Origin of the sequence: Microbacterium sp. CFBP9023 (genome assembly GCF_034045055.1) — a bacterium.
Lineage (GTDB): Bacteria > Actinomycetota > Actinomycetes > Actinomycetales > Microbacteriaceae > Microbacterium.
In genome coordinates, this window is sequence record NZ_JAXCWI010000003.1 from 170578 (window position 1) to 225664 (window position 55087).

The 55087-nt window shown below is 68.8% G+C and carries 59 protein-coding genes (2 of these 59 running past the window's edge); 36 read left to right on the forward strand and 23 right to left on the reverse strand.

Annotation, left to right across the window (positions count from 1 at the left end):
* Positions 1-497, reverse strand: partial view of a putative oxygenase MesX gene (locus tag SOM10_RS15480; protein WP_320490941.1) — the 5' end (the start) only. The gene continues 511 nt to the left of window position 1, outside the view; 497 of the gene's 1008 nt are visible here — the first part of the coding sequence; the start codon lies at positions 495-497; its stop codon lies beyond the left edge, outside the window.
* Positions 498-619: 122 nt separating this feature from the next.
* On the opposite strand from SOM10_RS15480, the gene SOM10_RS15485 reads away from it, so the two are divergent.
* A complete protein-coding gene (locus SOM10_RS15485; RefSeq protein WP_320490943.1) occupies positions 620-1600 on the forward strand; it encodes a LysR family transcriptional regulator in 981 nt (326 codons plus the stop codon).
* On the opposite strand, the gene upp is transcribed toward SOM10_RS15485, so the two are convergent.
* Positions 1585-2217, reverse strand: coding sequence for a uracil phosphoribosyltransferase (upp, locus tag SOM10_RS15490; RefSeq protein ID WP_042538962.1), 633 nt, complete (start codon positions 2215-2217; stop codon positions 1585-1587). The genes SOM10_RS15485 and upp overlap by 16 nt on opposite strands.
* Positions 2218-2298: 81 nt before the next feature.
* Between upp and tadA the strand changes: the two genes are divergently transcribed.
* The gene (tadA, locus tag SOM10_RS15495; RefSeq protein WP_056277087.1) at positions 2299-2754 is read left to right on the forward strand and encodes a tRNA adenosine(34) deaminase TadA; all 456 of its coding nucleotides are present in this window, start codon (positions 2299-2301) and stop codon (positions 2752-2754) included.
* Between the two features lie 23 nt (positions 2755-2777).
* Here the strand turns inward: tadA and SOM10_RS15500 are convergent, their stop codons facing one another.
* A complete protein-coding gene (locus tag SOM10_RS15500; RefSeq protein WP_072590790.1) occupies positions 2778-3749 on the reverse strand; it encodes a cation diffusion facilitator family transporter in 972 nt (323 codons plus the stop codon).
* Between the two features lie 60 nt (positions 3750-3809).
* Between SOM10_RS15500 and proC the strand changes: the two genes are divergently transcribed.
* The gene (gene proC, locus SOM10_RS15505; RefSeq protein ID WP_320490949.1) at positions 3810-4649 is read left to right on the forward strand and encodes a pyrroline-5-carboxylate reductase; all 840 of its coding nucleotides are present in this window, start codon (positions 3810-3812) and stop codon (positions 4647-4649) included.
* A 1-nt stretch (position 4650) separates the two neighbouring features.
* Positions 4651-4938 carry a DUF1905 domain-containing protein gene (locus tag SOM10_RS15510; protein WP_053098847.1) on the forward strand — a complete coding sequence of 96 codons (288 nt, stop codon included), beginning with the start codon at positions 4651-4653 and terminating at the stop codon, positions 4936-4938.
* Positions 4939-4959: 21 nt separating this feature from the next.
* Here the strand turns inward: SOM10_RS15510 and SOM10_RS15515 are convergent, their stop codons facing one another.
* Both SOM10_RS15515 and SOM10_RS15520 read right to left on the reverse strand, forming a co-directional pair.
* Entirely contained in the window at positions 4960-5631 is a 672-nt protein-coding gene (locus tag SOM10_RS15515) for a potassium channel family protein (protein ID WP_047520565.1), read from the reverse strand.
* Positions 5624-7054 (reverse strand): TrkH family potassium uptake protein, encoded by a 1431-nt coding sequence (locus SOM10_RS15520; protein WP_053098848.1) that lies wholly within the window; start codon positions 7052-7054, stop codon positions 5624-5626. The genes SOM10_RS15515 and SOM10_RS15520 overlap by 8 nt, the downstream gene beginning before the upstream one ends.
* Before the next feature lie 104 nt (positions 7055-7158).
* Here SOM10_RS15520 and SOM10_RS15525 point away from each other — a divergent pair, with 104 nt between their 5' ends.
* From SOM10_RS15525 to SOM10_RS15560, 8 genes are all read left to right on the forward strand, one after another.
* Positions 7159-7575: an ArsR/SmtB family transcription factor gene (locus tag SOM10_RS15525; protein WP_053099390.1), complete on the forward strand. Its 417-nt coding sequence runs from the start codon at positions 7159-7161 to the stop codon at positions 7573-7575.
* Positions 7576-7773: 198 nt separating this feature from the next.
* Entirely contained in the window at positions 7774-8475 is a 702-nt protein-coding gene (locus SOM10_RS15530) for a cyclase family protein (protein ID WP_320490957.1), read from the forward strand.
* A gap of 78 nt (positions 8476-8553) precedes the next feature.
* Complete coding sequence (locus tag SOM10_RS15535) at positions 8554-8745, forward strand: helix-turn-helix domain-containing protein (RefSeq protein WP_053098849.1); 192 nt, start codon at positions 8554-8556, stop codon at positions 8743-8745.
* Positions 8746-8880: 135 nt separating this feature from the next.
* Complete coding sequence (locus SOM10_RS15540; protein WP_003792170.1) at positions 8881-8979, forward strand: 30S ribosomal protein bS22; 99 nt, start codon at positions 8881-8883, stop codon at positions 8977-8979.
* An 81-nt stretch (positions 8980-9060) separates the two neighbouring features.
* Entirely contained in the window at positions 9061-9363 is a 303-nt protein-coding gene (locus tag SOM10_RS15545; protein WP_053098850.1) for a rhodanese-like domain-containing protein, read from the forward strand.
* Positions 9360-9650, forward strand: a complete 291-nt coding sequence (locus SOM10_RS15550; protein ID WP_320490959.1) for a glutaredoxin family protein — start codon at positions 9360-9362, stop codon at positions 9648-9650. Before SOM10_RS15545 ends, SOM10_RS15550 begins: the two co-directional genes overlap by 4 nt.
* A complete protein-coding gene (locus tag SOM10_RS15555; RefSeq protein WP_320490960.1) occupies positions 9647-9946 on the forward strand; it encodes a Dabb family protein in 300 nt (99 codons plus the stop codon). The genes SOM10_RS15550 and SOM10_RS15555 overlap by 4 nt, the downstream gene beginning before the upstream one ends.
* A gap of 34 nt (positions 9947-9980) precedes the next feature.
* Positions 9981-10625: a hypothetical protein gene (locus tag SOM10_RS15560; RefSeq protein WP_320490961.1), complete on the forward strand. Its 645-nt coding sequence runs from the start codon at positions 9981-9983 to the stop codon at positions 10623-10625.
* A 12-nt stretch (positions 10626-10637) separates the two neighbouring features.
* On the opposite strand, the gene SOM10_RS15565 is transcribed toward SOM10_RS15560, so the two are convergent.
* The 3 genes from SOM10_RS15565 to SOM10_RS15575 are packed head-to-tail and all read right to left on the reverse strand — an operon-like array spanning position 10638 to position 16508.
* A complete protein-coding gene (locus tag SOM10_RS15565) occupies positions 10638-11939 on the reverse strand; it encodes a M1 family metallopeptidase (protein ID WP_320490963.1) in 1302 nt (433 codons plus the stop codon).
* Entirely contained in the window at positions 11936-15865 is a 3930-nt protein-coding gene (locus SOM10_RS15570; RefSeq protein WP_320490965.1) for a Pls/PosA family non-ribosomal peptide synthetase, read from the reverse strand. The genes SOM10_RS15565 and SOM10_RS15570 overlap by 4 nt, the downstream gene beginning before the upstream one ends.
* Positions 15855-16508, reverse strand: a complete 654-nt coding sequence (locus SOM10_RS15575) for a hypothetical protein (RefSeq protein ID WP_320490967.1) — start codon at positions 16506-16508, stop codon at positions 15855-15857. The genes SOM10_RS15570 and SOM10_RS15575 overlap by 11 nt, the downstream gene beginning before the upstream one ends.
* Before the next feature lie 239 nt (positions 16509-16747).
* Between SOM10_RS15575 and SOM10_RS15580 the strand changes: the two genes are divergently transcribed.
* From SOM10_RS15580 to SOM10_RS15590, 3 genes are read left to right on the forward strand one after another with little or no spacing between them, the layout of a single operon-like run.
* Entirely contained in the window at positions 16748-17563 is an 816-nt protein-coding gene (locus SOM10_RS15580) for a transporter substrate-binding domain-containing protein (protein WP_053098857.1), read from the forward strand.
* Between the two features lie 34 nt (positions 17564-17597).
* The gene (locus tag SOM10_RS15585; RefSeq protein ID WP_053098858.1) at positions 17598-18395 is read left to right on the forward strand and encodes an amino acid ABC transporter permease; all 798 of its coding nucleotides are present in this window, start codon (positions 17598-17600) and stop codon (positions 18393-18395) included.
* Positions 18392-19147 (forward strand): amino acid ABC transporter ATP-binding protein, encoded by a 756-nt coding sequence (locus SOM10_RS15590; protein WP_053098859.1) that lies wholly within the window; start codon positions 18392-18394, stop codon positions 19145-19147. Before SOM10_RS15585 ends, SOM10_RS15590 begins: the two co-directional genes overlap by 4 nt.
* An 84-nt stretch (positions 19148-19231) precedes the next feature.
* Here SOM10_RS15590 and SOM10_RS15595 read toward each other — a convergent pair whose 3' ends face one another.
* The 5 genes from SOM10_RS15595 to SOM10_RS15615 form a co-directional block, all read right to left on the reverse strand.
* Complete coding sequence (locus SOM10_RS15595; protein WP_082297996.1) at positions 19232-19408, reverse strand: YegP family protein; 177 nt, start codon at positions 19406-19408, stop codon at positions 19232-19234.
* Between the two features lie 86 nt (positions 19409-19494).
* Positions 19495-20574, reverse strand: a complete 1080-nt coding sequence (locus tag SOM10_RS15600) for an ABC transporter ATP-binding protein (RefSeq protein WP_056277111.1) — start codon at positions 20572-20574, stop codon at positions 19495-19497.
* Positions 20571-21365 (reverse strand): ABC transporter permease, encoded by a 795-nt coding sequence (locus tag SOM10_RS15605; protein ID WP_320490970.1) that lies wholly within the window; start codon positions 21363-21365, stop codon positions 20571-20573. The genes SOM10_RS15600 and SOM10_RS15605 overlap by 4 nt, the downstream gene beginning before the upstream one ends.
* Entirely contained in the window at positions 21362-22312 is a 951-nt protein-coding gene (locus tag SOM10_RS15610) for an ABC transporter permease (RefSeq protein ID WP_320490972.1), read from the reverse strand. The genes SOM10_RS15605 and SOM10_RS15610 overlap by 4 nt, the downstream gene beginning before the upstream one ends.
* Positions 22309-23448, reverse strand: a complete 1140-nt coding sequence (locus SOM10_RS15615; protein WP_320490974.1) for an ABC transporter substrate-binding protein — start codon at positions 23446-23448, stop codon at positions 22309-22311. Before SOM10_RS15615 ends, SOM10_RS15610 begins: the two co-directional genes overlap by 4 nt.
* Before the next feature lie 169 nt (positions 23449-23617).
* Between SOM10_RS15615 and SOM10_RS15620 the strand changes: the two genes are divergently transcribed.
* Complete coding sequence (locus tag SOM10_RS15620; RefSeq protein ID WP_320490976.1) at positions 23618-24445, forward strand: sulfite exporter TauE/SafE family protein; 828 nt, start codon at positions 23618-23620, stop codon at positions 24443-24445.
* Between the two features lie 266 nt (positions 24446-24711).
* Here the strand turns inward: SOM10_RS15620 and aspS are convergent, their stop codons facing one another.
* Positions 24712-26493 (reverse strand): aspartate--tRNA ligase, encoded by a 1782-nt coding sequence (aspS, locus tag SOM10_RS15625; RefSeq protein WP_053098865.1) that lies wholly within the window; start codon positions 26491-26493, stop codon positions 24712-24714.
* Positions 26494-26609: 116 nt separating this feature from the next.
* Between aspS and SOM10_RS15630 the strand changes: the two genes are divergently transcribed.
* Positions 26610-26984, forward strand: a complete 375-nt coding sequence (locus SOM10_RS15630; RefSeq protein WP_320490979.1) for a DUF5684 domain-containing protein — start codon at positions 26610-26612, stop codon at positions 26982-26984.
* 1 nt (position 26985) lies between these two features.
* On the forward strand, positions 26986-27615 hold the full coding sequence (locus SOM10_RS15635) for a histidine phosphatase family protein (RefSeq protein WP_320490981.1): 630 nt from the start codon (positions 26986-26988) through the stop codon (positions 27613-27615).
* 30 nt (positions 27616-27645) lie between these two features.
* Here SOM10_RS15635 and SOM10_RS15640 read toward each other — a convergent pair whose 3' ends face one another.
* On the reverse strand, positions 27646-28545 hold the full coding sequence (locus SOM10_RS15640) for an NAD(P)/FAD-dependent oxidoreductase (protein ID WP_320490983.1): 900 nt from the start codon (positions 28543-28545) through the stop codon (positions 27646-27648).
* Between the two features lie 61 nt (positions 28546-28606).
* On the opposite strand from SOM10_RS15640, the gene SOM10_RS15645 reads away from it, so the two are divergent.
* The 5 genes from SOM10_RS15645 to ccsB all read left to right on the forward strand — a co-directional run bounded on the left by SOM10_RS15645 (position 28607) and on the right by ccsB (position 33384).
* Complete coding sequence (locus SOM10_RS15645; protein WP_053098869.1) at positions 28607-29011, forward strand: MerR family transcriptional regulator; 405 nt, start codon at positions 28607-28609, stop codon at positions 29009-29011.
* Positions 29012-29079: 68 nt separating this feature from the next.
* Complete coding sequence (locus tag SOM10_RS15650) at positions 29080-29733, forward strand: TlpA disulfide reductase family protein (RefSeq protein WP_320490985.1); 654 nt, start codon at positions 29080-29082, stop codon at positions 29731-29733.
* Positions 29734-29749: 16 nt separating this feature from the next.
* On the forward strand, positions 29750-30529 hold the full coding sequence (locus SOM10_RS15655) for a cytochrome c biogenesis CcdA family protein (protein WP_053098870.1): 780 nt from the start codon (positions 29750-29752) through the stop codon (positions 30527-30529).
* A 28-nt stretch (positions 30530-30557) separates the two neighbouring features.
* Positions 30558-32393, forward strand: coding sequence for a cytochrome c biogenesis protein ResB (gene resB / locus SOM10_RS15660; protein ID WP_320490988.1), 1836 nt, complete (start codon positions 30558-30560; stop codon positions 32391-32393).
* 4 nt (positions 32394-32397) lie between these two features.
* Positions 32398-33384 (forward strand): c-type cytochrome biogenesis protein CcsB, encoded by a 987-nt coding sequence (gene ccsB / locus SOM10_RS15665; protein WP_053098871.1) that lies wholly within the window; start codon positions 32398-32400, stop codon positions 33382-33384.
* Positions 33385-33399: 15 nt separating this feature from the next.
* Here ccsB and SOM10_RS15670 read toward each other — a convergent pair whose 3' ends face one another.
* The 3 genes from SOM10_RS15670 to SOM10_RS15680 all read right to left on the reverse strand — a co-directional run bounded on the left by SOM10_RS15670 (position 33400) and on the right by SOM10_RS15680 (position 38828).
* Positions 33400-33996 carry a 2'-5' RNA ligase family protein gene (locus SOM10_RS15670; protein WP_072590807.1) on the reverse strand — a complete coding sequence of 199 codons (597 nt, stop codon included), beginning with the start codon at positions 33994-33996 and terminating at the stop codon, positions 33400-33402.
* A gap of 150 nt (positions 33997-34146) precedes the next feature.
* Positions 34147-36030: a YhgE/Pip family protein gene (locus tag SOM10_RS15675; RefSeq protein WP_320490991.1), complete on the reverse strand. Its 1884-nt coding sequence runs from the start codon at positions 36028-36030 to the stop codon at positions 34147-34149.
* On the reverse strand, positions 36027-38828 hold the full coding sequence (locus SOM10_RS15680; protein WP_320490993.1) for an MMPL family transporter: 2802 nt from the start codon (positions 38826-38828) through the stop codon (positions 36027-36029). The genes SOM10_RS15675 and SOM10_RS15680 overlap by 4 nt, the downstream gene beginning before the upstream one ends.
* 121 nt (positions 38829-38949) lie before the next feature.
* Here SOM10_RS15680 and SOM10_RS15685 point away from each other — a divergent pair, with 121 nt between their 5' ends.
* Positions 38950-39573: a TetR/AcrR family transcriptional regulator gene (locus SOM10_RS15685; RefSeq protein WP_053098875.1), complete on the forward strand. Its 624-nt coding sequence runs from the start codon at positions 38950-38952 to the stop codon at positions 39571-39573.
* A 19-nt stretch (positions 39574-39592) separates the two neighbouring features.
* On the opposite strand, the gene SOM10_RS15690 is transcribed toward SOM10_RS15685, so the two are convergent.
* Together SOM10_RS15690 and SOM10_RS15695 are read right to left on the reverse strand one after the other, a co-directional pair.
* Positions 39593-40570 (reverse strand): o-succinylbenzoate synthase, encoded by a 978-nt coding sequence (locus SOM10_RS15690; protein ID WP_320490995.1) that lies wholly within the window; start codon positions 40568-40570, stop codon positions 39593-39595.
* 58 nt (positions 40571-40628) lie between these two features.
* On the reverse strand, positions 40629-41648 hold the full coding sequence (locus SOM10_RS15695) for a GNAT family N-acetyltransferase (protein ID WP_320490997.1): 1020 nt from the start codon (positions 41646-41648) through the stop codon (positions 40629-40631).
* Positions 41649-41726: 78 nt separating this feature from the next.
* Between SOM10_RS15695 and SOM10_RS15700 the strand changes: the two genes are divergently transcribed.
* From SOM10_RS15700 to SOM10_RS15750, 11 genes are all read left to right on the forward strand, one after another.
* Positions 41727-42059, forward strand: a complete 333-nt coding sequence (locus SOM10_RS15700) for a PadR family transcriptional regulator (protein WP_082586537.1) — start codon at positions 41727-41729, stop codon at positions 42057-42059.
* Position 42060: 1 nt separating this feature from the next.
* The gene (locus SOM10_RS15705; RefSeq protein ID WP_320491000.1) at positions 42061-43020 is read left to right on the forward strand and encodes a permease prefix domain 1-containing protein; all 960 of its coding nucleotides are present in this window, start codon (positions 42061-42063) and stop codon (positions 43018-43020) included.
* Positions 43021-43099: 79 nt separating this feature from the next.
* Complete coding sequence (locus SOM10_RS15710; protein WP_053098880.1) at positions 43100-44011, forward strand: 1,4-dihydroxy-2-naphthoyl-CoA synthase; 912 nt, start codon at positions 43100-43102, stop codon at positions 44009-44011.
* A 16-nt stretch (positions 44012-44027) separates the two neighbouring features.
* Positions 44028-45188, forward strand: coding sequence for an AMP-binding protein (locus SOM10_RS15715; RefSeq protein ID WP_056277153.1), 1161 nt, complete (start codon positions 44028-44030; stop codon positions 45186-45188).
* A 42-nt stretch (positions 45189-45230) separates the two neighbouring features.
* Complete coding sequence (locus SOM10_RS15720; protein WP_320491004.1) at positions 45231-46022, forward strand: class I SAM-dependent methyltransferase; 792 nt, start codon at positions 45231-45233, stop codon at positions 46020-46022.
* Between the two features lie 63 nt (positions 46023-46085).
* Positions 46086-47261: a histidine kinase gene (locus SOM10_RS15725; protein WP_320491006.1), complete on the forward strand. Its 1176-nt coding sequence runs from the start codon at positions 46086-46088 to the stop codon at positions 47259-47261.
* The gene (locus SOM10_RS15730; RefSeq protein ID WP_053098884.1) at positions 47258-47893 is read left to right on the forward strand and encodes a response regulator; all 636 of its coding nucleotides are present in this window, start codon (positions 47258-47260) and stop codon (positions 47891-47893) included. The genes SOM10_RS15725 and SOM10_RS15730 overlap by 4 nt, the downstream gene beginning before the upstream one ends.
* Before the next feature lie 94 nt (positions 47894-47987).
* Positions 47988-48749, forward strand: coding sequence for an ABC transporter ATP-binding protein (locus tag SOM10_RS15735; protein WP_053098885.1), 762 nt, complete (start codon positions 47988-47990; stop codon positions 48747-48749).
* Positions 48746-50218 (forward strand): ABC transporter permease, encoded by a 1473-nt coding sequence (locus SOM10_RS15740; RefSeq protein WP_053098886.1) that lies wholly within the window; start codon positions 48746-48748, stop codon positions 50216-50218. The genes SOM10_RS15735 and SOM10_RS15740 overlap by 4 nt, the downstream gene beginning before the upstream one ends.
* 80 nt (positions 50219-50298) lie before the next feature.
* On the forward strand, positions 50299-50955 hold the full coding sequence (locus tag SOM10_RS15745; RefSeq protein WP_056277169.1) for a 2-phosphosulfolactate phosphatase: 657 nt from the start codon (positions 50299-50301) through the stop codon (positions 50953-50955).
* Positions 50956-51092: 137 nt separating this feature from the next.
* A complete protein-coding gene (locus SOM10_RS15750) occupies positions 51093-51611 on the forward strand; it encodes a DUF3054 domain-containing protein (RefSeq protein ID WP_320491008.1) in 519 nt (172 codons plus the stop codon).
* A gap of 51 nt (positions 51612-51662) precedes the next feature.
* On the opposite strand, the gene SOM10_RS15755 is transcribed toward SOM10_RS15750, so the two are convergent.
* The 3 genes from SOM10_RS15755 to SOM10_RS15765 all read right to left on the reverse strand — a co-directional run bounded on the left by SOM10_RS15755 (position 51663) and on the right by SOM10_RS15765 (position 53706).
* Complete coding sequence (locus SOM10_RS15755; protein WP_053098888.1) at positions 51663-52151, reverse strand: SprT-like domain-containing protein; 489 nt, start codon at positions 52149-52151, stop codon at positions 51663-51665.
* Between the two features lie 66 nt (positions 52152-52217).
* Positions 52218-52745 carry a hypothetical protein gene (locus SOM10_RS15760; RefSeq protein ID WP_056277172.1) on the reverse strand — a complete coding sequence of 176 codons (528 nt, stop codon included), beginning with the start codon at positions 52743-52745 and terminating at the stop codon, positions 52218-52220.
* Positions 52746-52845: 100 nt separating this feature from the next.
* The gene (locus tag SOM10_RS15765; RefSeq protein ID WP_053098890.1) at positions 52846-53706 is read right to left on the reverse strand and encodes a spermidine synthase; all 861 of its coding nucleotides are present in this window, start codon (positions 53704-53706) and stop codon (positions 52846-52848) included.
* A 222-nt stretch (positions 53707-53928) separates the two neighbouring features.
* Here SOM10_RS15765 and SOM10_RS15770 point away from each other — a divergent pair, with 222 nt between their 5' ends.
* Positions 53929-55087 carry the 5' portion of a sugar ABC transporter substrate-binding protein gene (locus tag SOM10_RS15770; RefSeq protein ID WP_053098891.1) on the forward strand. 134 nt of this gene lie beyond the right edge of the window, so only the first 1159 of its 1293 coding nucleotides appear in the window; it begins with the start codon at positions 53929-53931; its stop codon lies off the right edge, out of view.

Below are 55087 nucleotides of genomic sequence, written 5' to 3' on the forward strand. Positions count from 1 at the left end.
GGCAGGGTCGAGAAGCGCTCCTGGTACGCCTCGGACTCGAGGAAATGCTGGAAGAGCTTGCCGTGCAGCACGCCGAAGTCGTCGGGAGTGGAGAATCCGCCGGCGGCCGCGCTCGCCGCAGGCAGGACGACGCTGAAGTCGTAGTCGCGGAGGTAGGAGGAGAAGTTGTTTCCCACGATCCCATGGTGGCGTTCGCCGGTCAGCCGGTCGACGATGTGGACGTCGAGCACCTCGAGCACCGGGAACTCCTCATCGTTGCCATCGGCGAATCGCAACTGCACCGAGACGATGTCGAGCTCGACCGTGTAGCGCTCGTCGCCGCCCGCGAGGTCGTTGAAGCGACGGTCGATCATCTCCAGGGCGTTGCGGAGGTTCTGCTGGCGGCGCTCGCCGCGCGCGAGGTTGGCGAAGTTCGTGGTGATGCGCGAGCTGTCGGACGGGGCATAGTCCTCGTCGAAGCGAGTGGTCGTGATGCTGAACGTGATCTCGTTCGCCATGAGGGGCCAATCCGGGAGAGGGGAGGCCCATCGGGCCTCGCGAAAGCGGTGATCTCATAGTGCAGCGATGCCGGAGCTATCGGGTAATTCGGCTCCGCTATGCGGTGATATAGCCTTTTCCTATGCCCAGACGATCGAGCGGGATCACACTGCAACAGCTCCAGTACTTCATCGAGGTCGCTGCGGAGGGGTCCATCACTGCGGCGGCCGACGTGCTCTATGTCGCGCAGCCCACGATGTCCGCGGCGATGAAAGACCTCGAGAGCCGAGTCGGACGCGATCTGCTGACCCGCTCGGCGCGAGGGGTGACGCTCACGAGCGACGGCACGGAGTTCCTCGGGTATGCCAGACAGATCGTCGAGCAGGCCGAGCTTCTCGAGCAGCGCTACCTCGGGCGGCCACCGTCGCGCCGCCTCCTCGGGGTCTCCACCCAGCACTACTCCTTCGCCGTCGACGCATTCGTGCGGATGGTCAAGCGCTCGAGCGCCGCCGAATACGAGTTCTCGCTCCGCGAGACCCGCACGTGGGACATCATCGAGGATGTGCGGACGCTCCGCAGCGAACTCGGCATCCTCTTCCGCAACGACTTCAACCGCAACGTCATCGACAAGCTCCTGCGGGACTCGGGTCTCGCATTCCATCCGCTCTTCATCGCCGAGCCGCACATCTTCGTCTCACGGCGGAACGCACTCGCGTCGCGAGACCGTGCGACCCTCGACGATCTCGTCGGCCTTCCGCGTCTCACCTTCGACCAGGGCGCGAACAACTCGTTCTACTTCGCGGAGGAGATCCTCTCGACCCTCTCGAGTGCGCGGGAGATCCGGGTCTCCGATCGAGCGACGATCTTCAACCTGATGATCGGTCTCGACGGATACACGATCTCGACCGGCATCATCAGCGACGATCTCGATCCCGAGATCGTCGCCGTGCCCCTCGACGTCGACGAGCGCATCGAGATCGGCTGGATCGGACGCACGGCCATACCGCTCACCGAACAGGCCCAGCAGTACCTCGGCGAGGTGCGAGACGTGGTGTCGAGCTTCGGCGTGCCCCTTCTCGAGGACGAACCGCGCGAGCCGGAGATCCGTCAGACGGTGCCGTAGAGCCGATCGCCGGCGTCGCCGAGTCCGGGCACGATGTAGCCCTTCTCGTTGAGGCGCTCATCGAGAGCCCCGAGCACGATCGTCACATCGCGGTCTCCGACGAGCGCCTCGATGGCGGCGAGGCCTTCGGGAGTGCCGAGCAGGCAGATCGCCGTGACGTCCTTGGCCCCGCGGTCGAAGAGGAACTGGATGGCGGCAGCCAGCGAGCCGCCGGTCGCGAGCATCGGATCGATCGCGAAGCACTGACGATCGCTCAGGTCATCGGGAAGGCGCTCGGCGTAGGTGGTCGGCTCGAAGGTCTCCTCGTCGCGGACCATTCCCAGGAACCCGACCTCTGCCGTCGGCAGCAGCTTCACCAGGCCCTCGAGCATGCCGAGGCCGGCGCGCAGGATCGGCACGACGATCGGACGGGGCTCCGAGATCTTCACGCCCATCGTCGTCGTCACGGGAGTGGTGATCTCGACCGGACTGACCTTCACGTTGCGGGTCGCCTCATACGCGAGAAGCGTCACGAGCTCTTCGGTCAGCTGCCGGAAGACGGGCGACGGGGTGCGATGGTCGCGCAGCACCGAGAGCTTGTGAGTGACGAGAGGGTGGTCGGCGACGTGGACACGCATGGATACAGGCTAATGCGCCGGGGGCTCCGGTACGACATCGGATGCCGTCGACTGCCCGAGCGGCTGTCGTAGGCTCGACGCATGACCGCCTCCGACGCCCGTGCGATGCGACGCGCGCTCGAGCTCGCGGCCGAGGCGTCGGCGGCCTCGGAGATCCCGGTCGGCGCGGTGGTGCTCGACGCAGAGGGCCGGATCATCGCCGAAGGACGCAATCATCGTGAGGCGACCCACGACCCCACGGGGCACGCCGAGATCGCGGCGCTGCGGTCGGCCGCGGCGTCCGTCGGCTCGTGGAATCTCGACGGCCACACCCTCGTCGTGACCCTCGAGCCCTGCATCATGTGCGCGGGGGCGATCCTGCAGGCGCGGATCGGCCGCGTCGTCTTCGGCGCGTGGGACGACAAGGCGGGGGCCGCCGGCTCCATGTACGACGTGCTGCGCGACCGTCGGCTGCCGTACCGCGCCGAGGTCGTCGGCGGGGTCGAAGCGGATGCCGCCACGGCCCTGCTGCGGAGCTTCTTCGAGCAGCGGCGCTGACGGCTACGGCACCCCGCGCGCGATCAGTCGGAGGACTTGAGCACGAAGACGTCTGTCGACGGCTCGGGGTCGAGCGACGGCCGGTACACGTCGGGCTCGATGTAGATCACGCGTGCGATCGGAAGAGCCTCGCGGATGCGGGCCTCGATCGCATCGATGTCGACGGCTGCCTCGCGCAGCGGCTTGTTCGCGTTGAGTGCGATCTTCGCCGCGACCATGAGCTCGTCCGGGCCCAGGTAGAGGGTCTTCATGTGGATGATCTTCTCGATCTCGTCGCCCGCGTTGATCGCGTCGACGATGCGATCGTGATCGGCCTGCGTGGCGCCCTCGCCCACGAGGAGGCTCTTCGTCTCGACGCCGAGCACGATCGCGATGAGCACGAGCAGGATGCCGATCATCAATGTGCCGAGTGCGTCGAACAGCGGGTTTCCGGTGATCACGGTGAGCCCGACGCCGAGCAGTGCGAACGTGAGACCGGTGAGTGCCCCGACGTCCTCGAGGAGCACGACGGGGAGCTCCGGCGCCTTCGCGCGGCGCACGAACGACACCCAGGACTGGCCCGTGTCACGGACGAGATTGCTCTCTCTGACGGCGGTGCGCAGCGAGAACGACTCGAGGCCGATCGCGACCACCAGCACGACGATCGGCAGCCACCACCACGTCTTGTCGAGTTCATGCGGGTGCGTGAGCTTGTCGATCGCCTCGTAGATCGCGAACAGACCTCCGACGGAGAACAGGATGATCGACACCACGAACGCGTAGACGTACCGTTCCCGCCCGTAGCCGAAGGGGTGCGCCCTGTCCGCCTCGCGCTTCGCCTTGCGTCCGCCCAGCATGAGCAGCAGCTGGTTGCCCGAGTCGGCGACCGAGTGGATCGCCTCGGCGAGCATCGATGCGGATCCCGACAGCGCCCACGCGAGGAACTTCGCCAGGGCTATGCCCAGGTTCGCCAGGAACGCCGCGAGAATGGCCTTGCCGCCGCCGGATGCACTCATGCGTCGAGTCTAGATCGGCTCGTCCGTGGTCGCCCGGTGCGCCCGCCGTAGGATGGCGACATGGCTGACTCGCTTCCCTCTCTCGCGTTCCTCGGTGCCGGATCGATGGGCGGCGCGATCCTCCGAGGGGTGGTCGCATCCGGCATCCAGGTCGACGGGGGAATCACCGCGACGAACCGCACGCCCGAGAAGGCGGCGGCCCTCGCCGACCTCGACGGGGTCAGGAGCATCGCCCTGTCCGAGACCACCGACGGCAACGCGGATGCGGTCGCGAAGGCTCGCATCGTCCTCGTCGGGGTGAAGCCCGCGATGGTGCCCGATCTGCTGCGCGAGATCGCCTCGCATCTGGCCGACGACGCGATCGTCGTGAGCCTCGCTGCGGGAGTCACGCTCCAGACCTTCGCCGACAACCTCGGCGCCGACGTGCGGGTCATCCGATCGATGCCGAACACGCCCTCGACAGTTGGCAAGGGAGTCACCGGTCTGGCCGCGGGGGCAGCGGCATCCGACGACGATCTCGCCCTCGTGCACCGCCTCTTCGCCACCGTGGGCGCGGTCGTCGAGGTTCCCGAATCGCAGATCGACGCACTCTCGACGATCTCGGGTTCCGGCCCCGCCTACGTCTACCTGCTCATCGAGGAGCTGACCAAGGCAGCCGTCGGAATGGGCTTCAGCGAGAGCGACGCGCGGGTCATGGTGGAGCAGACCTTCATCGGCGCCACTGCGCTGCTCGATGCGTCGGGTGAGGAGCCGTCCGAGCTCCGCCGCAGGGTCACGAGCCCCAAGGGCACCACCGAGAAGGCCGTGGCGGTGCTGCAGGACGCGCACCTCGATCGCACCTTCGCGGATGCCGCCGCTGCCGCACTCGCCCGCGCGAAGGAACTCGCGGCCGGAGCCTGACATGCAGCTGCGGTTCTCCGGGGAGATCTGGTTCTGGCGCGGTCCCGCGCCGTTCCATTTCGTCACCGTGCCGCCGGCGGAGAGCGAGATGATCGGTGAGGTCGCGAGCGTCGTCACCTACGGATGGGGGATGATCCCCGCATCCGTCACGATCGGCGACACGACGGTGACCACCGCCCTCTGGCCCAAGGACGGCGGCTACATCGTGCCGATCAAGAAGGCCCTGCAAGACCGTGAGGGCGTCGGCGTCGACGACCTCGTCGAGATCGCGCTCGACATCGACGCCTGACGTCCGTCGCGCGGATGCCGGTCAGCGGTCGAGGGCGGCGAAGCGCTCGATGTCGCTGTTGGTGCCCGAGACGATGATCAGATCGTGGTTGGTGACGATCGTGTTCGCCTCGGCGTAGCGGAACGGCTTGCCCGGGCTCTTCACTCCCACGACCGTGACCTTGTACTTGCTGCGCACGCCGGACTCGTTCAGACCCACGCCGCGGATGAACTTCGGCGGGTACATCTTGGCCAGCACGAAGTCGTCGTCGAAGCGGATGAAGTCGAGCATCCGGCCGGAGACGAGGTGCGCGACGCGCTCACCGGCTTCTCGCTCGGGGTAGATGACGTGGTTGGCTCCGACGCGGGCGAGGATCTTGCCGTGCGACTGCGAGACCGCCTTGGCCCAGATCTGTGGCACCTTGAGGTCGACGAGGTTCGCGGTGATCAGCACCGACGCCTCGATCGACGAGCCGACGGCGACGACGGCGACCTGGAAGTCCTGCGCGCCGATCTGCCGCAGGGCATCGATGTTCTTGGCGTCGGCCTGCACCGTGTGCGTGACGCGGTCCGACCATTTCTGCACGAGCTCGAGGTTGTCGTCGATCGCCAGGACCTCGCGGTCGAGACGATCGAGTTCGCCTGCGCAGGCGGCACCGAACCGGCCGAGACCGATGACGAGGACGGGAGCGTCGCCCCGGAGGACTTCAACCAACGATCGGCCTTTCCACGGGCAGTGAGTAGTACTGCGTTCGCGATGTCGCGGCGACGGCCGCGGCGAGAGTCACTGTACCAACGCGCCCCATGAAGATGGTGGTCGCGAGGACGTACGAACCGGCGTCGGGGAGATCGGCGGTGAGGCCGGTCGAGAGTCCGACGGTGGCGAAAGCCGAGATGACGTCGAAGAGGACGTGGCTGATGTCCGCCTTGGTGATCTGGGCGATGATGATCGTCGAGAGTGCCACGATCGTGGCTCCCCAGGCGACGACGCTCAACGCGACGCGCTGCACGTCGCTGGGGATGCGACGGCCGAACGCCTCGACGGACTGACGGCCCTTGGCCTCGGACCACACCGCGATCGCGAGCACCGCGAGGGTCGTCACCTTGATTCCGCCTGCGGTGGAGGCCGAGCCGCCGCCGACGAACATCAGCATGCTCGCGGCGAGGAGGGATGAGCCGTTCAGATCGTCCATCTCGATCACGTTGAAGCCGCCCGACCTCGTCATCGCGGACAGGAAGAACGCCTGGAAGGTCGTGTCCGCGGCATCCATCGACCCGAACGTCTTCGGGTTCGCGTACTCGAGGATCAGGAAGACGGCGGCGCCGAGCACGAAGAGCAGCACCGTGGTGACCAGGGTGAGCTTGGTGTGCAGCGACCACTTCTTCACGTGCCACACGTGCTTGGCCAGGGTGTAGATCACCGGGAAGCCGATGCTGCCGAGGAACACGCCGGCCATCAGCAGCGTGAGGACGAGATAGTCGTCGGCGAACACGGCGACTCCGCCGGCATTCGGCGCGAAGCCGGTGTTGGTGAAGGCCATCGCGGCGAAGTAGGGGGCCTCCCAGAGCGCTGCGATCGGCTCGACCCCGGCCATCACGAGTGCGGGGTAGAGGAGGACCGCGAGCACGCCCTCGATGATCAGCGCGGAGACGGCCACGGTCGTCAGGAGCTGACCGACTTCGCCCAGCCGGACGGTCTGGCTCTCGTTCACCACGCCACCGTGCGCGCGAAGGGGGTTGGTGTCTCCCGCGGCGAGGAGCTTGGCGCGGAGTCCCAGTCTCTTGGAGATGAGCATGCCCATCAACGAGGCGAGGGTGAGAACGCCGAGCGCGCCGATGTTGACGCCGATGAAGATCAGCACGTGACCGAAGGGCGACCAGTACGTCGCCATGTCGACGGTCGCGAGTCCCGTGACGCAGATGGTGGAGACCGCGGTGAACAGTGCATCCGCCAACGGCGTGACCGTGCGCGAGGCCGAGGCGATCGGCAGCGAGAGCAGCACCGTGAAGACCAGGATGAGCAGCGCGAAGATGACGATCGCGAAGCGCGAGGGCGACGACGTGATGATGTGCTTGCCCCAGGAGGCGGCGTTCTGGAGACGCTGTCGAGGCGACGACGCCGAAACGATGCCCGACATCGCGTCCCCCTTCGATCTTCCTGCTCCGACGTGCGCGGATGCACGGCGCTGATCGCCGAGCCTTCGTCATGGTACTCCGTGCCGGGGACGACTACCCTGATCACATGACGGACATCTTCGACGTGATCGCAGACGGTACGAGGCGAGACATTCTCCAGCTTCTCCTGCGACGCACCGCCGAAGGGGACGCCGGAACGAGCGTGAGCCAGATCGTCGCCGACCTCGGCATCAGCCAGCCGACCGTCTCGAAGCATCTGAAGGTCCTGCGCGAGGCCGAGCTGGTCAGCGTCCGCGAAGACGGGCAGCGTCGTTTCTACAGCTTGGCCGTCGAGCCGCTCGAGGTCGTCGACGACTGGCTCGTGCCCTTCCTCATGGATGCCTACGGCGACGACGCACCCGACATCGACTACCCCGGACTGCCGCTGCCCGACGGAGCCGCACACGCGGCCGAGGTCGTCGGCCGCGCCGCGGCATCGGCGAAGCACGTGGTCGCGACGGCCCTCAAGCGCCTCGGCGGCTGATCGCGGCCGGAGACACACATCGCCCCTGACGATCGGGGGGCGTGTCGTCAGGGGCGAGGCCGCGGGCCCCAGCCCGCGTGACTCGGATGGTGCCATCGTGAGTCGTGTGGTCAGCCTCGCAGGGCAGTCTGAGCGGTTCCGGCATACCTCCTATGTCTCCGCTGTGACCTCGCCCGTTCCGCGGGCCATGATGAGGGGATGACCACAGTTTCCGCTTCGAGTCCCCGCGTGATCGACCTCAGCCACACGATCGAGGCGGGGCTGGTGACCTACCCGGGTCTTCCGGCACCGACGATCACTCCGCACCTCACTCGCGAGGACTCGCGCTCGAAGTACGCGCCGGGGACGGAGTTCGCGATGGACATCATCACGATGATCGGGAACACGGGCACCTACCTCGATGCGCCCTACCACCGCTACGACGACGGCGGAGACCTGGCCTCGCTCGACCTGAGCTCGCTGGTCGGGCTGCGTGCCGAGGTGTTCCACCTGCGAGGCGCCTGGAGTGCTGAGCATCGCGGGATCGATGCCGACGCACTCGTCGACCGCGACCTGAGCGGAGCAGCGGTCCTGCTCGACACCGGATGGGATGAGCACTTCGGCACACCGGAGTACGGGCGCGGGGCGCCGTTCCTCACGGAAGGAGGGGCTCGTCACCTCGCCGCCGCGGGGGTAGGCCTGGTGGGAATCGACTCCCTGAACATCGACGACACCGAGAGCGGAGGAGAGCGGCCCGCCCACAGCATCCTGCTCGCCGCCGGCATCCATGTGGTCGAGCACTTGACGCACCTCGACGCTGTGCCGTCGCAGGGGGCGCGGTTCACCGCTGCACCGCCGGCCGTGCGCGGATTCGGGACCTTTCCCGTGCGCGCCTTCGCGACCGTCGGGGATGCACACTGATCACACAGGCCACATGGGTTTACACGTGTCCCACCTTGCCCATAGAGTGTGCACACAATCCAGAAAGGGGTACGTGGGATGCCCGAGGTTCCAGATGTCCGGTTCCTTACGGTGGCCGAGGTCGCCGAACTCATGCGTGTGTCGAAGATGACGGTCTATCGGATGGTGCACGCTGGGGAGCTGCCAGCCATCCGCTTCGGTCGCAGTTTCCGTGTTCCGGAATCCGCGGTCGCCGAGGCCCTGCAGCGACCGATAGCCGACGTCGGCTGACGTCCTCGGCGTCGTCTCGTGAGCGCGTGCAGCAGAAGCTCCACGGTTTGCTAGACTGATCCGAGGCATTTTTCCGTGCCCGTACCCGGGTGTCCGTCACCGACGACACCCAGCCACTGACTTAGTGAGGTTTCCGTGGGTTCTGTCATCAAGAAGCGCCGCAAGCGCATGGCGAAGAAGAAGCACCGCAAGCTGCTTCGTAAGACTCGCCACCAGCGTCGCAACAAGAAGTAAGCGACCAGACACGAGCGCCTGTCTCCGGACGGGCGCTTTGTGTCTCTGCCCCCGGTTTCCCACTCGTCGCAGGAGCATGCCATGAAGTCGATCACCGTCACCGAACTCGCCGAGCGGTCGAACACCCCGCTCATCGATGTCCGAGAGGTGGATGAGTTCGCCGCCGGTCACGTACCCGGGGCAGTGAACATCCCGATGTCGGAGATCGGCAACCGGCTCGAAGAGCTGCCCGCAGAGTCGTTCGACGTCATCTGCCAAGCGGGTGGGCGGTCGGCGCGCGTCGTCGAAGCGCTCGAGTCCCGCGGATACGACGCCACCAACGTCGAGGGCGGAACGGGCGAGTGGATCGCGCAGGGCCGCGATATCGAGGTGCCGTCGGCGTGACCACGCTGACCCTCATCGGCAAGCCGGACTGCCATCTCTGCGATGTCGCGTCCGCGATCATCGACGCCGTCGTCGCCGACCTGCCTGACGCGGCAGCCGAGCGCATCGAGATCGTGGAGGCCTCGATCGCCGACGATCCTGTGCTCTACGAGCTGTGGTGGGAGAAGATCCCCGTCGTCCTGATCGACGGCGACCTGCACGCGCACTGGCGTCTGTCCGCCGACCGACTGCGCGACGCGCTCGAATCAGCCGTGCAGCAGGACACACTCGAGAGGGAAGCCCGATGATCCGTCACGTCGTCACCTGGAAGCTCGCAGCCGACGATGCGGCGACACGCGCCGAGCAGGCCGCCGAGCTCGCCCGTCGTCTGAACGCTCTCGACGGCGTCGTGCCGCAGCTGCGCTCGATCACCGCGGGCGCGAACGTCGCCTATCCCGACGCGAACTGGGACGTCACCCTCGTCGCGGACGTCGATTCGATCGCTGCTCTCGAGGAGTATCAGGTGCACCCGGCGCACGAAGAGGTCGTGGCGTATGTGCGCTCGGTCGTCGCCTCCCGTGTGGCCGTCGACTTCGAACTCTGAACCTCTGAACCTCTGATCGGCGGTTCTCGGTGTGATGAGCGCAGGGGGAATCGCAGGAGAGACCACTTGGCGTGACATCACGATCGCCTGGGCATCGCCCTCGCAGTCGCACGGTGTCACTGAAGCCGATGCCGCGGCGATGGGTCAGCGGGAACGCCTCCGCGAGCTGAGCGGCAGCCGCGCCCAGGCGTTCCTCGCCGGCAGGGCACTGATGCGCGCCCTCGTACGCAGGATCACCGGGACTCACGACATCGTCATCTCGAGCCGCTGTGCCAGGTGCGGGGCGGACCACGGTCCGCCGCGCGCCGACGGCGTCTTGCTCAGCGTGAGTCATGCGGAGGGTCTCGTCGTCGTCGCAGTGGCTCCGGCAGCGGTGGGGACTGCGGCGTCGCTCGGCGTCGATGTCGAGCAGGCATCTGCGGCCGGCCGGGTCGACGAGCTGCGAACGATGTTCCCTGACGGCGCCGCCCCGGATCTCGCGGGGTGGACGCGCATCGAGGCGGCGGTCAAGGCGGATGGTCGCGGATTCGAGACAGAGCCGTCAGAGGTGCTCCTCCGACCGCGCGCGAACACGGATCCCTGCGTGTGGTCGGCAGCGCTTCCGGGTCGTGCCGCCACGATCGACGTCACGACGCTGGTCGGCCCACCGGGGTACGTGCTGAGCGTCGCTCGGGGGTGATCCCGCTCGGTCTCAGGACCGGGATGCAGGAAGTGCGGGCAGCGGGAGTTCGTCGATCCAGGTCCGCACCAGGGTGCGCGCCCGGTCGTCGGCCACCTCGCCGACGAGGCCGAGGAAGTCGTCGCTGGTGACAGCGAGTCGCGCGAACCGCGCGGTCCACTCCCGCGTCAGAGCGAAGAACCGCTCATCGCCGATCGTGAGTCGCAGGGCATGCAGGGTGAGGGCGCCGCGCTTGTAGACGCGATCGTCGAACATGTCGTTCGGACCGGGATCCGAGAGCAGCAGATCCTCGGGGAGGCCGCGGAGGGCGGCGTGATGGGCCAGAGCGTTCTCGTGGGCGGTCGACGCACCGGACGCTTCCGACCACAGCCACTCGGCGTAGCAGGCGAATCCCTCGTTCAGCCAGATGTCCCGCCAGCGGGCGACGCCGACGCTGTTGCCGAACCACTGGTGCGCGAGCTCATGCGCGATCAGGCGCTCGCTGCCCCCGGCTCCGTCCACGTGATTGGCACCGAAGATCGCCATGCCCTGCGCTTCGAGGGGGATCTCGAGATCGTCGGGTGTGATGACGACCTTGTAGGACTCGTAGGGATACGTGCCGAAGGCTTCGACGAACGTCTCCATCATGTGCGGCAGCGGGGCGAAGTCGGAGCGCACGCTGCCCGCGAGCGCCCGCGGGTGGAACAGACGCCCGGGAGTCGTGCCGAGAGCGACCCTGTCATCGTCGTACTGGCCGATCTGCACGGTCATCAGGTATGTCGCGGTCGGCACCGGCTGCTCGAAGATCCATCGGGTGCGACCGCGCTGCGTCGATCGCGTGGCTGCGCCGCCGCTGACCACGGTGTACTCGGGATCGGCCGTGAACTCCAACCGATACGTCGCCTTGTCCGAGGGCAGGTCGTTGCAGGGGAACCAGGTCGGCGCGCCGGTCGGCTGCGACGCGACGAGCACGCCGTCTTCGAGTTCTTCCCACCCGAGGAGCCCCCATCGAGTGCGCCGGGGCGACGGAGAACCGGAGTACTCGACCGCGACCGTGAGCTCCTGACCGCTCGCCCGCTCGCCCCCGAAGACCACTTTGAGTCGCCGGTCGTCCTGTCTGAACGATGCCGCGCGGTCACCGACCACCCGCACCTTCGTGACTTTGAGCCCGACGAGGTCGAACGAGACGTGCTTCGCCGATTCCTGCATCTGCAGTCGGATCGTCGCCGTGCCCGCGATGCGGTTCGTGGTCACGCGATAGTCGATGGCCAGGTCGTAGTGCAGCACCCCGTAGCGCCGATCGCCGCTGTGCGGGGTGTAGGCGTCGACGGTCATGCGTTCGAGGCCTGGTAGGAGCGCACTTTGACGGCACGCCACGGCCCGATGGGGTTGCCGCTCCAACGACTGCCGATCGGCACGAACTCTCCCCGCATCACGAGTGAGGCGGGCCCGACCGTGGCATCCGATCCGATCGTGGCCGCGGGCAGGATCACGCTGTGCGGACCGAGGGTCGCACCGCTCTCGAGGGTCACTGCGTCGATGCTCATCACTCGATCATGGAACAGATGCGTCTGAACCACACATCCGCGGTTCACGGTCGCACCGTCCCCGAGGGTGACCAGGTCGGGCTCGGGCAGCCAGTAGCTGTCGGTCCAGACGCCTCGGCCGATCTTCGCGCCGAGGGTGCGCAGCCAGATGGCGAGTGCAGGAGTGCCCGATGCGGCATTGGCGAACCAGGGTGCGGCCACCATCTCCGTGAAGGTGTCCGACACCTCCGTGCGCCACACGAAGCTCGACCAGAGCGGATGCTCGCCGGCACGGATCGGCCCCACGATCAGCCACTTGGCGGCGGTGGTGATCAGAGCGGCGAAGGCGCCTGCGGCGAGCATCACGGCGCTCGAGAGCAGCACGGCCCATGCGAGTCCCCAGGCCTCGACCACCGCGGCGAGCGTGAGCATCACACTCACTCCGATCGCGCAGGTCACGAACACCGGGATGATGCGGCACAGCTCCCACAGAGCCCGCGCGAGGCGGAGTCCCGGGCGCGGGCGATACGTGCGCTCGAGATCGGAGTCGTTCACCACACGGCGCAGTCGCGCGGCGGGCGAGCCCAGCCACGATGAGCCCGCCTTGGCCTTGGGCGGAGCGACGGACAGGACGGCGACGAGGCCGTCGCGAGGCACGTTGTGCCCGCCGGCGGCCATGCCGGAGTTGCCGAGGAACGCGCGCTTGCCGATGCGCGCGGTGCCCAGCCGCATCCATCCGCCCTGCAGCTCGTAGGTCGCGACCATGGTGTCGTCGGCGAGGAACGCTCCGTCGGCGATGGTCGTGAGCTTCGGGATGAGCAGCACGGTCGACGCCTCGACGTCGCGCCCGACCTCGGCCCCGAGGGCCCTGAGCCAGAAGGGAGTGGCACTGCTCGAGTACAGCGGGAAGAGGAAGGTACGGGCGGAATCGAGCAGACGCTCGGTCGTCCACGCCTGCCAGGCGATGCGCGAGCGCACCGGGTACACGCCTTCGCCGAGACCGGCTCCGAGCACACGCACGAGGACGAGCACGAGACCGGCGAAGACGAAGCCGGCGAGCAGCACTGCGGGAACCAGCAGCGCCAGGATGCTCGGGACGGCCGCTGTCAGGGAGTCGGACCCGCGCATGCCCAGCGCGAGCACCCAGGCGCCGGCGGCGAGCGAGAGGACAGGGAGGACGCCGAGCGCGGCGGAGGAGGCGGCGTAGGCCCACAACCACCGGGTGCGGCTGGGTGGGCGGCCCTCCTCGAACGGCCGCGACACTCCGCCGACGCGTGTCGCCGGCGATCCTGCCCAGCGCTGCCCGGCGCGGACCCGACCGAACACGGCCGAGCCGGGTGCGATCTCGGCGCCGCGACCGATCTTCGTGCCGGGGGCGAGGGTGCTGCGGCCGCCGATGGTCGCTCCCGCGCCGATGCGGATGCCGCCGATGCGCACGGTGTCGCCATCGATCCAATAGCCGGTGAGGTCGACCTCGGGCTCGATGGAGGCTCCGGAGCCGATGTCGAGCATGCCCGTGATCGGCGGGACGGTGTGCAGATCGACATCTCTGTGGATGCGGGCGCCGAGAGCTCGTGCGTAGTAGACGACCCAGGGAGCACCGGCCAGGCCGACCGGGTCGACCTGCTGGGCGATCTGCTCCGCGAGCCACAGACGCAGATGCACTCCGCCGCCGCGCGGATAGTCGCCAGGGCGGAGTCCGGCGAGCAGCAGACGCGCGGCGACGGCGGCGATCGTCATCTTCCCCACCGGGGTGACGAAGATCAGCAGGCCGACGATGATCGTCCACACCGGAACAGCAGGCAGGAATTCGAATCCGGGGGACAGCCGCAGGAGCCAGCTCGCGGCGAGCAGGTACAGCAGCCAACGGATGCCGGTGAACACGAACAGCGGGAGACCCGCGATCGTCTGCACCCACTGCATCCGTCGGGGAGTCGGGACGGGCTGGCTGAAGACGCGTTCCTCGGCGTCCTCGTCATCGGCCTCATCGTCGACGGCATCCGACATCTGGCGCAGCCGCGGCAGATCGTAGACGTCGGTCATCGTGAACTCCGGCGCCCGGGTGCGCAGGCGGGAGACCAGCTGGGCGGCCGCGAGCGACCCGCCGCCGAGCTGGAAGAAGTCGGCGTCCTCGTCGCCCGGGCGCACGCCGAGCACGGCGAACCACTGCTCGGCGAGCCACGCCGCCGTGCCGGACAGGGACGAGTCGTTCGCGTCGCCGGAATCGAGCGGCCAGGGGAGAGCCGCCTTGTCGACCTTCCCGGACGTGCGGACGGGCAGATCGTCGACCATGGCGAGCAGAGGGATCAGCGGAGCGGGAAGCGTCTCCGAGAGCTCACCACGCGCCACCTGCCGGTCGAACCCCTCGTCGGGCACGACATAGCCCACGAGGATCGGCATGCCCGTCTCGGTCTTCTGCACCACCACGGTCGCCGCCGAGACGGAGCTCAGCGCCTGCAGCGCCGCCTCGACCTCGCCGAGCTCGATGCGGCGGCCGCCGATCTTGACCTGGTCATCGGCGCGACCCTGGAAGATCAGTCCCTCGGAGTCGACCCGCACGACGTCGCCGGAGCGGTAGGCCCGGTCCCAGCCGAGAGTGGGCATGGGCGCGTACTTCTCGGCATCCTTCGCAGGGTCGAGGTACCGGGCGAGACCGACTCCGCCGATGATCAGCTCGCCGGTCTCGCCCTCGGCGACGCGCTGTCCGTCAGCATCGACCACGGCGAGCGACCACCCGTCGAGCGGGAGGCCGATGCGCACGGGACCGGTGCCGTCCATCAGCGAGGCGCAGGCCACGACCGTGGCCTCGGTCGGGCCGTAGGTGTTCCACACCTCACGTCCGTCCGATGCCAACCGGACGACGAGCTCGGGCGGGCACGCCTCCCCGCCGAAGATCAGCAGGCGCACGTTCTCGATCGCGTCCTGCGGCCAGAGGGCGGCGAGCGTCGGCACCGTCGAGACGACGGTGATGCCGTGGCCGAGCAGCCAGGGCCCCAGGTCTTCGCCCGAGCGCACGAGAGCTCGCGGTGCGGGCACCAGGCAGGCGCCGTGGCCCCACGCGAGCCACATCTCCTCACAGGACGCGTCGAAGGCGACCGAGAGGCCTGCGAGCACGCGATCACCGGGACTCAGCGGTGCGGCCTGGAGGAACAGACGTGCCTCGGCGTCGACGAAGGCCGCGGCCGAACGGTGCGAGACCGCGACGCCCTTGGGCACGCCGGTCGACCCGGAGGTGAAGATGATCCAGGCATCGTCGTCGACCGTCGGCGGCGCGACGATCGGGATCGCGGAGGTGCGCGGATGAGGTGACTCGCCGCCCAGGAGGTCGACCGCCTCGGTCGCCCCGGCCGGCATGTAGCCGGCGTCGGTGATCGTGCCCGCGATGCGGGCCTCGTGGAACACGAGATCGGCACGCTCCTGCGGGTCGTCGGCATCGACGGGGACATAGGCGGCGCCCGCCGCGATGGTGCCGAGGATCGCGATGTACAGCTCGCGGTGTCCGGACGACATGCGGATGCCGACGCGGTCGCCGCGGCGCACGCCTCTCTCGTGCAGCAGGGCCGCCGTACGCCAGACGTGCGCGAGCAACTCGGCGTAGCTGAGCGCCCCGTCCGCGTCCTCGATGGCCGAGGCGTCGGGATATCGCCGGGTCGTCTCCTGAAGGATGTCGATCAGCGTGCGGGGAGGAGGCGCGTCGGCGCCCCGGTCGAGCGCCTCCTGCACGTCAGCGCGCAAGGAGGTCGAGCAGAGCGGCCTTCGTCAGGCGCGAGTATCCGGTGCGGCCCTCGGCGCGGGCGCGGGCGCGCAGCTGGACCAGGGTCAGCGCGCTGAGCTCCGGTGCCGCTGCAGAGGTCTCTGTTGGTACCGGTGCCGGTGCCGGTGCTGGTGCTGCTGCTGGTGCCAGTGCGGGTGCCGACGTCGGGGTCGTGATCGTGACCGTCGGCTCGACGGTCGGAGCCGCGACCACGGCCTTCTTGGCCACGGCCTTCTTCGCCTCGGCCTTCTTGGTGGCCTTCTTGGGGGCCGGCTGCTTCGCATCCAGCGTCGGCTCGACGGCGGACTTCTTGTCGGCCTTCTTCTGATCCTTCTTCGCGGCGGACTTCCTGTCCGACGCCTTCTTCTCGGCCTCCAGGCGTGCGGTGGCCTGGGTGAGGCGCGCGGTCGCCGCGGTCGCCGACTTCGCGACCTTCTTGGGCCGATCCGCGACCTTCTTCTTCGAGACTTTCGCCGCGTCCTTCGCGTCCTCGACGAGAGGCTTCAGCTTCTTGGCGTCTTTCTTGGGCAGGGACTTGATCAGCTTCTTCGCGTCCTTCGCCGCATCCTTCGCCGCGTCGAGAGCGGCTTCGGCGGTGCGCTGTGCTGAGGTCTTCTTTGCCATGATCGGGTCTCCTCTGAGTCCGGAGCGTGTCGGCTCGGGCTGTCGGCACAGAGGATACTCAGGCAAGGTGAACGATCGGTGCCGCATCGTGCGTAACACGCCCGTCATATTCGGTCACACTTGCAACACAAATGTGATCCGCAGAAGGCGGCCGACGGCGGGTTCGGCCCGGTGGTGCATGTTTAGATGTTCTCCTACCCGTCCGTGGGGAACCACACCCTCGTCCTTCAGGAGCTGACATGCAGCGTCGCAACATCATCGCCGGGATCGCGCTCGCCGCGACCGCCACCCTCGCCCTCGCCGGATGCGCGACCGGCGGCAGTGACGCGGGATCGGGTGAGCCTGCGGCCGGCGACGAGTACGACCTCATCGAGGCGGGCACCCTGACGGTCTGCTCCGACATCCCTTACGCACCGTTCGAGTTCGAGGGCGGCGACAACGGCACGGGTTACACCGGCTTCGACATCGACCTGCTCGACGCGATCGCGAAGGAGCTCGACCTGAAGCTCTCGGTGCAGGACGTCGGATTCGACGCGCTGCAGTCGGGCACCACGCTCGCCGCCGGACAGTGCGACGTCGGCGCCTCGGCCATGACGATCACCGACGAGCGCAAGGCGAACATCGACTTCTCCGAGCCGTACTACGAGTCGCTGCAGTCGCTGCTCGTGCGCACCGACTCGGGCATCGAGTCGATCGACGACCTCTCGGGCAAGAACGTCGGAGTGCAGCAGGGCACCACCGGAGAGGCCTACGCGACCGAGAACGCCGAGGGCGCAGAACTCGTCCAGTACCCCTCCGACGGAGAGCTGTGGCCCGCGATGCAGGCCGGACAGATCGACGCGATCCTTCAGGACCAGCCGGTGAACCTCGAGCACGAGAAGGCCGACAGCGCGTACAAGATCGTCGAGGAGTACGAGACCGGCGAGTCGTACGGTTTCGCATACGCGAAGGGCGAGAAGGATGCTCTGCGCGAGGCGATCGACGGCGCGCTGCAGGATCTCCGCGACAGCGGCGACTACCAGACGATCTACGACACCTACTTCACCGCGAAGTAATCGGCGAGCGACGTAGGACAGGGAGACCTTGACAATGGCGTTGAGGCGCACCACGAAGAGCAAGCTGTATCGGTACACCGTCTATGCGGTGCTGATCGCGGTCGCCGTCTGGCTGATCGTCAGCACCGACTGGGCCCGCATCGCGCAGCTGTATTTCAACCCGGAGGTCGCGGCGAAGATGCTTCCGGGCATCATCACCACGGCGCTCGTGAACACTCTGTGGTTCACGGCCGTCGCGTTCGCCGGCGGTCTGCTGCTCGGCGTCGTGCTCGCGCTGCTGAAGCTGTCGTCCATCGGACCCTTCCGATGGATCGCGACGGCATGGATCGAGCTCTTCCGCGGGCTTCCCGCGATCCTCACGATCTTCGCCATCGCGTTCATCCTGCCGATCGGACTCGGCGTGCCGGGCACGAAGCTCGGCGGCCCGGTCGTGCTCGGCCTGATCGGTCTGATCCTGGTCGCATCGGCGTACATGGCCGAGACGATCCGCGCCGGCATCCAGGCCGTTCCGAAGGGGCAGACCGAGGCGGCACGTTCGCTCGGCATGTCGCCCATGAAGACGACGTTCTGGATCGTGGTCCCGCAGGGGTTCCGCATCATCATCCCGCCGCTGACCAACGAGTTCGTCCTGCTGCTGAAGGACACGTCGCTGCTCTTCGTGGCAGGTTCCTTCATCTGGTCGAAGGAGCTGACGAACTTCGCGCGTGACGCGAGCACGCAGAACGCGAACGGAACGCCGCTCATCATGGCGGCGGCCCTCTACCTGATCGTGACGATCCCCCTCACGCGCTTCAGTGCGTACCTGGAACGAAGGATGTCGAGGCAGCGATGATCACCGATCTGATTGACGTCCACGCGCCCGCGATCGACCTGCAGGGGCTCGTGAAGAGCTTCGGCGACAACGAGGTGCTCAAGGGCATCGACCTCACCGTCACCGCCGGAGAGGTCGTCTGCATCATCGGCCCGTCGGGCTCGGGCAAGTCGACGCTGCTGCGCTCGGTCAACCTGCTCGAGGAGCCGACCGGCGGCAAGGTGCTCATCGAGGGGATCGACATCACTGATCCCGATGTCGACATCGACCGGGTGCGCACCCGCATCGGCATGGTGTTCCAGAGCTTCAACCTCTTCCCCCACCTCGACGTGATGGGCAACCTCATGATCGCGCAGCAGCGCGTGAAGAAGCGGTCCAAGGCTGAGGCTGAGCGGGTCGCGAAGGAGATGCTCGGACGCGTCGGGCTCGCTGAGAAGGCGGACGCCTTTCCCGGACACCTGTCGGGCGGTCAGCAGCAGCGTGTCGCGATCGCGCGGGCGCTGTGCATGAACCCGGACATGATGCTGTTCGACGAGCCGACGTCGGCGCTCGACCCCGAGCTCGTCGGCGAGGTACTGCAGGTCATGCGCTCGCTCGCGGACGAGGGCATGACGATGCTCGTCGTCACGCACGAGATGGGCTTCGCCCGCGAGGTCGGATCACGTCTGATCTTCATGGACGGCGGCTACATCGTCGAAGAGGGCGACCCGCGCGAGGTGCTCGCGAACCCGCAGCATCCGCGTACGCAGGACTTCCTGGCTCGCGTCCTCTGAGTTCGCGTCTCACCTGTCACGACGAGACCCCCTCCCGCTGAGTCAGCGCGAGGGGGTCTCGTGTGCGGAGAGTGCTGTGCGAGGTCAGGCCTCCACGACCTCGGCATCCGCGGCATTGCGGCGCACCGAGTCGATGCCGTTCAGCGCGGACGATCTCGACGAGTAGCCCTCGCTGATCGCGATCACCTCGCCGTTGCCGGACTTGAGGCGGAACCGGTACTCGCCGGACTTGTCGGTGTACAGCTCGAACGTGCCTGCCATGAGGTGTCCTTTCTCGACGGTGAGGAGGGCACGAGGCCCTCGAGCATCACGGTATCTCGGAGTACTGCGCCAGCGATAGGGCTCGGTCAGCCGCGCGGATGCACCGCGACGGGCTCGGGAGCGACGGCGATCCGCACGCGATCGCCGAAGGCCGGGTGGATGCCCGGAGCGTGCTGGAGGCGCACCAGCTCGCCTGATTCGGTGCGCACGAGCGTGCGGCGCATGCTGCCGAGGAACGTGCTCTCCTGCACCAGCGCATCGGTCGCGGCATCGGCCTCGGATGCGAAGTGCACGTTCTCCGGGCGCAGATACACGTCGACGGGCCCGTCGGCCGGCGACTGCAGGGGAAGCTTCTGACCCCACACGACCACGTGATCACCCTCGGCGACACCCGAGACGACGCTCGAGAGCCCGACGAAGGCGGCGACGCCCGCCGTGGACGGCGTCGTGTAGAGCTGCTCCGGGGTTCCGATCTGCTCGATGGTGCCGGCGTTCATCACGGCGATCCGGTCGGAGACCGCGAGGGCCTCCTCCTGGTCGTGCGTGACGAACACTGTGGTGATGCCGAGCCGCAGCTGGATGCGCCGGATCTCATCGCGCAGCTGCACCCGCACCTTCGCATCGAGGGCAGAGAGCGGCTCGTCGAGAAGCAGGACCTTCGGCTCGGTGACCAGAGCGCGGGCGAGCGCGACGCGCTGCTGCTGACCTCCGGAGAGCTGATGCGGGTAGCGATCGGCGAAGTCCGAGAGCCCCACGAGCGCGAGGGCATCGAGGGCGCGCGTTGCCGCCTCGGCCTTGCCGACGCCGCGGCGACGCAGCCCGAACGCCGTGTTCTCCGCGACCCGCAGGTGCGGGAACAGGGAGTACGACTGGAACACCATGCCGATGTCCCGCTTGTTCGTGGGCACCCGCGAGACATCGTTGCCGCCGAGCAGCACCGCACCGCTGTCGAGCCCCTCGAGTCCCGCGAGCACGCGAAGCAGCGTCGTCTTGCCGCAGCCGGAGGGGCCGAGCAGCGAGACGAACTCACCGGGGGCGATGTCGAGATCGACGCCGTGCAGCACCGTGTTGCCCGAGTAGCTCTTCACGATGCCCTGCAGTTGCACGCGCGTGCCCTCTCCGGCTTCGGCGAGCAGCATGTTGTCGGCGGTCTGGGGGAGGGTCATGAGCGGGCCTTTCCGGTGCCGCGGGCGACGCGGCCGATGAGAAGCAGAAGCAGGAAGACGAACAGCAGCGCCAGCAGGGTGAAGATCGCCGGAGCGTACGGATCCTGCTTCTGCACGACGACCATGGCCGTCTGGAACACCTGGCGGTTGAGGAGCGAGGCGATCGTGAACTCGCCGAGCACGACGGCGATCGAGATGAGAGACGCCGCGAGGAGTCCCTGACGCAGGTTGGGAGCGAGCACCTTCAGCACGACGGTAGGCCAGCCGGCGCCGAGGGATCGGGCGGCTTCGGCGAGCGTGCGCAGGTCGGCGGCGTCGATGGAGGCCTGGATCGAACGGTACGCGAACGGCAGCACGGTGATGCCGTAGGCGAAGGCCAGCGTCCACGTGCCGGTGCCGAGGGTGCGTCCGATCTGCAGGTAGATCGGTGCGAGACCCACGACCAGCACGATCGCGGGGATCGAGATCGGCAGCAGCACGGCGAACTCGAAGACGGGTTTGAGCTTCGCGAAGCGCAGGTTCACCAGGATCATGCTCGGTGCGAGCAGCAGGAGCACGATCGCGACGGTCACGACCGCGAGGACCAGGGAGTTGCCCAGGCCCATCCAGATCGGCCTGATCGCCGCCGACTTCGCGGGATCGAAGAGCGCGGCCCACCGCTCGAGGCCGAGACTGCCGTCGGTCTGGCGCAGCGTGTAGAGCAGGGTCGAGACGAGCGGGATCGCGAAGAATGCGCCGACGACCACGCCGATGATCCAGCGGGTCGCGAGTGACGGGCCGAGGCGGTTCATGACTGCCACCTCGCTGCCCGACGCTGGATGAGCGAGTACAGGGCCATCACGACTCCCACGATGACGATCATGCCGAGCGCGAGCGCGCCGGCGAGATTCTCACGGCCGAGAAGGGTCTCGCTCGTGAGGGCGGCGCGGATCTGCAGCGGCACGATCTGCGAACCCTGACTGGCGAGGGCGGCGGCGGTGGCGTACGACGAGAAGGCGTTCGCGAAGAGCAGCAGGAGGCTCGCGAGGAACGAGGGTGCGAGCACGGGGACGCCGATGCGCAGCCAGAAGCTCGCGCGGGTGCCGCCGAGCGTGAGGTTCGCCTCGGCCCACTGCGGCTTGAGGGCTGCGAGGGCGGGCATGAAGGTGATCACCATGAGCGGGATCTGGAAGTAGATGTACGGGAGGATCAGCCCGGGAAGCTCGTAGAGCCACGTGCCGTTCGCGAAGATGTCGATGCCGAGGTCGTTCTTGAGGAAGAGGGTGACGACCCCCTGGATGCCGATCGTGGCGATGAAGGCGAAGGCGAGCATCACGCCGCCGAACTGGGCGAGGACGCCGGCCGCAGCATCCACGGTCGAGCGCACGGCGCCGTCCGGGTTCATGCCGAGCAGGGCATAGCAGACCAGAGCACCCGCGATCGCGCCGACGACGGCGGTCAGCAGCGACAGGCCGGCGGAGTTGGCGAACGTGGTGAGGACGACGGGGTCTGCCAGGGCCGACAGGTTCGACCAGGTGAACGACCCGTCCTTCGTGAAGAAGCCGGAGCCGATCGCGAGGAGGGTCGGAACGGCGAGGAAGAGCACGACGTAAGCGGCGAACGGCACGAGACCGAGCCAGGCGACGGACGGCGCGGAGCGCTGGGCCCGCGACGAGGTCGCAGGCCCAGCGCGGTGCGCTGCGGGGGAGACGGGGGCGGATGCCGTGGCATCCGCCCCCGCTGCGGTGGCAGTCGTCACTGGACCGCCGCGGCCCACTTCTCGCCGAGCAGCGTGCCGGCGTTCGTCGACTGCTCCTCGGTCGGGACGACCGTCTCGCTGGGGACCTCGGGAAGAGCAGCAGCCAGGTCGGCGTCGATGGTGCCGGCCTCGGTCATGGCCTCCATGCGGGCCGGGCGTGCGCCGCCCTTCAGCCACAGGTTCTGCACCTCGTCGCTGTAGAGGAACTCCTGCCACAGGCGTGCGGCGGCCGGGTTCGGAGCATCCTTGTTGATCGCCTGGTTGTAGTAGCCCGCGTAGCCGGTGCCGTCGAGGACGACGACCTTCCAGTCCTTGTTGTCGGTGGCGTGCGCCGCGTTCAGGTAGTCCCAGTCGAAGACGACAGGGGTCTCGCCGCTGGCCACGGTCGCGGTGGTCACGTCGACCTTGAGCAGGTTGCCGGCCTTCTGAAGGTCGGAGAAGAAGTCGATGCCGGGCTGGAAGTCGTCGAGGGTGCCGTCGGACTGCACGGTCGCGAGGCCCACGGCGGCGAAGGCCGCGCCGGCCTGCGTCGGGTCTCCGTTGATGGCGACGGCGCCCTTGTAGGCGGCATCCTTCAGATCGTCGAGCGACTCGGGAGCGTCGAACTTCGAGGAGTCGTAGCCGATCGACATGTATCCGCCGTAGTCGCCGACGAAGAGGCCGGTCGGCTCCTTGAGAGCGTCGGGGATCTCGTCCCACGTCTGCACCTGGTACGGCGCGAAGACGTCGGTGTTCTGCAATGCGACGGTCAGACCCAGGTCGAACACGTCGGGCGCGGTGTCGAGGCCCTCGTTCGTCTTCGCAGCCTGGATCTCCTCGGCGCTCGACACGTCGGGAGAGGCCTCGTTGATCGTGATCTCGGGGTACTTCTCGGCGAACAGGTCGAGGATCTCCCCGTAGTTCGCCCAGTCACGCGGAAGCGCGATGACATTGAGCTGGCCCTCGGCCTTCGCGGCCTCTTCGAGGTCGGCGAAGGAACCGAAGTCCTCGACCGAGGTCGCGGATGCGGAGTCGACAGCGTCGCTGCCTGCGGCCGTGGCCTCCGCGCCCGTGGCGCAGGCGGTGAGACCCAGCGCGGCGGTCGTGAACAGGGCGATGCCGGCGCCGATTCGTGCGCGGCGGTGGAAGTTGGTCATCAGGGTCCTCTCGGTGCCCGGCGCTGTGAGCCGGATTCGGGTTGCGAGAGGACACTATGAGCCGAGGGTTGCCGATGATCGCGGCTCGGGTGAACGACAGGTGTCGAGGGTGTGACGGGTCGGACTGCAGTGGCGTTCGAGGTGCCGCGTGGTCTGACATCCTGGACGGATGGACATCGGCAGTGTGCTCGGGCTCGAACAGCTCACCTGGGGCACGCTGATCCTCGTCGTCGTCGCGGCTTTCGCTGCCGGGTGGATCGATGCGGTGGTGGGAGGGGGCGGTCTGCTGCAGCTCCCCGCCCTGCTGCTGATCCCCGGGATCTCGCCGATCCAGGCTCTCGCGACCAACAAGCTCGCGTCCGTGTTCGGCACGGCCACGAGCAGCGTCACCTACTACCGTCGTGCGAAACCCGATATCCGCACGGCTCTGCCGATGGCCGCGATCGCCTTGATCGGATCGTTCGGGGGAGCTGCCGTCGCGACCGTTCTGCCGGCGGCCGCCTTCAAGCCGATCATCGTGGTCGCGCTGCTCGCCGTCGCGCTCTTCACCGCCTTCCGCCCGCAGATGGGCGCCGCGACGCGGCTGCGCTTCAGCGGGCACAAGCACCACATCATGGCGGGTCTCTCAGGGCTCGTGATCGGCTTCTACGACGGTCTGATCGGGCCGGGCACCGGCACGTTCCTGGTGATCTCGCTCGTCGCGCTGCTCGGCTACGACTTCCTGCAGGCGAGCGCGAAGGCGAAGATCGTCAACCTGGCCACGAACACCGGCGCCCTGCTGCTCTTCATCCCGCACGGCGCCGTGCTGTGGCTGCTCGGCGGCATCCTCGCGGTCGCGAACGTCGCCGGCAGCTACCTCGGATCCCGCATGGCCATCTCGCGCGGCACGACCTTCATCCGCGTCGTGTTCCTCGTCGTGGTGGTCGCCCTCATCGCCAAACTCGGCATCGACGTGTGGACCGAGAACATCGTTCCGGCGCTCGCGCAGCTGCGCTGAGCATCCGCGCTGGCGCACCTCCGCCTCCGCGCCTGCGCTCCGGCATCCGCCTGCGCTCCGGCATCCGCCTGCGCTCCGGCATCCGCTCGCCGTCCGCGCGGTGTTCTGCGCGTGTATCGGCCGGATTCGGCGAGTCCGGCCGATTCTGACGCATTCGGCCGAGCGGGGGATGCGCGGTGCATGCGTCCGGGATCCGGCCTGGCGCATACGCAGAGACCCCGCTCCGCTGAGCGGAACGGGGTCTCGGTGCGACGGGCGATGCGGCGTCAGGCCTCGTCGTCCTCGGGCTCGAAGTCGACGCCGGCCTCGGCGCGCTGCTCCGCCGTGATCGGTGCCGGAGCGGCTGTCAGCGGGTCGAACCCGTTGCCCGACTTCGGGAAGGCGATGACGTCGCGGATCGACTCGGTCTTCGACAGGTGCTGCAGCACGCGGTCCATGCCGAGGGCGATTCCACCGTGCGGCGGGGCGCCGAACTTGAAAGCGTCCAGCAGGAAGCCGAACTGCTCCTGCGCGACCTCGTCGCTGATGCCCATGACCTCGAACACGCGCTTCTGCACGTCTTCGCGGTGGATGCGGATCGATCCGCCGCCGAGCTCGGAGCCGTTGCACACGATGTCGTATGCATAGGCGAGAGCCGAACCGGGGTCGGTGTCGAACGTGTCCTGGAACTCCGGCTTCGGCCCCGTGAACGCGTGGTGCACGGCCGTCCAGGCTCCGGCGCCGACGGCGACGTCACCCGACGCCACGGCATCCGCTGCCGGCTCGAACATCGGAGCGTCGACGACCCACGTGAACGCGAACTCGTCGGGGTTCAGGAAGCCGAGACGACGTCCGATCTCGACGCGGGCGGCGCCGAGCAGTGCACGGCTCTCCTTCGTCGATCCGGCGGCGAAGAACACGCAGTCACCCGCGGATGCGCCGACGAACTCGGCGAGGCCCGCCTGCTCCGCCTCGGACAGGTTCTTGGCGGCGGGGCCGCCGAGCGAGCCGTCCTCGTTGAAGAGGACGTACGCGAGGCCACGCGCACCGCGCTGCTTGGCCCAGTCCTGCCACGCGTCGAGCTGCTTGCGGGGCTGGCTCGCACCGCCGGGCATGACGACCGCGCCGACGTACTCGGCCTGGAACACCCGGAACGGGGTCTCCGCGAAGTACTCGGTCGCCTCGACCAGCTCGAGTCCGAAGCGCAGGTCGGGCTTGTCGGAGCCGTACTTGGCCATCGCCTCGGCGTAGGTCATGCGGGGCAGCGGGGTCTGCACATCGACGCCGATGGTCTTCCACATCGCGACGATGAGCGACTCCATCAGCGTGATGACGTCTTCCTGGTCGACGAAGCTCATCTCGATGTCGAGCTGCGTGAACTCCGGCTGGCGGTCGGCGCGGAAGTCCTCGTCGCGGTAGCAGCGGGCGATCTGGTAGTACTTCTCGACGCCGCCGACCATGAGCAGCTGCTTGAACAGCTGCGGCGACTGCGGCAGGGCGTACCAGCTGCCCGGGTGCAGACGGGCGGGCACGACGAAGTCGCGGGCGCCCTCGGGCGTCGAGCGCGTGAGGGTCGGCGTCTCGACCTCGGTGAAGTCCTCGCCGTGCAGCACATCGCGGACGGCCTTGTAGACGTTCGAGCGCAGACGCAGAGCGGATGCCGCGGCGGGGCGACGCAGGTCGAGATAGCGGTACTTGAGGCGCGCCTCCTCGCCGACCGTCTCGGTGTCGGCGACGGCGGTCGACACCTGGAACGGCAACGGAGCGGACTCGTTCAGCACCTCGACGTCGGTCGCGATGAGCTCGATCTCGCCGGTGGGCAGGTTGGGGTTCGCGTTGCCCTCGGGGCGACGCGAGACCTCGCCGGTGACCTTGAGGACGAACTCGTTGCGCAGCGGGTGCGCGATCTCCTCATCGCGGATGACGACCTGCGCGATGCCGGACGCATCCCGAAGATCGATGAACGCGACTCCTCCGTGATCACGACGGCGATCGACCCAACCCGAGAGGGTGACGGTCTGACCGATATGCTCGGCTCGCAGTGAGCCTGCCGAGTGGGTGCGAAGCACGGAGGATTCCTCCTGATCTGGGAAATGATGAACCCGCCCATTCTACGTGGGCGGGTGTCGCCTCCTCTGCCCGCGGCATATCGGTCAGTAGGATCGCCACGACAGAAAGGGTCACCATGGACTCCAACGGCATCTCCGACCTGTACGCGTCGATCTTCTCCGGCACGACCGGACTCATCGTGCTCGTCTTCTACGTCCTCGTCGCGGTCGGTCTGTGGAAGGTGTTCTCCAAGGCGGGGTACCCCGGCATCCTCGCCGTCATCCCGATCGTGAACGTGGTGTTCCTCGTGAAGATCGCCGGGATGTCCGGCTGGCTCGCACTGCTCTATCTCATCCCCATCGTCGGCTTCATCTTCGGGATCATCGTGGCGGTGCGACTCGGCGAGCGGTTCGGCAAGGGAGGGCTCTTCTCCTTCTTCCTGCTCTTCGTCTTCCCCTATATCGGGTATCTCATCCTCGGCTTCGGCGACTCCCGCTACAGCAGGGCGTGACGTGGTGGCATCGCGACTGCACCTCGTCCGCCACGGCGAGGTGCACAACCCCAAGCGCGTGCTCTACGGTCGGCTCCCCGACTATCACCTGAGCAGGGCGGGACGGAAGATGGCGCGAGCCGCCGCCGATCACATCGCCGAGCTCGATCGTCCGGTCGGGGGGCTCTACTCCTCTCCGCTCGAGCGGGCGCAGGAGTCTGCTGAGCCGTTCGCCGAGCGCTTCGGCCTCTCGCCCGAGATCGACATCCGTCTGATCGAGCCGACCAACGTGTTCGAGGGCACGCAGATGCGCCGCTCGCTTCTGAACCCGCTCAAGTGGTGGCACCTGCGGCAGCCGTCGCTGCCCAGCTGGGGTGAGCCCTACGCGTCGATCGCCGAGCGGATGCTGGGCATGATGGCCGAGGCGTGGCGGTCGGTCGACGACGGCGATCTGGTGATGGTGTCCCATCAGGCGCCGATCTGGATCACCCACCTCCGGGTGGCGGGTCTGCCCCTGCAGCACGACCCGCGCACCCGGCGCTGCGCACTGTCGAGCGTCACCTCGTTCGAGCTGGTGGGCGACGTGTGGCGTGAGGTCGATTACGCCGAACCTGCGGCGACCGGCGGTGCGGTGGACGTGGGAGCAGTCTGACCCCTCGCCTCGGTCTCCCTTCCGCTGCGGTCAGTGCGCCATCAGCGACTGGATGACGCCGACCGCCGCCATCTGACCGGCAGCGGACGCGAGCAGCACCGATGCCATGGGTCCGGGGAGCGACGCCCGGTGCGCGAGGTCGCCCGCCGCGAAGACCCCGGGCTGCGATGTGCGCCCGAAGTCGTCGATCTCGATCGAGCCGGAGGGCAGCAGTTCCAGGCCGAGCTGATCGGCGAACGGCGCACGGTGGCGCAGTGAACCGGATGCCACGAACACGCCGGCCACGGTGTGCGCGGTCGACGCCGTGGTGATGCGCACATCAGCCGCCTCCGGCGCGAGGGCGGCCACCGGTTCCGCACTGACTCGAACGCCCAGGCCTTCGAGAGTCCGCGTCTCGTCGGCCGAGAACGGCTGCTCGACGGGGAACACCGTGATGTCGCCGACGATGCGCCCGAGCAGCCCGATCAGGTGATCGGCGCGAGGAGCGGGCCCGAGGATGCCGATCGAGCGACCGGCGTGCTCGTGACCGTCGCAGAACGGGCAGCTGAAGGCCTTCGTGCCCCAGAGGTCCTGAAGTCCGGGGATGTCGGGGAGATCGTCGGCGACGCCGGTCGCGAGGATGACATGTCGGGTCTCGACCGTCTCGCCGTCGGCGAGTCGTACGACGAAGCTGCCCTCTGAGCCGGTCACCGTCTGCGCTCCGACGTCGCGGACATCGATATCGGAGTACTCGGCGAGCTGCGCTCGCGCCGTCGCGCGGAACTCCGCCGGGGGAGTTCCGTCGTTCGCGATGACGTTGTGCATGTGCAGCACGGTGCCGTTGCGGTATTCGCCCGAATCCAGAAGCAGCGTGGGGCGGTGCATCCGCCCGAGGGTCAATGCCGCCTGGAGGCCGGCGGGGCCTGCGCCGATCACGATCGCGTCATACATGTGGGGTCCTTCCGAGGGGTGCTCGCTTGCGTTCGTCCTCAGTCTGTGACTTCATGTCAACATGAAGTCAAGCATCGAGAGTCCGTGGTCCGTGGGAGAGGTCGCCGAACGCTTCGAGCTGCCCACGAACGTGCTCAGGCACTGGGAGTCGGTCGGCCTGCTGCGCCCCGCGCGGGACACCGCAGGGAGGCGCCGCTACGGCCAGGACGACGTCGTGCGCATCGCCGTCATCCAGCGCAGCAAGGCAGCCGGGATGACCCTCGATCAGATCGCCGTGCTCCTCGACGACGGCAGCGCGGGGCGGCACGAGGTGCTGCAGCGGCACCTCGACGATCTCGATCGGCGCATGGAGGACATGCGCCGCTCGCGGGAGATGACCGAGCACGCGATGGGATGCCGGTCGCACGACATCGCCACCTGCCCGCGCTTCCGGGCCAGCGTGGAGGACGTCCTCGCGCGTCTCTGACGGCGGCCGAGCACCCCCCCCCGGGGCATCCGGCCCATGCATAGGAACCCCCGCGTAAACTGGGAATCGTGCCACTCGCCTCGACGGTTCGTCCGATCCGCAGCGGCCGCTCCTCCCGCATCCGGCCATCTCGCCGCGCGGTCGGGGCCGCGCTCGCCGCGGTGCTCGCCATCGGTCTGAGCGCCTGCGCTCCCGATCCCGTGAACGACTCGTTCCTCAGCGGTGACAACCCGGGCTATGTCGCGGCAGACGGAGCGATCGTCGAGATCCCGGTCGCCGAACGCGGCGGACCCATCACCGATTTCGGCGGACTCACCGAGGACGGCGAGGACTTCTCCAGCTCTGACCTCGCGGGCAAGGTCACGGTCGTCAACTTCTGGTACGCCGGATGCGCCCCGTGCCGCCTCGAGGCGGAAGACCTCGAGAGCGTATGGCAGGAGCACGGCGGCGACGACGTCGCCTTCCTGGGCATCAACACGCGCGATCAGGCCGACACCGCCAAGGCGTTCTCCGCCGAGTTCGGTGTGACCTACCCGAGCCTCATCGACGTCGACACGGCCGAGGCGAAGCTCGCCTTCGCGTCGTCGGTGCCGATCCAGGCGACCCCCACCACTCTCGTGCTCGACAAGCAGGGTCGCGTGGCCGCCCGCATCATCGGGCCCATCGACGGCACCTCGATCCTCTCGACGCTCGTCAAGGACGCGCTCGCGGAGGACTCGTGAGTCTCCCGGGAGCGGCGTGAACCCCGAAGTCATCATCGGATCGGGAGCCCTCTGGCTCGCGATCCCCGTCGCGCTGCTCGCCGGCCTCGTGTCGTTCCTGTCGCCATGCGTGCTGCCCCTGGTGCCGGGCTACCTCGGATTCCTCGGGGGAGCGGTCGCCCCCCGCCGCGTCCCGAACCCGACGGACGGCTCGGCGGTGTCGACGGTCGAGGCCCCCGCTCGCGGCCGACTCGTCGTGGGCGTGCTGCTCTTCATCCTCGGCTTCAGCCTCGTGTTCGTGTCCCTCACCGCGCTCGGCGGGCTCGCCAACGTCTTCCTGCTGCAGTGGGGCGAGCTGATCACTCGCATCCTCGGCGGCGTGATCATCCTGATGGGCCTCGTGTTCCTCGGTCTGTTCGGGTTCGCCCAGCGCGAGCTGCGATTCCACGTCGACTCGAAGGCCGGCCTGATCGGCGCACCGCTGCTCGGCATCGCCCTCGGCATCGGATGGGCGCCGTGCCTCGGACCCACGCTCACCGCGATCTTCGCCCTCTCGTTCAACGCCGGCGACCCGGTGCGGGCGGGCCTGCTCGGGCTGGCGTACTCGCTCGGCCTCGGCATCCCGTTCCTGCTGGTCGCGCTCGGGTTCGGATGGGCGACGAAGGCGATCGGATTCCTGCGCCGGCACATCCGCGTCGTGAACGTGATCGGCGGCGTGCTGCTCATCCTCCTCGGCCTGCTGATGGTCACGGGGCTCTGGACGGACATCATGTCCCGACTGACGGCGGTGATGAGCAGTGTCGACCTCCCGATCTGATCAGAAGAAGACGCATCGGAAGGATGACGTGAGCAGTACAACCGAGAGGTCGAGCGATCCGCTCCGGCCGTCCGACCACGTCGACGGCGAAGAGTCGATCACCCAGCCCCGCCTCGGATTCGTGGGCTGGCTGCGCTGGGGATGGCGTCAGCTGACCTCGATGCGCACCGCGCTGATCCTGCTGCTCGTGCTCGCGATCGCGGCGATCCCCGGCTCGATCTTCCCCCAGCGGATGGCCGACCCCAACGGCGTCACGCAGTGGGAGCGCGACAACCCCGATCTCTTCCCCGTGCTCGACGGGCTGAAGATGTTCGACGTCTACCTCTCGCCGTGGTTCTCGGCGATCTACCTGCTGCTGTTCGCCTCGCTCGTCGGCTGTGTGATCCCGCGCATCCGCCACCATGCGAAGGCCCTGCAGGCACGCCCCCCGCGCACTCCTGCACGTCTGAAGCGCCTCGCCGACTTCCGCGCGGTCGAGCGCGCCTCGACGGACGCTCCGGCAGAGGCCGCCGCATCGATCGACATCGCGCAGAAGCAGCTCAAAGCCCTGGGCTACCGGGTCGAGCGGTACGACGACAAACGATCGTCGTCGGTCTCGGCCGAGCGCGGCTACTGGCGTGAATCGGGCAACCTGCTCTTCCACCTCGCTCTCGTCGGCGTCCTGATCACGGTGGGCGTCGGGGGAGGGTTCGCGTACACCGGACAGCGTGTCCTGGTCGAGGGCGAGACGTTCGCGAACACCCTGCTCGACTACGACTCGATGAACCGCGGCCGCTTCGTGAGCGACGGAGCACTCGCGCCCTACTCGATGCGTCTCGACAGCTTCGACGTCACGTACCAGCCGTTCGGCGAGCCGGGCTCGGGCCAGGCCGGCGACTTCTCGGCCAACGTCACCGTGCAGGAGAACGGCGAGGAGCGCACCGGATCGGTCAAGGTCAACGAGCCCCTCGGCGTCGCCGACGACAACGTCTTCCTGCTCGGCAACGGCTACGCGCCGACGATCACCGTGCGCAACCCCGATGGGGACGTGGTGTTCACGAACAGCACGCCGTTCCTGCCGCAGGACAACAACATGACCTCGCTGGGCGTCATCAAGATCCCCGACGGCCTCAGCGAGCAGGTCGGCCTCGTCGGCTTCTTCTACCCGACGACGGGGGTGCTCGACACCGGCGCGTTCTTCTCGGGATTCGGCGACCTCACCAACCCGACCCTCACGCTCGACGTCTACACCGGCGACCTGGGCATCAACGAGGGCATCCCGCGGTCGGTCTACGTGCTCGACACCACCGGCATGACCAAGGTCACCGGGCGCACGACGGACCTCGAATCGATCGAGCTGGCACCCGGACAGACGGCCGACCTGCCGAACGGCATGGGAACCGTGACCTTCGAGGACGAGTCCCCGGCGGGTGCGACAGACGCGTCGCAATCGGTCAAGCGCTTCGCCTCGTTGCAGATCCACCGCGACGCGTCTGGCCCCTGGGTGCTCGGCTTCGCGCTTCTCGCGCTCGGCGGTCTGATGCTCGCCCTGTTCATCCCGCGACGCCGGGTGTGGGTCAAGGCGACGGCACAGGACGGCACCGTCGCTCTCGAGTACGCCGGTCTCGCTCGCGGCGAGGACCCGACGCTCGCGACGGCCGTCGACGACCTCGTGGCAGGCCATGCGCGTCTGATGGACGCGGCCGGAGTCACGACGGCGGTCGAGGTCGAGGAGCCCGACACCGACACCGACGCCTCAGAGGCTGAAGACCCTGAGGCTGACGGCTCCGACGCCGATGGCTCCGACCAGGCGGCGACGGCACCCGAGACGCCAGCCGACCGCGACTCCGCGCGCCCCGCATCCGACACCCCGAAAGTAGACTGACACCATGTTCGATCTCGAAGTGATCTCGCCGATCCTGCTGTGGACGGCGATCGCGATCTATGCGGCGGCCTTCGTGGCCTACGCCTTCGACCTCGCCCGTCGGTCGCAGCTGTCCGCGGACGCGGCGACCGTGCAGGAGTTCGAACTCGTCGGAGCCGGAACCCGCTCGCGCGGCGGCAAGGCGGCGACGGCTGCCGCGGCATCCGGATCCGAGGTCGCTCCGCAGCGCTTCGTGATGGCCCGCATCGGGACCTCGCTGACCGTGCTCGCGTTCATCTTCCATCTCGCCGCCACGCTCACCCGTGGTCTCGCGGCCGGGCGAGTGCCGTGGGCCAACCTCTACGAATTCGCGATGATGGGAACGCTGCTGATCGTCGCCGTGTTCCTGGTGGTGCTGACGCGCATCGATCTGCGCTTCCTCGGCACGTTCATCACCGGTCTGGTCGTCGTGCTGCTGGGTCTCTCCGCCACGAACTTCTACGTCGACGTCTCGCCCCTGATGGACCCGCTGAAGAGCGTGTGGCTGGTGATCCACGTCTTCGTGGCCTCGCTCGGCACCGCGTTCTTCGCTCTGGCCTTCGCCCTCTCGGTGATCCAGCTGATGCAGTCGCGTCGCGAGCGCCTCATCTCCGAGGGCGCGGAGAAGACCGGCCCCGGATTCCTGCGCACGTTCCCCGGGTCCGAGCGACTCGAGAGCATGGCCTACCGCTTCACGATCATCGGCTTCATCCTCTGGACGTTCACGCTGATCGCCGGCTCGATCTGGGCCTACTACGCCTGGAGCCGCTTCTGGGGCTTCGACGTCAAGGAGACCTGGACCTTCGTCATCTGGGTTCTCTACGCCGGGTACATCCACGCTCGCGCGACGCGCGGCTGGCGCGGCAACCCCTCGGCGTGGCTGGCGATCGTCGGCTTCTCGGCCGTGCTCTTCAACTTCACGATCGTCAACGTCTTCTTCAAGGGTCTGCACGCATACTCGGGCCTCAGCTGAGCGCCCGAGCGCGGCTCATCTGAACGAGCGCAGTCCGAAGGGGATGACCTCGGAGTGCTCGGCTCCGTCTTCGTACCATACGAGCTCGACTTCGCTGATGGTCTCGGCGGGGCGCGAGCTGAGCGAGCGCCGCGACTTGTGCGACAGTTCCGTCCACGCCGCGGGCGCGAGGGTCTTCGCATAGATCACCGACAGGTGGAACGTCCAGTCGTCCGTGCTGCGCTCGTCGAGACGGCGGAAGTCCGTTCCCTCGAGCGCTTCGCTGAGCGTGGAGTACGCCGACACGATGGATGCGGTGCGCCGCAGCCGCAGGATGACGACCTGCCAGGGTGCGGGGAACACGTCGACGGCCTCGGCGACGACCTCGATCGGACGCTGCGCCACCGCCCACTCGCGGATCAGCGCCAGCAGCTCTTCGCGGCGCTCGGGCTCATGGAACGCGCGCAGGGTGACGTGCTCGGTGTGCGGGTGCGGAGCATCCATCCGGCCGAGCGCCGACCTCTGCTCGGCCCGGTACACGTCCGACACGGCCCGCGTGGGCCGCAGCACGAGATACTGCTGTCCCTCGAGTGACTCGAGCTGGGCGGGAGAGGTCATGAAGGGGCGACGCATCCTCTGATCGTACGTGCGCGGGCACACGTCCGAATACCGTTCGATCGCGAGCGGGCACGGATTCGGAGCGGATACAGGACGCGCCGCGCATCGTGATCGATGCGCGGCGCGTCCTGCGTCGTGGTCCGAAGCGGTGCTCGGCGAGGTGGTTCACGCCGTCGCGAGGGCCGCCTTCACGGAGGTGGTGCGCCGCAGTGCCACCGCGACGGTGGTCGCGACGAGCGACAGCACGCCCCAGACGATGAGGCCTGCGGCTGCGCCGCCGTTCGCGGTGATCAGCCCGGCGAACGCGGGGGAGGTCGGCAGCGATGCGCCGAGATCCGCCAGCCATCCCGGCACGGTCGAGATCAGACCGGTCGCGATCGCGAGCACGCCGATGAGCGCGCTGACCCAGCGGCCGACGCCGCCGAAGACCGCGACGAGTGCCTGGTTCACGGCCGCGAAGGCGACCCCGGCGAGCACGGCGATTCCTGCGAAGGCCCACCAGGCCGCGGCGTCGTATCCGGCGACGATCTGCACGATGAGCGACACCAGCAGACCCTGGGCTGCACCGATGGCGGCAGCCGGGGCGAAGGCGCGCAGGGCGAGTCCGGCCGACGAGCGTCGGGAGGTCAGGGTGCGCGCGGTGTAGGCCCGCATGACCAGGAACGAGGCGAGAGACCCGAACCACAGCACCACGGCGGCGAGCAGCGGAATCGCGGTCGGGCCGAAGATCGTGGCGCCGTCGGCGCCCTTGGACGCCACCGGATCGGCGATCACCGACGCGAGCGAGGTCGACTCGGAGTCGCTGAACGAGGGGAGCGAATCGGATGCGGTGCGCAGGCCGCCCGCGAGATCGCCGGTTCCCGTGGCGAGGGTGTCGAGGCCGGTCGCGAGCTCGCCGGCCCCGGTCGCGAGCTCGGTCGCTCCGTCCGACAGCTGGGATGCCCCCGTCGCCAGTGCTCGTGCACCGCTCGCCGATTCGTCGAGACCCTGCGACGCCAACTGGTTCAGACCGTCCGCGAGACCCGTCGCCCCCGCACCCGCCTCGCCGAGCTGGGCCGCGAGCGTGGCGGGCAGCGTGGCCAGCTGCTGGACCCCGGCGTCCGTCTGCGTGGCACCGGCCGAGAGCGCGGCGATCTGATCGCAGTACTCCTGAGGGAACCCGCTGGGCACGCAGGTTTCCGCGAGCTGCTGCAGGCCTGTCGCCAGCTGCGCTGACCCGGCGGCGAGCTGCTGGGCGCCACCGGCCTGATTCTGCAGCTCCGTCGCGCCTGCGGTCAGCCCGGTGCCGATCTGGCTCGCGCCGTTCGCGGCTTCGCGGGTCTTCGACGCGAGTGTGTCGAGCCCGGATGCCAAGGAGGATGCGCCGTTTCCGAGCTCCGTGGCACCCGAGGCGAGCTGAGTCGCGCCGTCGGGGATCGCCGCGGCTCCCGTGGCCGCATCCCGAGCGCCGGTGGCGAGTTCGGCGGCGCCGTCCGCGGCCTCGCCGATCTGGTCTCCGATCGTGGTGAAGCCGACGAGGATGTTCTCCGTCGTCGCCTCCGACAGCAGTGTGCCCATGCTCGAGGCCGCCACGTTCGCGATCTGACTCGTGATCAGGTCATCGGCGACGAGCCCGTCCTCCGGGGTGGTGACCTGGATCGTGGCCTGCTCCGCGTCGCCGCCGCCGTCCGAGATCGCCTGCCCCGCCGAGGTCGCTGCGGCCGAGAACTCCTCGGGGATCGTGATGACGGCCTGATACGAGCCGTCGGCGAGACCGTCGGCGGCGTCGTCCTCGTTCGAGATCACCCAGGTGAGGTTGGAATCGAGCTCGTCCGATCCTTCGACGAGCCCCGAGGCGAGCTGTCGACCGAGCGGAGTGAGCTGCCCGTCGATCTCGACGGGCTCGTCGAGGTTGACGATCGCCGCGGTCATCGACTCGAGACGCTCGGTGGGATTCTGCAGGGCAGCGACCAGGATGCCGCCCACTGCCGCGGGAAGCAGCAGGACGCCGAGGATCGTCAGCCACGTGATGGGCTTGCGCGAACGGGCGCGTTCGATGGGGAGGGTCATGCGTTCACCTCGGTCGATTCGGTGGTGCCGTCGACGATGCGGGGCACCGGGGACTCGGATTGCGACTGTGCGGCTGGCGCGTCGATGTCGATCGTGTCAGCCGATGAACGGCCGGCATCGGCCAGGATCTCCAGGGCCGCCTGGGGATCGAGCGCGGTGAGCAGCATCGCCGTCGTGCTGCGGGAGTCGCGCAGTCGCGCCGCGAGCTGATCGCGTTCGGGGCGGGAGAGCCGGTCGGCTCCGTCGATCACCACGAGAGCCGGCCGTCCGCGCAGTGCCTCGGCGAGGTCGGCCGACAGGCTCGCGGCATCCACGGCCATGACCGCTCCGACATGCGCCCGCACCCACGCGGATCGACCGGGCAGAAGATGGCCTGCGACCCGGAGGCGGCCGTCGTCCGCAGTCGCCCGCCCGGCGATCGTCAGAGCGAGCGCGCGCAATGCGCCGGCTGACGATCCGGTGAGCACGGCGGAGGCCCCGGGTGCGAGGCGCAGGTGGAGGCCGTCGATGCCGGCATCCGTCATCGTGAGGTCGTCGGCGGCGACGATCGAGTCGTCGCCCGGCCAGCCCGCCAGGTGACGCTCGCGTTCGACCGCCTCTCCTTCGATGTCGACGCTCGGGAGGATCCGCTCCAGCCAGGCCGGGATCTCCCACGCGCGCTCCCCGAGGATGGCCATGAGTGCAGGGATCAGCGTCATCCTCACCAGGAACGCGTCGATCGCGATGCCGGCCGCAAGGCCCAGCGCGATCGGCTTGAGCGACGAGTCGCCTTCGGGGACGAACGCCACGAAGACGGCGAACATGATGAGGCCGGCAGCGGTGACGACCTTCGCCGATCCCGTGAAGCCGCTGCGCACGGCACGCAGTGCCGCGGCTCGGCGAGTCGCGCGATCGGGGCTCCTGCCGTCGGGATCGTGCACGAAGTCCTCGCGCATCCGAGACACCAGGAACACCTGGTAATCCATCGCGAGCCCGAACAGCACACCCATCAGGATGATCGGCATGAAGCTGATGATCGGACCGACCTTCGCGACATGGAGGGCGTCGGCGAACCAGCCCCACTCGAACACGGCTCCCACGATGCCGAACGCGGCGACGATCGAGAGCAGATAGCCGGCGGCTGCCGTGACCGGCACCCAGAGTGAGCGGAACACGATCGTGAGCAGGATCAGGGACAGGCCGATGACGAAGATGCCGAACGGGAGAAGGGCGTTGCCCAGCTGGTCGGAGATGTCGATGCCCACCGCGGTGAACCCGGTCACCTTCAGGTCGATGCCGAACTCGTCGAGCCACTCGTCGTGGTGCGAGCGCAGCTCTCGCACGAGATCGGCCGTCGCGGGGTCATCGGGTGCGGTCTCGGGGATGATCTGCACGATGCCGGTGTCTGCGGTCTCGTTCGGGGTGGCGAGGGCGACCTCCTTGACCCCGTCGATCTGGGCGACCTCGTCGCCGAGATCCTCCATCAGGGTCAGCGGATCGGTCGACGTGACGATCGTGCCCGTCAGGATCAGCGGTCCGTTGAACCCGGGACCGAACTGCTCGCCGACCAGGTCGTAGCTCTGCCGCGCTTCGGAGTCCTGCGGCAGCACGCCCGCGTTGGGCAGCGCGAGATTCAGGCTGAGGGCGGGCACGGCGACGATGCCGAGCCCGAGGACGACGGCCAGGGACACGAGGATCGGACGCTGGGTGACGCCGGTCACCCAGCGCTCGCTGAAGCGACGGCGCTGCGCGGGGGCTGCCTTGCCCTTCTTCGCCTTCGGAGCCCGGCGCGGTCGACCGGCGACGCGGCCCTTCATGAAGCCGAGCAGAGCGGGGGTGAGCGTCACGGCGATGGCGACGGCGACCGCGACGGCGGCGGAGGCCGCGATGCCCATCGTCGTCAGGAACGGGATGCCCGCGAACCCGAGTCCGATCAGGGCGATCAGCACGGTCACGCCCGCGAACACCACCGCCGAGCCTGCCGTGCCCACAGCCCGCGCTGTCGACTCCTCGGGGTCGACTCCCTCGCGGACCTGATCCTGGTGCCTGGCCATGATGAACAGTGCGTAGTCGATTCCGACGGCGAGCCCGAGCATCAGGGCGAGGAGGGGAGTGGTCGACGAGACCGTGGCGAAGGCGGTGGCGGCGAAGATGCCGGCCATCGAGATGCCCACACCGAGCACGGCCGTGAGCAGCGGGAGCCCTGCGACGACGAACGAGCGGAACGTGACGATCAGCACCAGCAGCGCGATCAGCAGACCCACGGCCTCGGTGAGCGTGACACCGGGGATGGAGGTGGCGAAGAGCTCTCCGCCGAGGGAGGTCTGTGATCCGTCCGGCAGCTCATCGGCGAGTTCGGCCACGACGGCTCGCAGGTCATCCTGCGTCTCCTCCGAGACATCGCTGGCCTGGCCGTCGAACTGCAGGCGGATGATACCGGCCGTCTCGTCGTCGTTGATCATGCCGCTGACCATCTCGTCGAACGGGGAGGTCGCCGAGAGCACCGAGTCGTCGAGGTCGGCGAGCTGGTCGACGGCATCCTCGATGTCGGTCTTATATGCGTCATCCGTGATCGAGTCGCCGTCGGCGGCGACCACGATGATCTGCGCGCTGGTGCCGCTGACCGCGGGGAACGAGCGGTTGAGCTGCTCGAGGCCAGCCTGGGACTCGGTGCCCGGGATCGAGAAGGAGTTGTCCGTGCCAGCCCCGAGGACGAGGGCGCCGGCCCCCGCGATGCCGAGGGCGAGCAACCAGGAGACGAGAACGCGCCACGGGTGCCGGTAGGACCAGCGACCGAGCGAGGACAGGAGTGTGGACACGAGGCTCCTCAGGGAATACGGGCTGGATACACAGGTGTATCCAATACATACCTGTATCGTAAGGTGGTCCGAGCCCCGGAGTCTGTGTGCGGGGTGTGAGAATGAGAGGCAGGAGGATTCGATGACGACACCCGCCACCCGCAGCCGGGAGAACACGCGAGCCCGGCTTCTCGATGCGGCCGCGCAGGTCTTCGCCGAGGTCGGCCTCGACGGCGCCTCCGTCGAAGCGGTCTGCGATCGCGCCGGGTTCACCCGCGGCGCGTTCTATTCGAATTTCGAGTCGAAGGACGAGCTCTTCCTCGTGCTCGCCGGCAGCGTCGGCGAGCAGCGCGTCAATGCGGTGCGTGACCGCGTCGACGAGATCGCCGCCGAGGGCGGTCTGTCAGAGGGATGCGACCCGGTCGAGCTCGTCCAGCGGATCATGGACGCGGGCGGCGATGACCGCCTCGGCGTCATGCTGATGAGCGAGATCCGGATCCGTGCTCTGCGTGACCATCAGTTCGGCGCCGCCTACCTCGTGCAGGAGCGCGAGATGGTGTCGAGCATCGCCGTGATCATCACGGACATCGTCTCGGTGAGCTCGCTCGAGCTGAAGGTTCCCGCCGAAGAGGCCGCGCGCATGCTCATGATCATCTGGGAGGGCATGACCGTTCGCGGAGCGATGGCCGGTCAGGACTCCGACCAGCTGCGGCATTCCAGCGGCGAGGAGCTCGGGCGGCTCGTGCAGCTGCTGCTCGCGGAGTGACCTCGCAGACGAACGGCGGTCAGCGCGCGTCGAGCACGGCGTAGCACCGCGTGAGGCGATCGAGCCACCAGTCCCGTCGGTCGTCCGAGGCGGCGAGCCGCGCCAAAGCATCGGGATCCGGGGTGACCCGAGCTGCCGGGATCGAGCCGTCCACCGGGCGCAGGTCGGCGACATCGTCGAGGAACAGGGATGCCGTGCCGAGCCCGCAGTCGTAGTCGAGAGTCGGCAGGGCGGCGGCGAGCGCCGCACCCTGGGAGAGTCCGATCGCGGTGTCGAGCGCGCTGGAGACCACGACGGGCAGGCCCGCGGCGGTGATGATCTGCAGCGCATGCGTGATGCCCCCGAGCGGCTGCGCCTTGATGACGAGCAGGTCGGCGGCCTTCTCGCGCGCGACCGCGAGCGGGTCGGAGGACTTGCGGATGCTCTCGTCGGCGGCCACCGGAATGCCCATGTACTTCACCCGGGTGCGCAGTTCGGCGAGCTCCGGCACTGTCGCGCACGGCTGCTCGACGTACTCGAGATCGAACTCGTTGAGCGCATGGACGGCGTGCTCGGCCTCGTCGACGTTCCACAGGCCGTTGGCATCGACGCGGATGCGACCCTCCGGCCCCATGGCCTCGCGCACGGCCCGCACACGGGCGATGTCGTCTGCGAGCGTCTGCCCGGGTTCCGCGACCTTGACCTTGGCGGTGCGGCAGCCGGCGAAGCGGGCCAGCACTTCGGCGACCTGCGCCGCCTCGACAGCCGGGATGGTGGCGTTCACGCCGATGCGCTCGCGGAGAGGCTCGGGCTGCGTCTTCCAGGCGAAGTCGATCGCCGCTGCGAGCCAGGTGGCCGACTCGAGATCGTCGTACTCGACGAACGGAGAGAATTCCGCCCATCCCTCCGGCCCTTCGACGAGCAGCGCCTCTCTCTTGTCGACCCCGCGGAAGCGGGTGTGCATCGGAAGCGAGACGACCCTGGCCGAGCCGAGCAGATCTGCGAGCGGTGGGAGCATGTGCTCATTCTGCTCTGTCGACGCCTCGTCGGGGATCCGCCGTGCCGACGGGTCCGCCTCAGCGCAGGCGCTTCTGCAGTTCGCCCATCCGCTCGCTGGGGCGGAACCCGAGCGCGGTGTTGACGGCGAGCATGTGCGCGTTCGACTCGGCGTTGTAGGTGTAGACGGCGCGGGTCTGCGGCGCCTCCCTCTGCAGCATCCGGAGATTGGCTGCCTTGACCGCGATGCCGAGCCGGTGCCCCCGGTCCGCGGTGCGCACGAGCGTGCCCCACTGATAGGCGTTGCCGTCGTCGGTCGACACGACGAGCTGCGAATACGCCGCGGCCTCGCCGTCGGCCGCGAGGGCGATGGCCCCGAACGACACGCGCCTCTGGCGGTCGAGCAGTTCCTCGCTCTCGCGGATGCTGTCGACATCGGGTCTCTGGGGTTCGATGGCGAGTTCGCCGGTCGGGGCTTCGGTCTCGAGGGCGGCGTCGAGGATCGTCCAGCGTTCCACGACCTCGTCGGGGATGCGGCCGACCCAGCTGCGGATCTCGTACGGAGCGATCGCCGATGCGATGTCGCTCTCGATCCGGTCGAGCAGTGCGGGGTCGACCGGGAGGTCGAGCCTGCTCTGCACGTCGCCGAGGGCCAGGCTGTAGCCGCGGGCGCGTGCGAACTCACGCCCCGGCGATCCGGCACCTTCCGAACCGAGTGCGTGGCGCCACGACGTCGTCCCCTGCGCGATCGTCCGACCGGACGCCGTGACCTCTGCCTCGAGGAACGCGAGGGCCTCGGAGCCGATGCCGCGCCGTCGGTGCTCGGGCGGCACGCTGATCGCGAGATGGGCGACGTGGGTGTTGTCCTTCAGGGGGAGCGCGAGGCTCGCGGAGCCGACGATCCGGTCGGCGTGGCGCAGCAGATAGGCGCGTCGGTCGACGACGGCCGACTCCTGCTGCAGCTCGCTGCGCGACTCCTCGAGCGACCACACGACGGCATCCGCGCCGCGATCCGCGCGTTCGGCGGTGGCGTACGCATCCCACCACACATCGACGGACCGGTCATCGGTCGCGTCGATGCGGAGGATCTCGATCGCCATGCGACCACCGTACGCGCCTTGTCCCTCACATAAATGTGTGATTGACAATGGTGTGTGACGCACAGTAATGTGATCGACATGAACGAGACCCTCGACACGCATCTGCAGGAACTGCGCCGCGGCACCGTGGTGCTGGCGTGCCTGCAGCTGCTGCGCACGGCGGGGTACGGCTACGGGCTGCTCGAAGACCTCGAGCGCCGCGGCTTCGCCACCGATGCGAACACGCTGTACCCGCTGCTTCGGCGTCTCGAGAAGCAGGAGTACCTGACGAGCGAGTGGAACACCGACGAGGCGCGGCCCCGCAAGTTCTACCGCACATCGGAAGCCGGCATCCGGCTCGCCGACACCCTGACCGAAGAATGGCGATCGCTCACGACGGCGATCGCGACCCTCACAGCTGAGGAGAACTGACATGCCCTCGACAGCCACGCTCACCGAGCGATACATCAGCGCCACGATCCGCAGCCTCACACCCGAGGTGCAGGACGACGTCCGCGCCGAGCTCGAAGGATCCATCGCCGACGCGATCGACGCGAGACTCGAACAGGGGGACGACCCGACCGAGGCGGAACGAGCGGTCCTCACAGAGCTGGGCGACCCCGGCGTCCTCGCCGCCGGCTACGCCGACCGGCCGCTGCACCTGATCGGACCCCGGTACTACCTCGTGTGGTGGCGGCTGCTCAAGCTGCTGCTCATCATCGTGCCGGTGTGCGCGATGGGCGGTGTCGCGATCGCGCAGGCGATCGAGCGCGCACCCATCGGAACGATGATCGGCGCCGCCGTCACGGTCGGCATCTCGGTCATCGTGCACGTCTGCTTCTGGGTGACCCTGGTCTTCTTCATCCTCGAGCGCACCGGAGCGGACACCGGGGTGAGGTGGGACGTCGACCAGCTGCCCGAGCCGACCCAGAACGGAGCCGGCAGGGCGGACGCGATCGCGTCGCTCGTGTTCCTCGTGCTGGGGGTGGGCGCGGTCTTCTGGGACGCATTCATCGGCTTCTTCCCGACGAAAGAAGATCCGATCGCGATCCTGAACCCGGGTCTGTGGCCCTGGGGGATCACGTTCTTCCTCGGGCTCTTCGTCGCCGAGGCGCTGCTGACGGTGGTGGTCTACGCTCGCCGCCGCTGGACGATCGGTGCCGCTGTGGTCAACACCGTGCTCGCGGCGGTGTTCGCCGTCTGGTCGCTGACGCTGCTGGTGCAGGGCGAGCTGCTCAACCCCGAGTTCCTCCGCTTCGTCTTCACCGACAACGGCGTGACCGATGAGACGATGCGCATCCTGACCGTGATCACCGGGTTCGCCCTCATCGCGTTCCCGATCTGGGACATCGTCGACGGCTGGATCAAGACCGCTCGCGCTCGCCGCGGCTGATCACCGCACGCAGACGGCGTCGCCTCTTCGGGGCGACGCCGTCTCCGTGTGCAACCCGGGCGGGAATAGGCTGGATGCTGTGACCAGCGCATTCGTCTCAGACCTGTTCGACCCGGACGAATGGGTGCTCGCGCCCGGTGCCGAGGACTACACCGACATCACCGCCCACGTGAGCACGGACGGCGGAGTCGCGCGCATCGCGTTCAACCGCCCCGAGGTGCGCAACGCCTTCCGCCCGCACACGGTCGACGAGCTCTACCGGGCACTCGACGACGCACGGCAGAACCCCCGCATCGGCGCGGTCCTCCTCACCGGCAACGGACCGAGTCCGAAGGACGGCGGGTGGGCGTTCTGCTCGGGCGGCGACCAGCGCATCCGCGGCCGCGACGGATACAAGTACTCCGATGACGAGACGACCGTGCACGATCCGGCTCGCGCCGGTCGCCTGCACATCCTCGAGGTCCAGCGTCTCATCCGTTTCATGCCGAAGGTCGTCATCGCCGTCGTGCCGGGCTGGGCGGCCGGCGGAGGGCACTCGCTGCACGTGGTGTGCGACCTCACGATCGCCTCCGCCGAGGAGGCGCGGTTCAAGCAGACCGACGCCGATGTCGGCAGCTTCGATGCGGGGTACGGATCGGCGTACATGGCGAGGCAGACCGGGCAGAAGTTCGCGCGCGAGGTGTTCTTCCTCGCCGAGGAGTACTCGGCGCAGCGGGCGTACGAGGCCGGGGCGGTCAACCGGGTCGTGCCCCATGCCGACCTCGAGCGCGAGGCGCTGAAGATGGCGCGCACCGTGCTCACCAAGTCGCCCACGGCGATCCGCATGCTGAAGTTCGCCTTCAACGCGGTGGACGACGGGCTCGTGGGGCAGCAGGTGTTCGCGGGCGAGGCCACGCGTCTCGCCTACGGCACCGATGAAGCGGTCGAGGGCCGCGACTCGTTCCTCGAGAAGCGGGACGCCGACTGGACCTCGTTCCCCTGGCACTACTGAGCGGATCGAGACGCACATGGTCGCGCTGACACCGACGGATGCCGAGGATCCGGCCGAACTGCGGGCCGCTCTGGCGCGCGCGCTCGACGGCGGGCCGGCGCTCGGATTCGGGATGCTCGGAGACGCCCCGAAATGGGTGCCGGACGGCACGGCCGTCGTGATCGCCACCTCGGGCTCCAGCGGGGTCCCCAAGCGGGTCGCGTTGAGCGGCGAGGCGCTGCGGGCGAGCGCCGAGGCGACGGCGTCGAGAGTGGGCGGCGGGCGCTGGCTGCTCGCCCTGCCTGCCGGATACGTGGCGGGACTCCAGGTCATCGTGCGGTCTCTGATGGCAGGCACGCACCCTGTCGCGCTGAGCGGTCGGTTCTCGCCCGATTCGTTCGCCGACGCGACGCTGTCGATGCTCCGCCCGCTGCCGGGCGGTTCCGCCGGCATCCCCGAGCTGTACACCTCGCTCGTCCCCGCGCAGCTGTCGACACTTCTCGATGCGGCTGACGACCGACCTGTGCGTGCGGCCCTTCAGGCGTACCGGGCGATCCTCGTGGGTGGCCAGGCGCTGCCGGAACCGCTGCGTGACCGCGCCGCCGATCTCGGCATCCGACTCGTCCGCACCTATGGCTCCACCGAGACGAGCGGGGGATGCGTCTACGACGGCGTCCCCCTCGACACCGTCGCCGTGCGCACGGTCGACGGAGAGCTGCGCATCGCCGGTCCGATGCTCGCTGACGGCTATCTCGGCGACGGGGAGCTCACGGCGAAGAACTTCTCGCGCGACGAGCACGGCATCCGCTGGTATCACACCGGCGATCTCGGGCTCTACGACGACGGCGTCGTGCGGGTGCACGGTCGTGCCGACAACGTGATCGTCTCCGGCGGCATCAACATCTCGCTCGATCGGGTCGAGCGGTTGGTGCGCGGCGTTCCGGGTCTCACCGACGCCGTCGTGGTCGGCGTGCCGGACGAGCGATGGGGCGAGGCCTCGGTCATCGTCGCCCCGAGAGGCGAGGCGCTGCGGCGCAGCGAGGCCGAGCAGCTCGCGCACGCGAGGGATCTCGTCGCCGCCGAGCTCGGCAGGCACGCGAGACCGGCTCGGCTGATCATGGTCGACGAACTGGCCGTGCTGGCCTCAGGGAAGCCGGACCGCGAGTCGATCAGGCGGGCCGTCGCCGAACTGCACTGACGGCGGATTTCAGCGGCGAGAAGAGCACTGCCAGACTGAGCCATGGCCACCTACACCCACGGGCATCACGAGACCGTCCTCCGCTCGCACAGCAGTCGCGACATCTCCAACTCGGCGGAGTACCTCCGCCCGCACCTGACAGAGACCACCCGGCTTCTCGATGTCGGAGCGGGGCCAGGCACCATCACGATCGACTTCGCCGGCACCGTCGCCCATGTCACGGCGACCGAGATCGATGAGAACGCACTCTCGCTGTCGCGTGATCTCGCATCGCGCAGGGGACTGGACAACCTCGACTTCGCGGTCGAGGACGTGCATGCACTGACCTTCGCCGACGACAGCTTCGACGTCGTGCATGCGCACCAGGTGCTGCAGCACGTCGGCGACCCCGTGCAGGCGCTCCGGGAGATGCGTCGGGTGACGGCGCCGGGTGGTGTCGTGGGGGTGCGCGACGCCGACTACGCGGGCTTCCTCTGGTTCCCGATCCTGCCCGAGCTCGATCGATGGCTCGACCTCTATCGTCGCGCGGCCCGAGCGAACGGCGGCGAGCCCGATGCGGGGCGTCGACTGCTCGCCTGGGCGCGGGCCGCCGGATTCGACGACATCACGGCGACGTCCTCCACGTGGACATACGCGACCCCCGAGGACCGCGCATGGTGGGGCGGCATGTGGGCCGATCGCATCCTCGAGTCCGCGCTCGCCCGGCAGCTGGTCGACGGCGAGATGGCGACGCGGCGCGACCTGCAGGAGATCAGCGACGCGTGGAAGCGCTGGGCCGACGACGGCGACGGCTGGTACCTCGTGCCGCACGGCGAGATCATCGCCCGCGCCTGACCGGACCGCGGATACATCTGCAGGCGGATGCGAGGCGGGTGCCGTGCCGCGTAGCGTGGGGGAGTGATCCGCCCGCTCTCCCGTACGGCGCTCGTGCTCGACATCGTCGGGGCGGCGCTGCTCTTCGTCATCCTCACGCCGTTCTCCGTCGTCTTCTACGGCCCGGGGGCGGTCGGCGAGGGGATCAGCGGTGCGGCGGTCGCGGCGATCGTCACCGCGGGCATCCTGATGTTCGGCGGAGTCGCGATCGGCAGGCTCGCCCCCGGACTCGCGCTCGCCGTGGCCTGGGCGGGCGCGATCGTGCAGATGCTGTCCGGATTCGGTCCGCTGCCGATCGATGTGGCGATCCTCCTGGTGCTCTACGCGACCGCCGCCTGGGGGTCCCGCGCGGTGCTGTGGTGGGGTTTCGGCTCGGCGCTGCTCGGTGCTCTGGTCTCGGCGGTCTACCTGGTCGTCGTCACGGGCGTCACCTCCGGCGCCAGCGGGTGGGATCAGCTGACGACCGGCACGCTGCTCCTGGTCGTCTCGGTGCTCGCGCTCGGATTCGCGTGGGTCTGCGGTCTGCTGTGGCGGGTGGTGCTGCGCGCGCGGAGCACCCGTTCGGCGCAGCTGAAGGCGGAGTCGCTCGCGGCGGAGGAGCAGGAGCGTGTGCGGATCGCCCGCGACATGCACGACATCGTCGCGCACTCGCTGGCCGTGGTGATCGCGCAGGCCGACGGCGCCAGGTATGCGGCCGCCGCGAAGCCCGAGATGGCCACCAAGGCCCTCGGGACCATCGCCCAGACCGCTCGCAGCGCGTTGAGCGACGTGCGTCTGCTGCTCACGCAGCTGCGCCACCGACAGGGGGACGGTCCCCAGCCGACGCTCGCAGACCTCGAGTCGCTGTTCGCGCAGGTGCGTCAGGCGGGAGTCCAGCCCCGGATCACCGTCGATCCGATGCCGCCGGGGGAGCCGCCGGGAGCGATCCAGCTCGCGGTGTACCGGATCCTCCAGGAGGCGCTCACGAACGCCATCCGTCACGGCGACGGCGCGGTCGACGTGCACCTCGCGTGGCTTCCCGACCGTGTCGACATCCAGGTGCGCAACACCGTGGGACGGGATCAGCCGCAGATCGGCGGCGGTCACGGGGTGATCGGCATGCGTGAACGGGCGCAGCTCGTCGGCGGTAGCCTTCAGGCGGAGCGCCAGGGAGCGCAGTTCGTCGTCCGCGCCTCGCTCCCGATCGGAGAAGTCGCATGATCAGGGTCGTCCTCGTCGATGATCAGGCGCTGTTCCGCGCCGGAGTCCGCATGCTGCTCGCCTCGCAGCCCGATCTCGACGTCGTCGGAGAAGCGGGCGATGGCCGCGAAGCCGTCGCTCTCGTGCACGCGACTCGACCGGACGTGGTGCTGATGGACATCAGGATGCCGGTCATGGACGGGCTCGCTGCGACCGCCGAGATCCTCGCTCAGCCCGACCCGCCGCGCATCGTCATGCTGACGACCTTCGACCTCGACGAGGCCGCCGCTCGCGCGATCCGTCAGGGGGCAAGCGGATTCCTCCTCAAGGACGCCGACCCCGAGTTCCTCCTCGCCGCGATCCGCACCGTCCACGCGGGCTCGAGCGTCATCGCCGCGTCGGCGACCCGCGAGCTGTTCGAGCACTTCGCCGAGGAGCCGAAGCCGGTGCCCGTGCAGTTCTCCGCGCTGACCGAGCGTGAGCGCGAGATCTTCGCGCTCGCCGCCCGGGGGCTCTCGAACTCCGAGATCGCCGCTCGCGAATATCTCAGCGAGGCGACCGTCAAGACCCACATCAGCCGCATCCTGACGAAGCTCACCCTCCGCGACCGGGTGCAGCTGGTGGTCTTCGCGTTCGAGCACGGACTCGCCTGACCCGATTCCTGTCCGCGGGATCATCCTTGCGATGTAGGCGGATGCGCCGTCAGGCCGACGCGGCGGAGCAGCCGGCGTCCGTAGCGTCGAAGGCATGGAGATCACGACCACCGACCTCGGGCTCGCAGCCCGCGTCCAGCACCTCAAGAAGACCTACGGCGCCGGCGAGGGCACCGTCCACGCGCTGGACGACGTCAGCGTCGGCATCCGCCGCGGACAGTTCACCGCCATCATGGGACCGTCCGGTTCGGGCAAGTCCACGCTCATGCACATCATGGCCGGCCTCGACACCCCGACGCAGGGGAGGAGCTGGATCGGCGACACCGAGATCACGGAGCTCGGAGACCTCGATCTCACGATCCTGCGCCGCCGCCGGGTCGGCTTCATCTTCCAGGCGTTCAACCTCGTGCCGACGCTCACCGCCCTCGGCAACATCATGCTGCCGTTCGAACTCGACGGGCGGCGACCCAGCGCGATCGAGAAGGCGCGCATCGATGGACTGATCCAGACGCTCGGGCTCGGATCCCGTCTGCAGCACCGACCGCATCAGCTCTCGGGGGGCCAGCAGCAGCGCGTCGCCATCGCCCGTGCGCTCGCCACGGCGCCCGATCTCGTGTTCGCCGACGAGCCCACGGGCAATCTCGATTCCCGCACGGGGCGCGAGGTGCTGCAGCTGCTGGCCACCGCGAGCCGCGAGCACGGACAGTCCATCGCCATGGTCACCCACGACGCGATCGCGGCGAGCCATGCCGACCGGGTGCTGTTCCTCGGAGACGGCCGGATCGTCGCCGACCACCCGCGCCAGACCGCCGAGGAGATCTCGGCCTACATGCTCGCCGCCGAGGTCGCGGCATGAGCGCCGTCATCGAGTCTCCGACTCTCGCCGTCGTACCGCAGACGTCCGCGACCGGTCCGCGCCTCGCCTGGCTGCGCGACCGGGGCATGGGCGCCAGCATCCTGGTCGCAGCGCTCTCGGCCGCTTTCGGAGTGGTGCTGGTCGAGACCACGGCCTACCTCGGAGCCGTGCTGCAGGCCGACCCCTTCATCGGCGACAGCGAGACGCTCGCGTTCATCGTGGGACTGCTCTCGGTGCTGCTCACGGGCGTCGCGATGTACGTCGCCGCGATCGTCACCGCGAACACGTTCTCGACGATCATCGCCGGGCGCACGCGTCAGATCGCCCTGATGCGCCTCATCGGCGCGACCGCGAGGTCCCAGCGGGCCGTGGTCGGCCGGCAGGGCTTCGCGGTGGGGGTCATCGGCGCGGCACTGGGGCTTCTCGCCGGCCTCGTGATCGCCGCGGTCGGCGTGCAGATCGGTTCCGGACTGATCGAGAACGTGCCGCAGGGGTTCTCTCTCGCCCAGCCCTTCATCGCCTTGCCGGTCGTCGGCGTCGCGCTCACGACCTGGGCGGCGGCATGGGTGGGCTCCAGACGCGTCCTCGCGGTCACGCCGCTGCAGGCGATCGGCGGGTCGGTCGAGCGCACTCGCGAAGAGCTGTCCCGCCCCGGGCGGCACATCGGCGCATGGATCCTGCTGGCTTCCGGCACCGTGCTGCTGGCGGCAGGGGTCGTCGTCGGCCTCGTGCACCCGCTCGGGGTGGTCGTCGCCTTCGTCGGCGGACTGCTCTCCTTCACCGGACTCGCGCTCGGATCGGTGCTGTTCATGCCTCCCGTGCTGCGTCTGGTCGGGCGGATGTTCGGATCGAGTGCCACGGCACGGCTCGCGGCCGAGAACGCCCTCCGCTATCCCGAGCGCTCGTCGCGCATGGCGATCGGCGTCGTGATGGGGGTCACACTGGTCACGATGTTCGCGGTCGCGCTCGAATCGGTCAAGCAGATGCTGATCGGTCAGGTCGAGGGCGAGACGCCTGCAGAGTTCTTCACCCCGTTCGACGCCTTCGCATCGGTGATGATGGTGCTCGTGGCGGTGTCGGCGGTGATCGCCGCGGTCGGTCTCGTCAATCTTCTGACGATCGGCGTCGTGCAGCGTCGTCGCGAGCTCGGACTCCTCCGGTCCATCGGCCTGTCCAATGGGCAGGTGCGCCGCATGGTGCTGCTCGAGGCGGCGCACATCACGGTGGCCGCGACGCTGACCGGGTTGATCCTGGGCATCGCCTACGGATGGATCGCGGCGCAGTCGCTGCTCGGCTCCGTGCCGACCCTGCCCGACTTCGAGGCCGCCGGGCTCGTCGCACCGCACGTGCCCTGGCTGCCCGTGGTCATCATCGTCGCGGCGACCGCTGTGCTGACCCTGGTGGCTGCCGCGACGCCGACCCGCCTCGCCACCCGCGTGGCGCCCGTCGACGCACTGGCCGCCGACTGACGACGACGCCTGGGGATGCCCCGATGACCGAATCCGTCATCGGGGCATCGGCACCCGGGCGGTCGTTCTAGGCTGGACGGATGCCGTCTCCGTTCGACCAGTCCACGTATCAGGTGCGTCTCGAGTGGGGCGTCGACGGGCTCGATCGCCTCGCGACCGCCGATGTCGTCGTGGTGGTCGACGTGCTCCGCTTCTCGTCGACGGTGGCAGACGCTGTCGCGTCGGGCTCCGCGGTCTCGCTCGACGACGCGCGTGAATGGTCCCGCAACGGCGCCGCGGTCGCCGCCCGCGCCGGCGACGCGGTCGTGCTGATCGGAAGTCTCCGCAACGCGGCGGCAGTGGCACGAGCGATCGCGACGCTGCAGGAGCGCAACCAGTCACGCACTTCCGTGAGCGTGATCGCCGCGGGCGAAGCCGACGCCGCGGGCGCCGTGCGCTTCGCGGTCGAGGACCACCTCGGAGCCGGCGCGATCGTCGCCGCGCTCACCGAACTCGGCATAGACCACACGGCGCCCGATGCGGCCGTGGCCGCCGAGGGATTCCGCGCGCTGAAGAGGGCGCTGCGCCACATGGTCAGCGCGAGCGGTTCGGCGCGTGAGCTCGCGGACGGGGTCGCCGCGACCGAGCGGATGCGGGCGTCCGGTGCCGCGCCGACGACGGTGTCGGACGCCGCCGAGCTCGACGCCCTGGATGTCGTCCCCGTGCTGCGTGACGGGCTCTTCGTCGCCTTCGACTGAGCGGTCTGCGGTCGTCCCCGGCGCGCAGGCCATCCCCGCTCGGGGGTGAGGCGCCTGTGGATCTCGTCCCTGCACGCGCTCGGCAACAGGCCGTGCATCCGGCACGGGTTTCGTGTTCCGCGACGTAGGGTCATGGCATGAGGTTCGTCCCCGCTTTCATCGTCGATGCCGTCCTGGTGCTCGTCTTCGCCGTGATCGGCCGTGCCTCGCACGGAGAAGATCCCGGCGGGTTCCTGCTCACCGCCTGGCCGTTCATCGTCGCCCTTCTGCTGGGTCACATCGTGGCCGCGCTTCTGCCGGCGAGACCGCGTCGACCGTGGTCGCTGGCCTGGGGTGCCGTCGTCTGGCTCGTCACCGTGGTCGGCGGGCTGCTGCTGCGGGTCGTGGCGGGGGACACCGCGCAGATCGCGTTCATCATCGTCACGACCCTCGTGCTCGGCGTCTTCCTCGTCGGGTGGCGAGCCGTGGCAGCGCTCCTGCGTCGGCGTGCGGGGCGTGCGAGCGACGTCGGTGCGGCGCGCGGGCGGCCTGAGGAGCGGGAGGATGACGACACTCCCGTCGACCGGGACGCACCCGCCGACGCGGCAGCCTCGGATCGAGCGCAGGAGGAACCCTCGCCCGAGGCCGATCCGGAATCAGGTCCTCACGCGCGCTGACCGCACTCTGCGGGTTCGCGGCGCTCGGGGCGGGTCGACGTCGTGCGCGGATCAGCGCGACATCTGCGCCGCGAGCCTTGTGTCGGCCGTGATCTCGCGCCGAGTCCAGTCGAACAGGTAGCGCGCGTCGTACGAGCGGGAGCACCGCGCGCACGATGTGGCGCGTGAGGGACGCCGGTGGCGGTAGGTCACGTGACCAGCGGGGCACTGGCCGACCCACGGCGCGAGTTCGACCGCCGTCTCGCCATGGTGGGTGGTTCCGCCGACGTAGCCCAGGTCTCGGGCCACGCGCTTCCAGGTCGGGCCGTGGGCCGCTTCATGACCCGCGAGGGCATGCGCCACCTCGTGCAGCAGCACCTGATGGATCTCGTCGTCCTCGAACCGCGCAGCCAGATACCGCGACACGGTGATGCGCTTCTTCGTGTAGTCGCACTGCCCCGCCCGACGCTTCGCGTGGTCGAAGCCGAATGACCAGCTGTCGTCGAGGTGCAGCGTGATCAGTGCCTCGCCCCAGACGCGCACCCGGTCAAGTTCCGCCATGCGATCAGGCTAAGCCATACCGCCGACATCGCCCCTCAGCGGGGCACCGGCGGGCGTGTGCTGCCGTCAGCCCGCGACGAGCTGCGTCGTGCGGCGCCGCTCGGCGGCTTCGATGGCGAGCAGCACCGTCTCGAGCTCTCGGTCCTCGGCCCCGGCCTCGCGGCGCAGGAAGAGGGACTGCTTGAAGCTCTCGCGAGCGGTCTCGTAGTCGCCGGCCTCGTAGGCGTTCCTGCCGTGATGGTGGTGCGCGAACGCGGCGATCGACAGCCAGCGCTGTCCCTCGGCTTCGGCGGCGCACGTCGCGAGCTCCTGCTCGGCGGCGGCGTGGGCTCCGCGGTGCTGCAGGATCGTGGCGTGCAGCACCCTCGAGCGCAGGACGTCCTTGCGCGTGCCCGCCATGCGCGACTGGCGCACGGCCTCATCGGCGAGGGGGAGCGCTTCGTCCAGACGGTCGAGGACCTTCAGCAGCCAGACCCGCTCCAGCAGTGCCGGAAGGCTCCGCTGGCTCTCGATCTCCTCCAGCCGTGCGGCGCATTCACCGAGGTCGACCAGCTCGCGAAGGCTCTCCGGGTCGTATCCCTGGATGAAACTCATTGCTCTCCTTCCGCAGCGTCCCCCGTCAAGTGTGCCTCGCGTCGGCGCAGTCGTCGGGGCGGCACGCCCCACGGCCCCGCATCCGATCTCGATCGAGGCCTCAGCGGAGGAACAGTGAGGCGTCCGGACGAGGGGAGGCGACGGCATCCGCATCGGTCACCACGCGCGCACCCTGCACGAAGGCGGTCACCTCGGCACCCTGCGCGATCTTGGCGGGATGTGGCCCCGCGGCGAGCATCCTGGGCAGCCATTCGGTCGGCAGGGGAGCCGCCGATGCGGCGATCACGAGGTTGCCGAACCTGCGCCCCTTCAGCACCTGGGTGTCGGCGAGGACGCCGATCTCGGGCAGCACCTCCGCGATCGTCGCGACCTGTCGCCGGGCGAAGGCGAGGCCCGGCCCGTCGGCGACGTTCACGAGCAGCACGCCGGCGGGCGCGAGTAGTTCGGCGAGTTCGCGGTAGAACTCAATGCTGGTGAGGTGAGCCGGCGTCTGGGCTCCGGAGTAGACGTCGGACACCACCAGATCGCAGGTGCCGACGATCGCCGGGGGGAGGCGGCGGACGCCCTCGCGGGCATCTCCGATGCGGAGCCGGATGGCCGCGCCTCGCGGCAGGGGGAGGTGCTCGCGCACGAGGGTGGCCAGCGGTGCCTCGAGCTCGATCACCTGCTGCCGGGAACCGGGGCGGGTCGCCTCGATGTAGCGGGGGATCGTCAGTGCGCCCGCGCCGAGGTGCACCGCCGTCAGGGGACCGGCGGCGAGCTGGTCGATCACGGCGCCCATCCGCACGATGTACTCGAAGTGCAGGTGCGTGGGGTCATCCAGGTCGACGTGCGACTGCGGGGTGTCGTCGACGATGAGCTCGAATCCGCTGGTGAACTCCGACGGCACGATGCGGGCGATGCCTCCGTGGTCGAGACGGACCTGCGGGTGCTCGGTGTCCTTCGCTCGCGTCCTGCCCATCCTCCGAGACTACGCGCTCACTCCGCCTCGACATCGTGTGGTCGGCTCACGCGATGGGAGGATTGAGGGCTGCTGACTCGCCGCGAGTCTGCCGCGGAGGCTCGATGTTACGGCCGCATGACGTTTCCGAGAATAACTTGCAGGGAATTAGTTAGTGATGAATACTTTTTCCTACGTGGTAGGCACCCGATGCCGCCAGGACGTTCAAAGAGGAGATCCCTGATGCACAAGCGCATTCTTCCGGTCGTGGCGCTGGGCGCCGTGGCCACCCTGGGCCTGGCGGCCTGTGCCGGCGGCGGAGCCGACACCGGCGGAGCCGTCGACGGAGAGGGCCAGGAGCTCACCGTCTGGATCATGAAGGGCACGAACCCGGACGCGAGCGCGTTCTACGACGAGGTCTCGAGCGCCTTCGAGGACGAGACCGGCGCCACGGTCAAGATCGAGGAGATCCAGTGGGCGGACGCTCACGATCGCTTCGTCACGTCCATCGCCGGCGGCACCACGCCCGACATCGCCGAGACCGGAACCACCTGGACCGCGGAGTTCGCGGACGCGGGTGCCCTCGAGCCGCTCGACGAGTACGTCGACGCCGAAGACGGCCTGCGTGACGACCTCGTCGAGGGCCTCGCGGTCGCCGGCACCTACGAAGACGAGCTGTACGGCATGCCCTGGTACGCCGGAGTCCGCTCCATCGTCTACCGCACCGACGTGTTCGAGGAGCTCGGTCTCGAGGCCCCGAAGACGTGGGACGACATCGTCACCGCTGGCGAGGCCATCAAGGCCGCCAAGCCCGACATGCTGCCGTTCCCCGTCGCGGGTGACGCGGAGTTCCAGGTGTACCCCTGGGTCTGGGGCGCCGGTGGCGAGGTCGCGACCCTCGACGGCAAGACCTGGACGAGCGAACTCGACAGCAAGGAGTCGCAGGCCGGCATCGAGTTCTACACCGGACTCGCGACCGAGCACGGCTTCTCCTCCGCCGGGGCCACGACCTGGAAGGAGACGGACCTCCGTGACTCGTTCACGCAGGGCAACGTCGCCATGATGCTCTCGGGCTCCTGGACCCCGAAGGCTCTGATCGAGGCCAACCCCGAGCTCGAGGGCAAGATCGGCGCCGCCGTGATCCCCGGCGAGGACGGCGGCATCGCTCCGTCCGTGCTCGGCGGCTCGCACCTGTCGGTCTTCAACACGACCGAGAACGCCGACCTCGCATGGGAGTTCGTCAAGCTGATGACCACGGGCGAGTTCGCCGAGAAGTGGGCTGACGAGACCGGATACTTCCCGGGAGTGCAGTCCGCGATGGAGGAGGCCCTGGCCTCGACCGACCCGCTCGTCGCTCCGTTCGCGCAGCAGATGGTCGAGGGCGGCGCATCCGTGCCGGTCA

Excerpts from the sequence above, each read along its gene's own strand:
- SOM10_RS15485 (WP_320490943.1), top strand. The coding sequence starts at position 620 with ATGCCCAGACGATCGAGCGGGATCACACTGCAACAGCTCCAGTACTTC.
- upp (WP_042538962.1), bottom strand. The coding sequence starts at position 2,217 with ATGCGTGTCCACGTCGCCGACCACCCTCTCGTCACTCACAAGCTCTCG.
- tadA (WP_056277087.1), top strand. The coding sequence starts at position 2,299 with ATGACCGCCTCCGACGCCCGTGCGATGCGACGCGCGCTCGAGCTCGCG.
- SOM10_RS15500 (WP_072590790.1), bottom strand. The coding sequence starts at position 3,749 with ATGAGTGCATCCGGCGGCGGCAAGGCCATTCTCGCGGCGTTCCTGGCG.
- proC (WP_320490949.1), top strand. The coding sequence starts at position 3,810 with ATGGCTGACTCGCTTCCCTCTCTCGCGTTCCTCGGTGCCGGATCGATG.
- SOM10_RS15510 (WP_053098847.1), top strand. The coding sequence starts at position 4,651 with ATGCAGCTGCGGTTCTCCGGGGAGATCTGGTTCTGGCGCGGTCCCGCG.
- SOM10_RS15520 (WP_053098848.1), bottom strand. The coding sequence starts at position 7,054 with ATGTCGGGCATCGTTTCGGCGTCGTCGCCTCGACAGCGTCTCCAGAAC.
- SOM10_RS15525 (WP_053099390.1), top strand. The coding sequence starts at position 7,159 with ATGACGGACATCTTCGACGTGATCGCAGACGGTACGAGGCGAGACATT.
- SOM10_RS15530 (WP_320490957.1), top strand. The coding sequence starts at position 7,774 with ATGACCACAGTTTCCGCTTCGAGTCCCCGCGTGATCGACCTCAGCCAC.
- SOM10_RS15535 (WP_053098849.1), top strand. The coding sequence starts at position 8,554 with ATGCCCGAGGTTCCAGATGTCCGGTTCCTTACGGTGGCCGAGGTCGCC.
- SOM10_RS15545 (WP_053098850.1), top strand. The coding sequence starts at position 9,061 with ATGAAGTCGATCACCGTCACCGAACTCGCCGAGCGGTCGAACACCCCG.
- SOM10_RS15555 (WP_320490960.1), top strand. The coding sequence starts at position 9,647 with ATGATCCGTCACGTCGTCACCTGGAAGCTCGCAGCCGACGATGCGGCG.
- SOM10_RS15560 (WP_320490961.1), top strand. The coding sequence starts at position 9,981 with ATGAGCGCAGGGGGAATCGCAGGAGAGACCACTTGGCGTGACATCACG.
- SOM10_RS15565 (WP_320490963.1), bottom strand. The coding sequence starts at position 11,939 with ATGACCGTCGACGCCTACACCCCGCACAGCGGCGATCGGCGCTACGGG.
- SOM10_RS15575 (WP_320490967.1), bottom strand. The coding sequence starts at position 16,508 with ATGGCAAAGAAGACCTCAGCACAGCGCACCGCCGAAGCCGCTCTCGAC.
- SOM10_RS15580 (WP_053098857.1), top strand. The coding sequence starts at position 16,748 with ATGCAGCGTCGCAACATCATCGCCGGGATCGCGCTCGCCGCGACCGCC.
- SOM10_RS15585 (WP_053098858.1), top strand. The coding sequence starts at position 17,598 with ATGGCGTTGAGGCGCACCACGAAGAGCAAGCTGTATCGGTACACCGTC.
- SOM10_RS15590 (WP_053098859.1), top strand. The coding sequence starts at position 18,392 with ATGATCACCGATCTGATTGACGTCCACGCGCCCGCGATCGACCTGCAG.
- SOM10_RS15595 (WP_082297996.1), bottom strand. The coding sequence starts at position 19,408 with ATGGCAGGCACGTTCGAGCTGTACACCGACAAGTCCGGCGAGTACCGG.
- SOM10_RS15600 (WP_056277111.1), bottom strand. The coding sequence starts at position 20,574 with ATGACCCTCCCCCAGACCGCCGACAACATGCTGCTCGCCGAAGCCGGA.
- SOM10_RS15605 (WP_320490970.1), bottom strand. The coding sequence starts at position 21,365 with ATGAACCGCCTCGGCCCGTCACTCGCGACCCGCTGGATCATCGGCGTG.
- SOM10_RS15615 (WP_320490974.1), bottom strand. The coding sequence starts at position 23,448 with ATGACCAACTTCCACCGCCGCGCACGAATCGGCGCCGGCATCGCCCTG.
- SOM10_RS15620 (WP_320490976.1), top strand. The coding sequence starts at position 23,618 with ATGGACATCGGCAGTGTGCTCGGGCTCGAACAGCTCACCTGGGGCACG.
- SOM10_RS15630 (WP_320490979.1), top strand. The coding sequence starts at position 26,610 with ATGGACTCCAACGGCATCTCCGACCTGTACGCGTCGATCTTCTCCGGC.
- SOM10_RS15640 (WP_320490983.1), bottom strand. The coding sequence starts at position 28,545 with ATGTATGACGCGATCGTGATCGGCGCAGGCCCCGCCGGCCTCCAGGCG.
- SOM10_RS15645 (WP_053098869.1), top strand. The coding sequence starts at position 28,607 with ATGAAGTCAAGCATCGAGAGTCCGTGGTCCGTGGGAGAGGTCGCCGAA.
- ccsB (WP_053098871.1), top strand. The coding sequence starts at position 32,398 with ATGTTCGATCTCGAAGTGATCTCGCCGATCCTGCTGTGGACGGCGATC.
- SOM10_RS15670 (WP_072590807.1), bottom strand. The coding sequence starts at position 33,996 with ATGCGTCGCCCCTTCATGACCTCTCCCGCCCAGCTCGAGTCACTCGAG.
- SOM10_RS15675 (WP_320490991.1), bottom strand. The coding sequence starts at position 36,030 with ATGACCCTCCCCATCGAACGCGCCCGTTCGCGCAAGCCCATCACGTGG.
- SOM10_RS15685 (WP_053098875.1), top strand. The coding sequence starts at position 38,950 with ATGACGACACCCGCCACCCGCAGCCGGGAGAACACGCGAGCCCGGCTT.
- SOM10_RS15690 (WP_320490995.1), bottom strand. The coding sequence starts at position 40,570 with ATGCTCCCACCGCTCGCAGATCTGCTCGGCTCGGCCAGGGTCGTCTCG.
- SOM10_RS15695 (WP_320490997.1), bottom strand. The coding sequence starts at position 41,648 with ATGGCGATCGAGATCCTCCGCATCGACGCGACCGATGACCGGTCCGTC.
- SOM10_RS15700 (WP_082586537.1), top strand. The coding sequence starts at position 41,727 with ATGAACGAGACCCTCGACACGCATCTGCAGGAACTGCGCCGCGGCACC.
- SOM10_RS15705 (WP_320491000.1), top strand. The coding sequence starts at position 42,061 with ATGCCCTCGACAGCCACGCTCACCGAGCGATACATCAGCGCCACGATC.
- SOM10_RS15715 (WP_056277153.1), top strand. The coding sequence starts at position 44,028 with ATGGTCGCGCTGACACCGACGGATGCCGAGGATCCGGCCGAACTGCGG.
- SOM10_RS15720 (WP_320491004.1), top strand. The coding sequence starts at position 45,231 with ATGGCCACCTACACCCACGGGCATCACGAGACCGTCCTCCGCTCGCAC.
- SOM10_RS15730 (WP_053098884.1), top strand. The coding sequence starts at position 47,258 with ATGATCAGGGTCGTCCTCGTCGATGATCAGGCGCTGTTCCGCGCCGGA.
- SOM10_RS15735 (WP_053098885.1), top strand. The coding sequence starts at position 47,988 with ATGGAGATCACGACCACCGACCTCGGGCTCGCAGCCCGCGTCCAGCAC.
- SOM10_RS15740 (WP_053098886.1), top strand. The coding sequence starts at position 48,746 with ATGAGCGCCGTCATCGAGTCTCCGACTCTCGCCGTCGTACCGCAGACG.
- SOM10_RS15745 (WP_056277169.1), top strand. The coding sequence starts at position 50,299 with ATGCCGTCTCCGTTCGACCAGTCCACGTATCAGGTGCGTCTCGAGTGG.
- SOM10_RS15750 (WP_320491008.1), top strand. The coding sequence starts at position 51,093 with ATGAGGTTCGTCCCCGCTTTCATCGTCGATGCCGTCCTGGTGCTCGTC.
- SOM10_RS15755 (WP_053098888.1), bottom strand. The coding sequence starts at position 52,151 with ATGGCGGAACTTGACCGGGTGCGCGTCTGGGGCGAGGCACTGATCACG.
- SOM10_RS15760 (WP_056277172.1), bottom strand. The coding sequence starts at position 52,745 with ATGAGTTTCATCCAGGGATACGACCCGGAGAGCCTTCGCGAGCTGGTC.
- SOM10_RS15765 (WP_053098890.1), bottom strand. The coding sequence starts at position 53,706 with ATGGGCAGGACGCGAGCGAAGGACACCGAGCACCCGCAGGTCCGTCTC.